Origin of the sequence: Sphingomonas sp. CBMAI 2297 (assembly GCF_029870595.1) — a bacterium.
GTDB lineage: Bacteria > Pseudomonadota > Alphaproteobacteria > Sphingomonadales > Sphingomonadaceae > Sphingomonas.
The window spans coordinates 57,672-98,387 of sequence record NZ_JAPDIR010000020.1; the positions used below are offsets into that span (position 1 = coordinate 57,672).

The 40,716-nt window shown below is 68.4% G+C and carries 36 protein-coding genes and 2 tRNA genes (1 of these 38 cut by a window edge); 14 read left to right on the forward strand and 24 right to left on the reverse strand.

What is annotated here, in order from left to right; genetic code table 11:
- Window positions 1-341, reverse strand: the 5' portion of a protein-coding gene (locus OMP43_RS20590; protein WP_280281425.1) for a DUF3597 domain-containing protein. It extends 43 nt beyond the left edge of the window; 341 of the gene's 384 nt are visible here — the first part of the coding sequence; it begins with the start codon at window positions 339-341; its stop codon lies beyond the left edge, outside the window.
- Window positions 342-502: 161 nt separating this feature from the next.
- On the opposite strand from OMP43_RS20590, the gene OMP43_RS20595 reads away from it, so the two are divergent.
- A complete protein-coding gene (locus OMP43_RS20595; RefSeq protein WP_280281426.1) occupies window positions 503-1,090 on the forward strand; it encodes a DUF4142 domain-containing protein in 588 nt (195 codons plus the stop codon).
- Window positions 1,091-1,362: 272 nt separating this feature from the next.
- Window positions 1,363-4,485 (forward strand): TonB-dependent receptor, encoded by a 3,123-nt coding sequence (locus OMP43_RS20600; RefSeq protein WP_280281427.1) that lies wholly within the window; start codon window positions 1,363-1,365, stop codon window positions 4,483-4,485.
- A 107-nt stretch (window positions 4,486-4,592) separates the two neighbouring features.
- On the opposite strand, the gene OMP43_RS20605 is transcribed toward OMP43_RS20600, so the two are convergent.
- From OMP43_RS20605 to OMP43_RS20630, 6 genes are all read right to left on the reverse strand, one after another.
- A complete protein-coding gene (locus OMP43_RS20605; RefSeq protein WP_280281428.1) occupies window positions 4,593-5,903 on the reverse strand; it encodes a M28 family metallopeptidase in 1,311 nt (436 codons plus the stop codon).
- Between the two features lie 14 nt (window positions 5,904-5,917).
- The gene (locus OMP43_RS20610; RefSeq protein WP_280281429.1) at window positions 5,918-6,931 is read right to left on the reverse strand and encodes a FecR domain-containing protein; all 1,014 of its coding nucleotides are present in this window, start codon (window positions 6,929-6,931) and stop codon (window positions 5,918-5,920) included.
- Entirely contained in the window at window positions 6,928-7,440 is a 513-nt protein-coding gene (locus OMP43_RS20615) for an RNA polymerase sigma factor (RefSeq protein ID WP_280281430.1), read from the reverse strand. The genes OMP43_RS20610 and OMP43_RS20615 overlap by 4 nt, the downstream gene beginning before the upstream one ends.
- Window positions 7,441-7,732: 292 nt before the next feature.
- The gene (locus OMP43_RS20620; RefSeq protein WP_280281431.1) at window positions 7,733-8,140 is read right to left on the reverse strand and encodes a DoxX family protein; all 408 of its coding nucleotides are present in this window, start codon (window positions 8,138-8,140) and stop codon (window positions 7,733-7,735) included.
- 145 nt (window positions 8,141-8,285) lie between these two features.
- The gene (locus OMP43_RS20625) at window positions 8,286-15,926 is read right to left on the reverse strand and encodes a hypothetical protein (RefSeq protein WP_280281433.1); all 7,641 of its coding nucleotides are present in this window, start codon (window positions 15,924-15,926) and stop codon (window positions 8,286-8,288) included.
- Window positions 15,927-16,064: 138 nt separating this feature from the next.
- Window positions 16,065-17,240, reverse strand: a complete 1,176-nt coding sequence (locus tag OMP43_RS20630; protein ID WP_280281435.1) for a hypothetical protein — start codon at window positions 17,238-17,240, stop codon at window positions 16,065-16,067.
- A gap of 186 nt (window positions 17,241-17,426) precedes the next feature.
- Here OMP43_RS20630 and OMP43_RS20635 point away from each other — a divergent pair, with 186 nt between their 5' ends.
- Window positions 17,427-18,080 carry a TetR/AcrR family transcriptional regulator gene (locus OMP43_RS20635; protein ID WP_280281436.1) on the forward strand — a complete coding sequence of 218 codons (654 nt, stop codon included), beginning with the start codon at window positions 17,427-17,429 and terminating at the stop codon, window positions 18,078-18,080.
- Window positions 18,081-18,208: 128 nt separating this feature from the next.
- Here the strand turns inward: OMP43_RS20635 and OMP43_RS20640 are convergent.
- Both OMP43_RS20640 and OMP43_RS20645 read right to left on the reverse strand, forming a co-directional pair.
- Window positions 18,209-18,284: transfer RNA gene (locus OMP43_RS20640), tRNA-Ala, on the reverse strand.
- A gap of 82 nt (window positions 18,285-18,366) precedes the next feature.
- Window positions 18,367-18,684, reverse strand: a complete 318-nt coding sequence (locus OMP43_RS20645) for a TIGR02300 family protein (protein WP_280281437.1) — start codon at window positions 18,682-18,684, stop codon at window positions 18,367-18,369.
- 101 nt (window positions 18,685-18,785) lie between these two features.
- Here OMP43_RS20645 and aroA point away from each other — a divergent pair, with 101 nt between their 5' ends.
- The 3 genes from aroA to cmk are packed head-to-tail and all read left to right on the forward strand — an operon-like array spanning window position 18,786 to window position 21,790.
- On the forward strand, window positions 18,786-20,111 hold the full coding sequence (gene aroA, locus OMP43_RS20650; RefSeq protein WP_280281438.1) for a 3-phosphoshikimate 1-carboxyvinyltransferase: 1,326 nt from the start codon (window positions 18,786-18,788) through the stop codon (window positions 20,109-20,111).
- On the forward strand, window positions 20,108-21,091 hold the full coding sequence (locus tag OMP43_RS20655) for a proline iminopeptidase-family hydrolase (protein ID WP_280281439.1): 984 nt from the start codon (window positions 20,108-20,110) through the stop codon (window positions 21,089-21,091). Before aroA ends, OMP43_RS20655 begins: the two co-directional genes overlap by 4 nt.
- 60 nt (window positions 21,092-21,151) lie before the next feature.
- Window positions 21,152-21,790 (forward strand): (d)CMP kinase, encoded by a 639-nt coding sequence (cmk, locus tag OMP43_RS20660; protein WP_280281440.1) that lies wholly within the window; start codon window positions 21,152-21,154, stop codon window positions 21,788-21,790.
- A 354-nt stretch (window positions 21,791-22,144) separates the two neighbouring features.
- On the opposite strand, the gene OMP43_RS20665 is transcribed toward cmk, so the two are convergent.
- Window positions 22,145-22,417, reverse strand: a complete 273-nt coding sequence (locus OMP43_RS20665) for a hypothetical protein (protein ID WP_280281441.1) — start codon at window positions 22,415-22,417, stop codon at window positions 22,145-22,147.
- Window positions 22,418-22,724: 307 nt separating this feature from the next.
- On the opposite strand from OMP43_RS20665, the gene rpsA reads away from it, so the two are divergent.
- The 3 genes from rpsA to OMP43_RS20680 all read left to right on the forward strand — a co-directional run bounded on the left by rpsA (window position 22,725) and on the right by OMP43_RS20680 (window position 25,028).
- Window positions 22,725-24,437: a 30S ribosomal protein S1 gene (gene rpsA, locus OMP43_RS20670; RefSeq protein WP_280281442.1), complete on the forward strand. Its 1,713-nt coding sequence runs from the start codon at window positions 22,725-22,727 to the stop codon at window positions 24,435-24,437.
- A 174-nt stretch (window positions 24,438-24,611) separates the two neighbouring features.
- The gene (locus OMP43_RS20675; RefSeq protein WP_137861523.1) at window positions 24,612-24,890 is read left to right on the forward strand and encodes an integration host factor subunit beta; all 279 of its coding nucleotides are present in this window, start codon (window positions 24,612-24,614) and stop codon (window positions 24,888-24,890) included.
- A 51-nt stretch (window positions 24,891-24,941) separates the two neighbouring features.
- Window positions 24,942-25,028 (forward strand) — tRNA-Leu (locus tag OMP43_RS20680).
- Between the two features lie 58 nt (window positions 25,029-25,086).
- Here the strand turns inward: OMP43_RS20680 and OMP43_RS20685 are convergent.
- Window positions 25,087-25,803: a hypothetical protein gene (locus tag OMP43_RS20685; protein WP_280281443.1), complete on the reverse strand. Its 717-nt coding sequence runs from the start codon at window positions 25,801-25,803 to the stop codon at window positions 25,087-25,089.
- A 136-nt stretch (window positions 25,804-25,939) separates the two neighbouring features.
- Here OMP43_RS20685 and OMP43_RS20690 point away from each other — a divergent pair, with 136 nt between their 5' ends.
- Complete coding sequence (locus OMP43_RS20690) at window positions 25,940-26,413, forward strand: hypothetical protein (RefSeq protein ID WP_280281444.1); 474 nt, start codon at window positions 25,940-25,942, stop codon at window positions 26,411-26,413.
- Complete coding sequence (locus OMP43_RS20695; RefSeq protein ID WP_280281445.1) at window positions 26,410-27,759, forward strand: GAF domain-containing protein; 1,350 nt, start codon at window positions 26,410-26,412, stop codon at window positions 27,757-27,759. The genes OMP43_RS20690 and OMP43_RS20695 overlap by 4 nt, the downstream gene beginning before the upstream one ends.
- 146 nt (window positions 27,760-27,905) lie before the next feature.
- Here the strand turns inward: OMP43_RS20695 and OMP43_RS20700 are convergent, their stop codons facing one another.
- Entirely contained in the window at window positions 27,906-28,154 is a 249-nt protein-coding gene (locus OMP43_RS20700; protein WP_280281446.1) for a hypothetical protein, read from the reverse strand.
- 148 nt (window positions 28,155-28,302) lie between these two features.
- On the opposite strand from OMP43_RS20700, the gene OMP43_RS20705 reads away from it, so the two are divergent.
- Both OMP43_RS20705 and OMP43_RS20710 read left to right on the forward strand, forming a co-directional pair.
- Window positions 28,303-29,766 carry an ABC transporter substrate-binding protein gene (locus tag OMP43_RS20705; protein ID WP_280281447.1) on the forward strand — a complete coding sequence of 488 codons (1,464 nt, stop codon included), beginning with the start codon at window positions 28,303-28,305 and terminating at the stop codon, window positions 29,764-29,766.
- Between the two features lie 20 nt (window positions 29,767-29,786).
- Window positions 29,787-30,200 carry a DUF4112 domain-containing protein gene (locus OMP43_RS20710; protein ID WP_280281459.1) on the forward strand — a complete coding sequence of 138 codons (414 nt, stop codon included), beginning with the start codon at window positions 29,787-29,789 and terminating at the stop codon, window positions 30,198-30,200.
- Here the strand turns inward: OMP43_RS20710 and OMP43_RS20715 are convergent.
- The 3 genes from OMP43_RS20715 to nadC are packed head-to-tail and all read right to left on the reverse strand — an operon-like array spanning window position 30,197 to window position 32,240.
- Entirely contained in the window at window positions 30,197-30,655 is a 459-nt protein-coding gene (locus OMP43_RS20715) for a hypothetical protein (RefSeq protein WP_280281448.1), read from the reverse strand. The two genes, OMP43_RS20710 and OMP43_RS20715, sit on opposite strands and share 4 nt — an antisense overlap.
- A gap of 2 nt (window positions 30,656-30,657) precedes the next feature.
- Entirely contained in the window at window positions 30,658-31,377 is a 720-nt protein-coding gene (locus tag OMP43_RS20720; RefSeq protein WP_280281449.1) for a ribonuclease T2, read from the reverse strand.
- Between the two features lie 11 nt (window positions 31,378-31,388).
- Window positions 31,389-32,240, reverse strand: coding sequence for a carboxylating nicotinate-nucleotide diphosphorylase (gene nadC, locus OMP43_RS20725; RefSeq protein ID WP_280281450.1), 852 nt, complete (start codon window positions 32,238-32,240; stop codon window positions 31,389-31,391).
- 107 nt (window positions 32,241-32,347) lie between these two features.
- Here nadC and OMP43_RS20730 point away from each other — a divergent pair, with 107 nt between their 5' ends.
- The gene (locus OMP43_RS20730; protein WP_280281451.1) at window positions 32,348-33,340 is read left to right on the forward strand and encodes a phytanoyl-CoA dioxygenase family protein; all 993 of its coding nucleotides are present in this window, start codon (window positions 32,348-32,350) and stop codon (window positions 33,338-33,340) included.
- 249 nt (window positions 33,341-33,589) lie between these two features.
- Here the strand turns inward: OMP43_RS20730 and nadA are convergent, their stop codons facing one another.
- The 9 genes from nadA to OMP43_RS20775 form a co-directional block, all read right to left on the reverse strand.
- A complete protein-coding gene (gene nadA, locus OMP43_RS20735; protein ID WP_280281452.1) occupies window positions 33,590-34,609 on the reverse strand; it encodes a quinolinate synthase NadA in 1,020 nt (339 codons plus the stop codon).
- 60 nt (window positions 34,610-34,669) lie between these two features.
- On the reverse strand, window positions 34,670-35,428 hold the full coding sequence (locus OMP43_RS20740) for a hypothetical protein (protein WP_280281453.1): 759 nt from the start codon (window positions 35,426-35,428) through the stop codon (window positions 34,670-34,672).
- 75 nt (window positions 35,429-35,503) lie between these two features.
- On the reverse strand, window positions 35,504-36,226 hold the full coding sequence (locus OMP43_RS20745; protein WP_280281454.1) for a DUF4230 domain-containing protein: 723 nt from the start codon (window positions 36,224-36,226) through the stop codon (window positions 35,504-35,506).
- Window positions 36,208-37,077 carry an MBL fold metallo-hydrolase gene (locus OMP43_RS20750; RefSeq protein ID WP_280281455.1) on the reverse strand — a complete coding sequence of 290 codons (870 nt, stop codon included), beginning with the start codon at window positions 37,075-37,077 and terminating at the stop codon, window positions 36,208-36,210. Before OMP43_RS20750 ends, OMP43_RS20745 begins: the two co-directional genes overlap by 19 nt.
- A 142-nt stretch (window positions 37,078-37,219) precedes the next feature.
- A complete protein-coding gene (locus tag OMP43_RS20755) occupies window positions 37,220-38,827 on the reverse strand; it encodes a M56 family metallopeptidase (protein ID WP_280281456.1) in 1,608 nt (535 codons plus the stop codon).
- Window positions 38,824-39,192: a BlaI/MecI/CopY family transcriptional regulator gene (locus OMP43_RS20760; RefSeq protein ID WP_280281457.1), complete on the reverse strand. Its 369-nt coding sequence runs from the start codon at window positions 39,190-39,192 to the stop codon at window positions 38,824-38,826. Before OMP43_RS20760 ends, OMP43_RS20755 begins: the two co-directional genes overlap by 4 nt.
- A 457-nt stretch (window positions 39,193-39,649) precedes the next feature.
- Window positions 39,650-39,985 carry a Grx4 family monothiol glutaredoxin gene (gene grxD, locus OMP43_RS20765; protein WP_280281458.1) on the reverse strand — a complete coding sequence of 112 codons (336 nt, stop codon included), beginning with the start codon at window positions 39,983-39,985 and terminating at the stop codon, window positions 39,650-39,652.
- Window positions 39,986-39,990: 5 nt separating this feature from the next.
- On the reverse strand, window positions 39,991-40,230 hold the full coding sequence (locus tag OMP43_RS20770; RefSeq protein WP_086128722.1) for a BolA family transcriptional regulator: 240 nt from the start codon (window positions 40,228-40,230) through the stop codon (window positions 39,991-39,993).
- Window positions 40,230-40,553, reverse strand: coding sequence for a DUF1476 domain-containing protein (locus OMP43_RS20775; protein ID WP_086128721.1), 324 nt, complete (start codon window positions 40,551-40,553; stop codon window positions 40,230-40,232). Before OMP43_RS20775 ends, OMP43_RS20770 begins: the two co-directional genes overlap by 1 nt.
- Between the last annotated feature and the right edge of the window lie 163 nt (window positions 40,554-40,716).

The window sequence follows — 40,716 nt, forward strand, 5'->3', positions numbered from 1 at the left end:
GCGAGCTTCGCCATGACCGCCTGGTGCAATGCGATGTTCTGCTCGGCGGTGCCGGGCTCGCCGGCATGCACGTCCAGCTCGTCGGCGAGCTGCTTGCGCGCGTCGAGGCTGGAATCGAGATCAAGCAGCTTGAGCAGATCGACGATCGAAGTCTGGTAGTTGCCGCCGCCGCCCTTCATGCTCGCCATCTCGGACAGGACCGCTCCGACATCGACCGGCGTCGCGTCCGCGGCGGGAGCCGGCGCCGCGGCCGGAGCGGCCTCCGCTTCCGCGGGCTCGGGTGCGGGGGCATCCGCCTTGTGGCCGAAGATCTTGCCCATGATGCTGCCGAAGATGCTCATTCAATCCTCCCGTCCCATGCGATGAAGCGCCCCGCGCCTCCGCTCCAAACGCACGCTCCGCCAAAAGGGTTCGGGCCGCCAAAAGAGTTCGGGCGGAACGGGCAATAGCGGCGGGCGTTCACGCCATGGTTCCGCACCGGGAGCTCGAACAGGAGGTAAGGATGCAGGTTCTTCGCTGGATGATGCTGGGGGCCGCCGGGCTCGCACTCGCAGGCTGTGGTTCGAAGACCGAAACCACCAAGACCGACACGACCACCGTCACCACCAACACCGATGGTTCGATGATGTCGAACGGGATGGACATGGCGCCAGCTGCCGCGTCCGCCGGCCAGGCCTTTGCGAACGCCGCCGCGGCGAGCGACGCATTCGAGATCGAGACGTCGAAGCTCGCCCAGGGCCAGTCGCAATCCGCGGCGATCAAGAGATTCGCCGATGCGATGATCAAGGCGCACACCGAATCGACCGCCAAGCTCAAGACGGCGGCGAGCGCGGCCATGCCCGCCATCACCCCCGATCCGGCGCTGACCGCGGCCCAGCAGCAGGTGCTGGATTCGCTCAAGCCGCTGAAGGGCGCCGAGTTCGACAAGGCCTATGCCGCCGCCCAGGTCGATGCGCATCAGAAGACACTCGATGCAGTGAAGGCGACCGTCGGCAACAAGGATGTGCCGCAGCCGCTGCGCGATTTCGCGACCAAGCTGATCCCGACCGTCACTGCGCATCTGAACATGGCCAAGGGACTCAAGGCCTAGGTTGAGAACTTAAGCAAGTATTTGATTTTCCACCGTCACCCCGGCCTTGCGCCGGGATGACGAAGGAGGAATATCAATCCTCAACCCAGGGCCAATGCCCTCACCCAGGCCCCGCCCACCCCGCACCGGCTCCATGTTACATTTTTTCGGCGGGATCGGCCCCTCCCTGCGTCTCACGGAGTGACACCGCGATCAGCGCGGCAGGGAGGGACGATATGCGAAACCGGGGGGTGTTCTCGATCCATGGCTCTTGCTCCGCGATGGCGGCGGCCTTGTGTGTATCCGTCGCTCCGGCCGCGGCGGCGCAGCAGGCCCGCAGCTTCAACATCGCCGCCGGGGACCTGGGCAGCGCGCTGAACGCCTTTGCCCGGCAGGCGAACCAGGAGATCATCTTCTCCAGCGCGATGGTGGCGGGCAAGCGGACCAGGGGCATTCATGGCAGCCTGGCGCCGCGCGACGCACTGCGCGCGCTGCTCGAGGGGACCGGCCTGAGCGTTGAGGGCGGAAGCGTCCTCACCCTGCGCAGGATCGCACGGCCCGAGGAAGCACGCCGCCAGACGGCGAGCTTCGAAGCCCCCCCCGCCCCGGCGCGCGGCCAGGACCGTGCCGCCGACCAGACGCCGCCGGCCCGGGAGGAAGCCGCTTCCGAAGGCGCCGAGCTGATCGTCACCGGCTCGCGCATCGTACGCAACGGCAATGACGCTCCGACGCCGACCACGGTGCTGAGCGCCGAGGACATCTCGGAACGCAACCCGACCAACATCGCCGACTATGTCAGCCAGCTGCCCGCGATGGGAACCGGCAACACGCCGCGCACGACCACCCTGTTCGCCAATGCCACCGGCGGCGCAAACCAGCTGAGCGCCCGCGACCTCGGCGTCACCCGCACGCTGACCCTGCTCGACGGCCGCCGCGTCGTCGGCTCCGGCATGTCTCCCGCGGTGGACATCAACATGCTGCCGCAAAACCTGGTGCAGCGCGTCGACGTGGTGACCGGCGGCGCTTCGGCCGCCTATGGCTCCGACGCGGTGGCAGGCGTGGTGAACTTCATCCTCGACACGAAGTTCACCGGGCTGAAGGGCGGCTTCAACTTCAGCCAGACCGATTATGCCGATGGTCGGGTCGTGACCGGCGACCTCGCCTGGGGCGCCAAGTTCGCGGGCGGGCGCGGCCATGTCCTGCTGAGCGGCAATTATTACAAGGGCGACCGGATCGACTTCTACCACCATGTCCGCGACTGGTATCAGCCGGGCCTGCGCCTGATGAACAATCCGGCATGGACGGCGACCAATGGCGAACCCGGCCAGATCGTGCGCACGGATGCCGGCTATAACAGCACGCCGGGCGGCGTGATCGCCACGGGCCCGCTGAAGGGCATGTCCTTCGGCCCGGGCGGCACGGTCGGCACCTTCGTGTTCGGGCCGATCCAGCAGGGTCAGGTCCAGGCCGGCGGCACGGTGGAATCCATGCCGATCCGCGGCGCATTGATGCCCGACGACAAGCATTGGAGCCTGTACGGCCGCCTCAGCTACGAACTCACCGACGACATCAACGCGATCGTCGAGGCAAGCTATGCCGGCAACGACACGATCAACTGGTCGGCCGTCTACAACCGCCAGGGCACCACGGCGATCACCGTCACGCGGGACAATCCCTTCATCCCCCTGGCGACGCGGCAGGCGATGGACTCGGCGCAGGTCACCTCGTTCCAGATGAACCGCCTGTTCTACGACATGATCAACACGCCGGGCTCGCATATCGGCGAGGCGGGCTATAATCGCCGCCAGGATCGCGTCCTGCTCGCGCTGGAGGGCAGCTTCCTGGGCAGCGGCAAGTGGCGCGCCTATTACCAGCGCGGCCACAGCAAGGTGTGGTACACCCGCGACAACAACATCATCCTGAGCCGGTTCAACCAGGCGATCGACGTGATCGCCAATCCGGCGGCGGGCGGCGTGACCGGGGTGGCGGCGGGCACGCCGATCTGCCGCTCGACGCTCGCCAATCCCGACAATGGCTGCGTGCCGATGAACCTGTTCGGCGAGGGATCGCTGGGCGCGGCCTCGATCGCCTGGGTGACCGGCTATGCCGACGGGCTGCGGACCCGCCAGGACCTGGATTTCTATCAGGACGTCTGGTCGATCGACGCGCAGTATAATCCGTTCTCGACCTGGGCGGGGCCGGTCTCGATCGCCGCCGGCTTCGAATATCGCAAGGAATCCTTCGTCTCGACGGCCGACAGCTATTCGCTCCAGTCGCTGTGGAACGTCGGCAACTTCAAGGGCGGCAGCAACGGCTATAATGTGAAGGAGTTCTTCGGCGAGGTCCTGGTGCCGCTGCTGAAGGATTCGGTCGTGGCGAAGAGCCTGGAGCTGAACGGCGCGATCCGGCGGACCGACTATTCGACGAGCGGCCCGGTAACGACCTGGAAGGCGGGACTGAGCTGGGAAGTCGTCGACGGGCTGCGGCTGCGCGGCACCCGCTCGCGCGACATCCGGGCGCCGAACCTCAACGACCTGTTCGCACCCGCCAGCCAGTTCGTGAACGCCTATCTGGACCGGACCCAGCCGGGCAGCCCGCAGGTGCCGAACACCACGCTGAGCGGCGGCAATCCCAACCTGACGCCGGAAATCGCCGACACCTGGACCGCCGGCGGTGTCTATACGCCGCACTGGCTGCGCGGCTTCAGCTTCTCGGTCGACTGGTACAAGATCGACATCAAGAACGCGATCACAGCGGTCGGCGCCCAGCAGATCATCGACATGTGCTACGGCTTCAACCGTCCGGTGAACCCGGCTGCCTGCGGCTCGATCGTGCTGGCGCCGGGCGCGACCAACCTGGTGAACGCCACCATCTATACCAGCGGCATCAACGCGCAGAACGTCGCGGTGGAGGGCATCGACTATGAGGCAAGCTATCGCGCCAGCCTGAGCGACATCTCCGCCAAGCTGCCGGGATCGATCAACCTGCGGCTGCTGGTCTCGCAGCGGCTGAAGGACGAGACCAACCTGCCCGGCGATGCCGCGCCGCCCATATTGGGCACGTTCAGCAGCCTGAAATGGCGTGGCCTGATGATCGCCACCTATGCCGTCGGCCCGAGCCGCACCACCCTGACGACGCGCTATCTGGGGTCCGGCAGGATCACCAACCAGCCGGAGGCGAGCCGGACGGGCATTCCCGACGCGCTGAACCATGTCGATCCGGTCTGGTATTTCGAGCTCGCCCAGAATGTCGACATCAAGCTCGGCAGCCGCAAGGTCACCCTGTTCGGCGTCGTGGAGAACCTGTTCGACCGCGCGCCCGAACCGATCCCCAGCAGCGGCACTTCGTTCGGCACCTCGGCGCCCTATGACATGATCGGCCGCAGCTATCGCATGGGCTTCCGGTTCAAGTTCTGAACTTGCCGCCGCCATCCCGGTACGAGCCGGGATGGCGGTTTCCCGGGCGCGAGAAAAAACCCGTGCGGACCAGTCCGCACGGGTTCCCGATTCCGGCGGGGCTTCCCTCAGCGCGGCGCGCGACGGGGCGCGCGGCCGCCAAAGGTGACGAGGCTCTCCGCGCCATCGGCCGAGAGGGCGGAGACGCCGATGAACACATCGTCCACGATCACGTCCTTCAGCACCGTCTCGCTGGCCGTGGCCGGCACGTCGCGCTGCTCGGTCCAGTCCTGCTTGTCGTTGCGCCGCCAGCGGACGCGATAGCCGGCCGCATCGGGCACCGGGGCCCAGGTCACGGTGGTGTTCATCCCGAGCGCGCCGTTCAGGCTCACCTGCGCCGGCGCCGCCGGCGCCGCGGCGAGCCGCGCGATCGTCGCGGCGTTGATCGCCGTCACCTTGGCGAGATAGGGGAAGTCCATCTTGTCGACGGTGTCGCCATATTCGATGCCGCCCTCGGTGCGCAGGTCCTGGTGCTGCTGGTTGTAATTCTCGATGCCCACCGAGAAGCGCACCGCCGGATAGCCGAGCTTGAGGAACGGCTCATGGTCGCCGCCGCGGCCGAACCGGTCGTTGCGGCGATCGACGAACACGTCGAGCCCGCCCGGTATCCCCTGCGCGACCTGGTCGATCGCCTTGGCCAGGGCACGGCTGGGGCCGTCGTCCTCGCCGCCATTGACGCGGCGCGCCATCTGCCCGGCCAGATCCTCCGACGCGCGAATCCCTTCGGAGAAGACCCGCACCCGGTCCGCCACCCGCGCGCCGTTCTGGCCCATGGTATTGCCGACAATGTCGTTGTTGAGCACCGCCGTGACGTTCCAGCCCCGCTCCTTCGCGGTCTCCGCGAGCAGCGTGCCGCCCAGCAGCCCCTGCTCCTCGCCCGAGAGCGCGGCATAGACGATCGTCGCCTTGAACTTCTTCCGCGAGAGCAGCCGCGCCGTCTCGAGCACCAGCGCCACGCCGGACGCATCGTCATTGGCGCCCGGGGCGTCGCGCGTGATGTCCATCACGTCGCTGACGCGGCTGTCGATATGGCCCTGCACGATCACCACGCGGCTGGGATCGCTGCCCGGCTGGATGGCGAGGACGTCGACGACGTTGACGCCGGCTGGCGCGCGCTCGTTGGTGAACACCCGCTCGATCGTGGAGACCTGGATGCAGCCGCCACAGGGGGCGGCGGTCTTCTTCATCTCCTCGCCGAACCAGCGGCGGGCGGCGCCGATCCCGCGCTTGGGATCGTCGGGCGAGGACAAGGTGTGCCGCGTGCCGAAGCTCACCAGCTTCTCGACATCGGCCTTGAGCCGGGCCGGATCGGGCTTGTCCTGCGCGGCCGCGGTGGCCGGCAGCAGGATGGCGGCGAAAGCGAGAGACGAGTAGCGCATGGTTTCCCCCTTGATCATTCGGCGATCGGTCCAGGCCGTTTCGAGACGTATATTCGCCCCTCGCCGTCGTTGCGCACCTCGACCGGAAGCGTCACTTGCAGCGCCTCCAGAAAGCCGGCCTGGTTGCTCGTCCGGAACATGCCGTTGATCCGCAGGTCGGCCACCGCGGGATCGACGACGATCTTCCGGCTCGAATATTCGTTCATTTCCTCGACCGCGCTGGCGAGCGGCTCGTTCTCGAAGAAGACCTGCCCCTCCGCCCAGCTCATCGCACGCTCCGTATCGACGGTACGCAGCTTGGGGAGCGCGTCCCCGGCAACCGCCACCAGCTGCTGCCTGGGCTTCAATATCTGCTGGGTGGAGCCGCGGCGGAACTGCACCGGCCGGACCGCGACGCTGCCCTCGGCCAGGGTCACCCGCAATTCGCCCTTCGAGAGATCGACGTCGAACACGGTGCCGAGCGCGGTGATCGTCCGCTCCCCCGCCTTGACGACGAAGGGCCGCCGCGGGTCCTTGGCGACCTGGAACAAAGCCCGCCCGGCGAGCAGCGTGACGTCGCGCCGCGACGCGCCGAGCAGCACCGAAAGCCGCGTGCCCGAATCCAGCGTCACCACCGAACCGTCCGCGAGCGTCACTTTCGTCCGCTCGTTGGGCGAGGTCACATAGACCGAGCCGCCCTGGAGCTGGGCGACGATCTCCGCGCCGCGCTCGGTCTGGGCGCCGATGGCCACCATCACCACCAGGACGATCGCGGCGGCGACCGCGAAGATCGATGCGAGACGCCGCCGCCGGATCGCATCGACGCCGTTGCGCGCCTCGTCGCGCAGCGCGCTGAGCTCGGGCAGCCGCGCATGGGCCCGCAGCTCGGCGAGCGCCACCTGCAACCGCTCATGCGTGATCCGGTGGAGCGGATCCTCCTGCAACCACGCCTGAAAGGCCTGGCGGTCGCTGGACGTCGCCGTGGCGCCGCGCAGGCGCGCGTCCCAGGTCGCCGCCGCTTCCTCCACCTTGTCGAGGGACGTGCTCATCGCGCTTTCCGGAGGCGGTGGAGCAGATGCCCGTTCGCCCTGGCCATGTGCTTCTCGACGGTGCTGAGCGACAGGCCCGTGCGGCGCGCGATCTCCACCTGCGCAACGCCGTCGAAATGATATTGGCTGAACACCATGCGCACGATTTCGGGCAGCTCGTACAAGGCGGCGATCATGATCTGCAGCGCCTCGCGACTCTGCAGGATGCGTTCGGGAGAGAAGCCGGCCTCGTCCTCGACGTCGAAGCCCTCGGGCGCCGGGCTCATGATGCTACGCACGCTGGCGCGGCGCGCCTTGTCGCGCAGGACATTGGCGGCGACCTGGAAGACATAGCCCTGGACATTGGCGATGGCCGCGAGATCCTGGGCCGCCAGCCGGCTGAAGACGTCCTGCACCAGGTCGTCGGCATCCTCGAAATGCTCGACCCTGCGCTGGAAGAAACGCAGCAGCGGCATCCGATATTGCGCGACGACTTCATCCAGCCCCGGGTGCCTGGCGGCATCTGGCATGCAAGATCCTCCCGACCCCTAAGACGCAAGCCCTTGCCCATCCCGTAAAGGAAAAGTCGAGCCGCCCGGCTTTGTCGCACCATTTCGGGGGCTTCGGCGCAAGGGCCGGGAAAGGATGGTCGAGAGATGCGATCGTCGGGAGGCGAATCCGGCGGGAGGCCGATCGCCTGCCGGGTTGAGGCCTCATCTTCTGCTTTCGTCGCCCCCGCCAGCTGTCTTACGGAGGGAAGAAGAAGCGGGATTCCGGCTCAAGGCCGGGATGACGGCGGAAAATCAAATACTTGCTCGGGATCTAAACCTGGGAGGCGGCGCCGGGTGCTTCCGTCACCGCCTCGCGCATCAGCCAGCCGACCCATAGCAGCACGCCCAGCAGGCCGCAGATCAGCACCGGCACGGAAAACGCTTCCCCGATGCGCGCATGGCTGGCGACCGCCCCGCCGAGAAAGGCCGTCAGCAAGGCGCAGCCCATCGCCCCGAACCTGCGGGTAAGGAACCCGCAAACGCCGAGGATCAGGATGCCCGCCAGATAGGGAAGCTGCCCAGGCGGGTAGCCGATATGCTCCTGGGGGGCCGCCAGCACGCCCGGTGCCAGCAGCATGACCAGCGCATCGGCCAGCAGCAGCGCGCTGACCAGGATCGAGCATATCCAGCCGATGCGCGGCCGGGCGGCGGCCAGAAACGGCCTGGAGAGGATAGGCACCGGGCAAATGTCCCTTCTGAAATCGGAAACGGGAGAGGGCTTCGATGTGCTCGAACGCCAGGTTGCAGGCCCGGACGGATATCCGGTTGCCATCGTCATCCCGGCCAGGGAGCGGGGATGACGATGGCAGGATGAGCCCGCGCGATCAGAACGCGATCGAGAGGCCGGCATTCACGCTGTGCCGGGTGACATCTCCGAACTTGTTGCCGACGCCCGAGCCATATTCGCCCGAATAGCTCAGGTTCAGCCGGACGCCCTTCGACACCGGCGCCGCCACGCCCAATGCGAGATGCGCCATGGTGTTGCCGCGCTCGGCCGCCAGCGCCGACATCAGGCCGCCCGCGTTCGCCGCGGCATAGGAGGCGCTGGCCCGGCCGTTGTCGCCGCTGAACTGGTGGCGGATGCCTGCCTCGGCCCAGGGGGTGATACCGCCGAGATCGAAGCTGACTCCCAGCGCGGCATCGCCGAACAGCGCGTTGCCGGTGTTCTTCACCACTTCCAGCGCGAAGCCCGAACCGCCCTCGGTCACATGGTTGCGACCGCCCTCGACATAGGTGAGGCCGACGCGCGGCGTGATGCGGGCCGAGCCCAGCGCCACCTGATAGCCCGCCGACAGGTCGGCGACGAAGCCGCCCAGATCGTAGCGCGACGTCGCGGTGCCGCCCGGCACGGCGCGACGGGTCTTGGCCTGGGAGAGGTCATAGGCGACCAGGCCGCGCAGCGCGAGGCCGCCGAGCTCGGCGCTGGCCGAGACGCCGACCTGCATGCCCTCCAGCCTGGTGGTGGCGCCCAGGCCCTCCACCGTCTGGCTGGTCGAAAGCGTGCCGGCAAAGGCATTCACCCGGGCCGTTTCCGAGAAGCCCCAGCCGAACCCGCCGAGCAGGCCGCGGCTGTCGCTGCGCAGGTCGTGCGCGCCGGTGCCGGCATTCCCCTGGAGCGCGCCCTCCTGATACAGGCCCTGGGCGAAGCCGTAGAAGCCGACATGGCCCTTCCCGCCATTCTCCAGCGCGCGCATCGCATCGGCCACGGCCAGGCCGTTCTCGATGCTCGCCTGGTCCGCCGCCGCATAGGCCTCGGCGCTGAGCTGGGCGAAGCCGGCGGCGCGCGAGGCGCCGTTGGTCTCGACCAGCGCCGGCAGGGCGGTGGTGAAGGTCTGCACCATCTGGCCGCCGCCCAGCACCGCATTGGCGTAGCGGATCGAGTCGCGCACATTGGCGCCGAAAGCGGCGTCATTCTGGAATTCGCCGACCAGCTGGATACGGTTCCCCCGCGTCGCCACGAAGCCGAACACCGTTTCCGACTTGTTGATCGTGGTGAAGCCGCCGGTGATGCCGCCCTGCGCCACGACGAGATCGAGCGCGCCGCCCGGCGTCGACTGGAGGATGCCCGTGATGTCCAGCGTGGCGCCCGGCTGGATGTTCATCGTGCCCGAGATGTTCAGGCGGTCGCTCCCGGTCGGCGCCATTTCGAGCAGCAGGTTCGAGCCGTTGGTGAACAGCACGTTGCCGTTGACCGTCATCGTTCCCGGCGAAGCGCCCGGCGACAGCGTGCCGCGCACTTCGATGTTGGCGTTCACCGTGCCCGCGGTGCCGAAGGTCGCGCCGTGGCTGACCACGATGGTCTTGGCCGAGGTGATGGTGGTGCCGGCCTGGCCGATCAGGCGGCCGCCGGTGACCGAGACGGTGTCGTAGCTGATGTTCCCCGTCAGCGACACCACGCCGCCGGCGACGTTGAACGCCTCGAATTCGGTGAAGCCCTGGCCGTTCCACGCGGTCGGCGCGGCATAGGTGCCCTGGGTGTTGAACTCGAGCGTGTCATAGCCGGTGCCGCCGCTGGCGGTGCCGGTGATCGCGTTGGCGCGGCCGAGCGTCAGGCGGTCGTCGCCCGCGCCCAGCGCGACATTGCCCGCCAGCGTGCCCTGCACGTTCAGGTTGTTGGCCCCGTCATTGCCTGTGAGCGCCGGCGTGGTGAGCGTCGAGCCCGCCGCGACCGTCAGCCTGGCGCCGAACAGATCGACCGTGTCGAACTGCGCGTCGCGATCGACGATCAGCTCGCCGGCATCGCCCGATTCGAGCTGCTCGAAGCCGGTGGCATTGACGCTGCTCAGCCGGCGGACCGTGTTCGCCGCCTGGTTGAGCACCAGGCGATCGATGCCGTCGCCGCCGTCGATCGCGCCGCTCAGCGTGGCGCCGCTCGCCAGGGTCAGCACATTGTTGGCCGCGCCGAAGCTGGTCTGCTCCGCCGTCACCGTGCTGCCCGCCGCGACGGTCAGGTTGCCTTCCTCCACCGAGATGGTCTGGTAGGTGCCGTTGCCGCTGATCGCGAGGTTGCCGGCACCCCGCGCCACGATATCCTCGAAATTGAGGATCCTGGCGGTGGCCAGCGTCGCGGTCTGGTCGGCGAGCGTGTTGAAGATCAGCGCGTCGTGCCCGGCCCCGCCATTCACCGTGCCGAGGATCGAGCCGCCGTCGACGATCAGCTGGTTGTCATGCTCGTCGAAGTTGAGCGTCTGGTCGGCGGCGATGGTGCCGCCCAGCGTCAGCGACGAACCGCCGGCGACGTTGATCGTCTCGAAGCTGGTGATCCCGCCGGCGATCCGCGAATCGCCCGTCAGGTTGAGGTTGAGCACGTCGTTCCCCGCCCCCCCGTCGAGCATGCCCGAGAGCGTGCCGTTCAGGATCATGGTGAGCGTATCGTCGCCACCGCCCAGCGACACGCCGCCGGTGAGCGCGGTGTTGAGGATCACCGACTGCGCGCTGTCGTCGCCGATGATGTTGCCGATGTGATGATCGCCCGTGCCCGGATTGACCGTCAGGTCGGCGCCGTTGCGCAGCGTCACCGTGTCGAAGTCCTGGTTCATGCCGATCGTCAGCCGGGCATTGCCCGAGACATCGAGCGATTCGAAGTTGATGACGTTGGGCAGGTCGCTGGTGTCCTGCGTGATCTCGAAGGCCACCGTGTCGATGCCCTCGCCCCCGTCGATCAGGCCGGTGACGGTGCCGCCGGCGAGCACGAGGCGATCATTGCCCGCGCCCAGGTCGATATTGCCCTCGACCACGCCGCCGGCGTTGAGCGTCACGGTGTCGTTGCCGCCACCCATGGCGAGGCTACCGCCGATCGCGCCCGAGACGGTGACCGATTCCGCCGCATCCGAACCGGCCAGCGCGGTCGCGCCCTGGGTCTGGAAGCGCGTGCCGGCCGCCACCGTCACGTTCGAACCCGCCATGTTCAGCGTGTCGAGATCGGCGGTGCCGCGGATCGTGATCGAGCCCGTGCCGCGCTGGCCCAGCGTCTCGAAGCCGCGGAACTGATCGAAATTGACCGTGCCGCCGCCGGTCACGTCGACGAGCAGCGTGTCGGTGCCCTCGCCGCCATAGGCGGTGCCGGTGAAGATGCCCGCGGCGGCATAGACGAAGGTGTCATTGCCGTCGCCGAGGCGCAGGTCGCCCTGGAGCGTGCCGTAATTCTCGAAGACGTCGTCGCCGGCGCCCAGGTCGACATTGCCGATGATCGTGCCGCCGGCGAGGTTGCGGATCTTGTCGGTGGTGTTGATCGTCTGGATGCCGCCCGCGATCACATAGGTCTGGGTCGTGTCGTCGCCCGGGGCATGGAGATCCATTCCGCCCGCGTCGAAGTTGCTGTCGCCCTGCAGGACCGTGTCCGCCCCGCCCCGGATCGTCCCGAGATTGTCGAGCTCGAACAGCCGCAGCGCCGCATCGACGCCGGTGCTGCCATAGCCCTCGTCCTCGAGGCCGGCGACCATCAGCGCCGTCGACACGCCGCCGGTGGCCTCGATCGTGCCGCCCGCCGCATTGGTCATGCCGACGATGCCATGGTTGCCGAGCAGCGCCGCGAAGACCCCGGTGGCGATGGCCGCCGACGAACCGCTGCTGCTGCCGCCGCCATTGGCCGCGATCCGGCCGCTATTGACCAGCTTGCCGACCAGCACCGGCTGCTGCTCGTCGAGGCAATCCTCGCCGAACGCGCCGCCGAGCGCAGTGAGCAGCAGGCCGGTGCCGCCCCGGCCGGTGGATTCGATCGTGCCGCCATTGGTCACGTCGAACGACTGGCCGACGATATGCGCCCCGGCACTTTGGCGGCTCGCCGCGCTGATCGTGCCGGTGTTGGCGAGCTTGACCAGCCCCCCTTCGCCAAGGAGCCGCATGCCATTGCCGTCATCGGCCGACGAAGTGATCTGGCCGCTGTTCGTCACATCGATGCTGCGGCCGTTCTCGTCGCTGGCATAGCTTTCGACATGGACGCCGCCCGCCCCAGTCGAGGTAATCCTGCCGCTGTTGTTCAGCGTGAAGGCGCCGATGCCATAGTCGCGATAGACCCTCAGGCCGTTCTGCCGCGCGGTGATCGTGCCGGTGTTGGTGAAGCTCGACAGCGTGCCGGTGGCATAGACTCCCCGAACCGCGCTGGTGATCGTGCCGTTGTTCACCAGGTCGAGCTGGGCGTCGTAGCGCGGATCGGTGACTTCGATCGCGGCGTTCAGCGTGTCGTCGGCGATATCGAAATTGGCGTTGTTGATCACCTTGCCGTCGCCCAGCGCGCGCAGCCCCCTGGTCTGCGTCGCCGCCGAGGTGATCGTCACTTCGGTCTGCGCGCCGCTCGCCTCGACGCCGTGCAGCTCGAAGTCCGTGGGGATCACGTTGGTGGCGAGATCGAAGGTCCCGCTGCTGGTGAAGGACCGGCCATAGGCGTCGATGCCCGCCCCGCCGGTCACCGTGCCGCTCACGTCGAGCGCCGCGCCGTTGCGGGTGAGCACCGTGTCGTCGCCACCGCCCATGTCGAGATTGCCGGTGACCTTGCCGCCGGTCGCGAGATAGAGATCGTTGCCGTTGCCGAGCAACACATGGCCGGTGATCGTGCCGGCATTCTCGACGATGTCGTCGGCATTGCCGCCGACGATCGCGGCGCCCGGGGTGCCCGCGGCATTATCCGTCTTGTGGCCTTGAATCAGGCCGGCCGCATAGTTGACGATGCGATTGACGCCGTAGCCCGTGGTCTCGATCGCATTGCCATGGGCGCTGGTGATGTCGCCGCTGTTATGGACTACCGAATTCTCCATGCGGATGCCGGTGCCCTGCATGGTGACCCGGCCGACGCCCAGATTGCCGCGGTCGTTGGTGAACATGCCGTTGCGGAGGTCCACGCCGAGCCCGAAATTGCCCGCCGAGGCGTCCTTCGAATCTTCCCAGATCGAGGCGCGGTTCATGATCGTGCTGCCATCGGCCTCGAGCAGCACGCCATAGGCGCTGCCCAGCTTGCGCAGGTTGGTGCTCGCCGAGATCAGCACCTCGGTGCCGGCCCCGGTCTTGAGCGCGGTGCCGCCGCTGATGCCGATATAGCCGCTCTGCGCGAACAGCTCGACGCGGCGCGCATAGGTGGCGTCGACCGCGATGCCCGCGGTGCCGCCGTTGACGGCACCGGCAATCACCAGGTCGAGCCCCTGCCCGCCCTCACCGAACACGCTGCTCGTCGAGTCCCTCTCGACGATGATCGAGGGACGATCATAGCCGCCATTGTTGAAGCCCATGTCGAGCACGACCCGACCGTCACCGGCCACCCGCAACAGGCCGCTATAGCTGTAATGGCCGCCGGTGCCGTCGGCCGGTCCTTTCAGCGTGAGCACCGTACCGGCCCCCGCCGCCTCGTAGATCGTGCCACCGGAGAAGCCGGTGGCTTTGCCCTGGAGCACCGAGAAGGTCTGCGTCTCGCCGGCACGGGCCTGCAGCACGTTGTTCCCCGCGCCCATGTTGACCGTTCCGGTCACGAGGCTCCCGGTATCGACGCTGCCGTTCTGGCCAAGGCGCTTGATGTCGACGACCAGCTTGTCGTCGCCGGCGCCGGCGGAGACATTGCCCTGCACCGAGCTGCCCTCGGCGAGCCACAGCATGTTGCTGCCGGTGCCGCCCAGCACGACGTCACCCACGATCGTGCCCTTGTTCGCGACCCGCGCGCCGGAGGGAGCCTGGGTATAGAATTCGACGGCGGCGCCTTCGCCCGCGCGGATCTCCCCTTCGTTGATCAGCCTGGGCGAGTTGTAATTTTGCGTGCCGTAGGCGGAAACCGCGGCGTGCCCGCCGGTCCCGACGATCGAGCCGCGGTTCGTCAGGCTCGAGTCATAATAGAGGACCACCGCCCGATCGCCGCGGATCACGCCGCCGGTGTCATTCAGGAAATTGCCGTACAGGCTGTCCAGGCTCACGGCGGTGCTGTTCTCGGACGTGTTCGAGATCGTGCCGCTGTTATAGCCCGAACCGGCCACGCTAACCGCGGTCGACACCTGCCCCTCGGCATGGATCGACCCGCGATTGGTGAAGCCATTTGCGTTCTCGGCGAGCCCGCCGCCTCTCGTGCGGATGCCGTAGAACGCCTCTCCGGAGAGATTGATCGTCGCGCCCGTGTCGTTGACGAAGCTGGTGCGGTAGTCATTGGCGTCGATCAGCGCGGTCGGGGCGTCGTTCTCGGGAGTCGATACGCCGGTGAAGTTCAGCGTGCCGCGATTGACGAAGGTCAGCGGCGCGCTGTTGCTGAAGTCGTTGTACGCCTTGATGGTGAGGCCGGCGTCCGATCCGGTGTAGGTGAGGTTGGCCAGGTTGGTGACGGTTCCGGGGCCGGACACGTCGAGGGCGCCGGTCAGGTTCTCGGCCGCGATGGTCACGTCGAGGTTGCAGCCGCACAGGTCGAGCCCGTAGCGCTCGAAGCCCGTCGGCAGCTGCCCGAAGGCGATCGTTCCCGAGCCGGTCATGCGGATGCCATAGGTGTCGATGCCCGCGCCGCCATCGAGCGTGCCGCCGGGCATGCCGGCAAGGCCGGTCCCATTGCCCTCGCGCCAGAACTGGTCGTCGCCATCGCCCAGCGCGATGTTCCCCGTCACGCTGCCGCCGATCCGCTGGTAGAAGCGATCGCCATATTGGCCGAGCGCGAGGCCGCCGACGATCTGGCCGGCATTCTCCACCTCCGCTCGCCCGGTGACTCGAATGGCTGTGTCGCCGGCGCTGCGGATCACGCCCCCGGCCTTGTTCTGGAGCTCGAGATACAGGGCCGAGATCGCCGGTGCGGTGCCGCGCGCCTCGATCAGGCCATGATTGCGGATATCGCCCTGGTCGACGGCGATGGTCGCTTCGGCGGCCGAGTTGTTCGCGATGGCGCCGCGATTCTCGATGTCGAGATATTGGGCACGGATCGCCGAAACATCGCCCCCCTCGATCGTGCCGGCATTCGCGCCACCGGCCTCACGGACGTCGATGCCGCCTTCGATGCGGCCGGTGCCACGGTTGCGCAGCTCCAGCGAGGCGGAACGGGCACGCACGGCCGGGCCGTCGGTACCACGCACCAGGCCGCTATTGTCGAGCGTGATGAAACCGCCGGCATCGTCGCCCTGGCGCAGGGCGTTGCCGCCCGAAAGCGTGCCCGACCTGCCGATCTTCACCTCGAGACCCGCCGCGTCGGCGAGCAGGACCGCGGGCCCCTGGGAGAACACGCCGCCGTCGACGATCAGCCTGCCGCCGACATCGAAGCGCAGCGCCGGGCCCTCGGTCGCCTGGCTGCCGACGGTCGCGCCGGGCCGCACGGTGACGGTGCCCTCGGCCACGGCCATGACGAAAGGCGCCGATGCCCCCGTGCAGACGATCTGCGCGCCTTCGCCCGCGCATTGCGCGCGCGCCGCCGTCGAGGAAAGGGCGATGGCCAGCGTCGCCGCGCCCACGAACAGCGCGGCGCGGCCCTTGGCGCGAGGAAGAATCGAAATACGGGTCGGGAACGCGGTACGCGCCATGATGCTGCTCCAATGCCGGAAGTGCCGGCCCGGATGTGCGCGCCAGCGTGAACAGCAAGGGCAGATGCCGATGTTCGAAAAGGAGTGCCAACCCTTTAATTGCACAGCGGAATGCAACTTCACGCCACTGTGCAGTTTTCAGCCGGGCATTCCCGCCAGGATGTTCTGGACCAGCAGCCGGGTCATCGCGCTCGCCGAATGATTGCCATGGCGGGCCGCCACTTGGGCGGCCTGCCGGCGCAGGTCATCGTCGCCGGCGGCGCGGCGCAGCGCCTCCCGCACGGCATCGGCGCCGGCGGACACGGCCTGGGACCGCGCGACGCCGGCGAGGCGCAGCCGATAGGTGAGCAGCAGCGATTCCAGCGTATCGGGCAGGAGCAGCTGCGGCACGCCCGTGGCGAGCATGCTCGCCGACGCGCCATAGCCGCCCCGGCCGACATAGAGCGCCGCTCCCCGCCCCGTCGCGGCGAGATCGATGGGCGCGGCGCTGTACCGGATGTTGGGCGGCAGCGCCTCGCCGGGCGGACTCGCCGAATGCCAGAGCACCGGCCAGCCCAATCCGCCGAGCGCCTGCGCCACCACCGTGCTGCCGGCCCGGTCGAACGGCAGGTAGACGAGCGTGCGCGGCCCCTCCCCCCGGGGCCATTCGGGACGGGCGTCCGCTGCGATGCCGATCAGGGGGCCGTAATAGAGGCTCGTCCCGTCGGGCCCATGATGGTCGAGCTCGGCCCAGGCGAGCGAATGGAGCGGCGCCCCCGCGAGCAGCTCGCCCAGCCCGGCGAGCGCGGGCGCGCCGAAATGGCGGCAGACCTCCCGCACCGCCTGGTCCGCGGGTTGCCGTGCCGCGGCAAGTTCGGCGGGGTGGTGCCTGCCCCAGGGCTGCAGGCTCGCGCCCGCGTCGCGCGCGCGGGGCGCCACGAAGGTCGGGCCGAGCCTGTGCGCGGGAAGCCCGGCGACATGCGCCGCCAGCAGGGACATGGGGGCATGCTCCACGAGCAGCGCGCCCGGCTCCAGGCGCTCGAAGACATCCAGCCATTGCCGGACCAGGGGAACGGCGCCGGCCGCATCGGTCAGCCCGCCCGCCGCGAGCACCTGGCCATAGGTCAGCGTCTCCCGCCGGGGCGCCGGGCCGGCGAAGCGCGGGCCCGGCACCACCAGATCGAAGGCGTCGCGCTCGAGCCTGAGCGCGGTCTGCGGGGTACGCGCCGCCAATGCCAGATGATGCCCGCCCGCGCGCAACGCGCGGCAGACGGGCGCGAGGGTGGCGACATGGCCATATCCCAGCCCGAGTTCCCAGGTGGCGAGCAACCGCATGCAATCTCCCGGACCGGACCGGCGCAATCCCGCACCCTAGCCGCGACCGGGCGCCGAGGCACAGCCGCCTTTACTTCCCACTGGCGTGCAATCCCGTCGCGAGGCGGACGGCTTCCGTCGCAGCCGATGCGGCATGGCCGGGCCCGATTGCGCATGGGCGCGGCCAGCGTTGAAAAGGGGGCAGCCATGTTCATTGTCGGGGACATCCATCCGGAGACTTCCGCGCCCCGCAGCCGGCGCGACAATCGCGCCGCGATCCTGCACGCCGGCCGCGCGCTGTTCGCGCGCCACGGCGTTGCCGGCGTCACCTTCGAGCAGATCGCGTGCGAAGCACGGCTGACGCGCCGGACGATCTACAACCACTTCGCCAATGTGGACGATCTGTTCCTGGGCGTGGTCCACCAGACGCTGCGGCAGCTGAAGGCGCAGATGCCCGCCGCGCCGCCGGCCGAGCAGCAGCTGCACGCCGGGCTGACCCGGTTCATGCGGGACTTGTTCGGGCTGTTCGCCAGCCCCTGCTTCTCCGATCTCCATCTGGCGCTGGTCCGCCACGGCAATGATCGCCCGGACCTGCGCAGCGCCTTTGCGCGCGAGCTCCTCGAGCCGCTGCACGCCGGCCTGGCCGGCTATCTCGGTGCGCGGCGTGCCCGCGACTTCCACCGGGATCCGCAACGCAGCGCCCGCGAAATCGTCGCGATCATGCTCGGCCTCGCCGAAACGTCGCGCCTGCTCGGCCGCACCGGCGAGGAGGCGATCCGCCACGCGCTTCCCCTGATCGGCGCCCTGGCCCAGGCGCTCGCCCAGACGCAGCAACAGAATCCGCTCTGCCGGGTGGCCTGAGCCGCCACCCGGCCCCGGCACGGCGCCGGCGCGGCGGCAAGGCCCGCGAATCGCTCCCGCACATCACCGGCAGGGTATCCCGGAACGAAAAAAGCCCGCATTTCTGCGGGCTCATTTCATCGGGGGAATGGTGGAGCCGAGGGGGATCGAACCCCTGACCTTCGCAATGCCATTGCGACGCTCTCCCAGCTGAGCTACGGCCCCAAACCCCGGGAAGACGGGCCCTCTAGAAGGGCTCCGCGGGTCTGGCAAGGACCTTTTTTCGGTCCCTGCCGATTTCCCCGAATTATTGCTCTTCGTCGTCGCCGCCGGTCTCGACGCCCAGGTCGTCGTCGCCGCCCAGATCGACGTCGTCGTCCGCCGAGGGCTCCTCGTCGTCGTCGCCGATGTCCAGATCCTCGTCACCCAGATCGGAATCCTCCGCCTCGGGCTTCTCGGTCTTCACCGCCTCGAAGGGCAGCGGCTGCTTGGACTTCAGGATCGGCTCCGGATCCCAGGAGAACCCGCAGCTGATGCAGGTCACCGGCTCGTCCTTGGTCAGATCGTAGAAGCGCGTTCCGCACTTCGGGCACGCGCGCTTCGTGCCCCATTCGGGCTTCACCATGTGTTGCCTCTTCGCCTTTCAAATCTTGGATTTCGGGAACAGGTCCCGGAAAGTGGGAGGCGCCTTGCCATGCCGCAAGGGCGCTGTCAAAGCCGCGCGTCATGTCCGCCTCTCCTCCCCGCCCGCTCGGCGTCTCCGCCCGTGGTCCCCTGAAGGGCCGTGTCACTGTCCCCGGCGACAAGTCGATCAGCCATCGCTCGCTGATGTTCTCGGCGCTCGCCGTCGGCGAAAGCCGGATCGAGGGGCTGCTCGAGGGCGAGGACGTGCTCGCCACCGCCGCCGCGATGCGCGCGATGGGCGCGACGATCACGCGCGGCGACGATGGCGCATGGACCGTGAGCGGCGTCGGCGTCGGCGGGCTGCTCCAGCCCGAGACTGCGCTCGACATGGGCAATTCGGGCACTTCGACCCGGCTGCTGATGGGCCTGGTCGCCAGCCATCGGATCACGGTGACCTTCACCGGCGACGCCTCGCTCTCCAGCCGCCCGATGGGCCGCGCGATCGAGCCGCTCGGCCAGATGGGCGCGGAGATCACCGCGAGCCCGGGCGGACGGCTCCCCTTGATGCTGCGGGGCATCAATCCCGCCGTGCCGATCACCTACACGCTGCCGGTGGCCTCGGCGCAGGTGAAGTCGGCGGTGCTGCTCGCCGGGCTCAACACGCCCGGCATCACCCGGGTGATCGAGCCGGTGCCGACTCGCGACCATAGCGAGCGCATGCTGCGCGGCTTCGGCGCCGAGCTGACCGTGGAGGACGGCCCCGAGGGCAAGATCATCTCGATCCGCGGCGAGGCGGAACTGAAGCCCCAGCACATCGTCGTGCCCGGCGACCCCTCCTCGGCCGGCTTCTGGATGGTCGCCGCGTCGATCGTGCCGGGATCGGACATCACCATCGCCAATGTCTGCATGAACCCGACCCGCACCGGCCTGATCCAGGCATTGCGGATGATGGGGGCATCGATCGAGGCGCTGGACCCGCGCGAGGTGGGCGGCGAGCCGGTCGCCGATCTGCGCGTGCGCCATGCCCCGCTAAAGGCGATCGAAGTGCCGCCCGAGCTCGCGCCCAGCATGATCGACGAATATCCGATCCTGTTCGTCGCCGCCGCGGTCGCCGAGGGGCGGACGGTCGCGCGCGGCGCGCACGAGCTGCGCGTCAAGGAATCGGACCGGATCGCGACGATGCGCGCGGCGCTCGAAGCCAATGGCGTCGTCCTCGAGGAGTTCGAGGACGGCCTTGCCATCACCGGCACTGGCGGCGCGCCGATCCCGGGCGGCGGCGGCGCGTTCACCAAACTCGACCACCGTATCGCGATGAGCATGGCGGTCGCCGGCCTCGCCGCCGCCGCGCCCATCGCGATCGACGATGTCGCGCCGGTGCAGACCAGCTATCCCGGTTTTTTCGACGTGCTCGACAGCCTCGTCGCATGAGGCTCGGCCGTCGCGCCTTTCTGGGCGGGATGGCCGCCGGCACCCTGGCCCTCCCCGCCTGGGCCGGGCCGCGCGACGAGATCCTGTTCAAGCCCGACCGGGAGCTGATGGTCCCGGTCGAGGGCGGCAGCGTCTATGTGCGGGTGAACGGCAACCTCAAGGGCCCGCGCCCGCCGCTGATCTATGCGCATGGCGGCCCCGGCGGCGATCATTCGGGGCTACTTCCCCTCACTGCCCTGGCGAGCGAGCGCGCGGTGATCCTGTGGGACCAGCTCGACAGCGGCCGCTCGGACGCGCCGCTCGATCCGAAGAACTGGCGGGTCGAGCGCTTCGTCGACGAGATCGACCGGATTCGCGACGCGCTCGGCATCGCGCGCTGGCATGTCGGCGGCGGCAGCTGGGGCGGCACGCTGGCGATCGAATATGGCGCGCGCCGCCGTCCGGGCACGGCGAGCCTGATCGTCCAGTCGCCGCTGGTGTCCACCAGGAGCTGGATCGCCGACGCCGATCTCCTGCGTTCCCGGATGCCCGCCGAGGCGCGCGCCACGCTGGAGAAATGCGACACCGCCGCGCCGCCGCCGGCCCAGGCCTGCGAGGCGGCGACCTGGGACTTCTATCGCCGCCACGTCATCCGCTCGCAGCGCGCCGACGGCATCGCCGCCTATCGCGCCCGGGCGCCGCGCGATGCCGGCGACACGCTCTACCAGCGCATGTGGGGCAAGGCCGAGTTCGTCTCGACCGGCACGCTGCGCAACTATGACGGCGAGCCCCTGCTCGCGAAGCTCGACGGCCCGCGCACCTTGTTCGTCTGCGGCGAATATGACGAGGCGCGGCCGGAGACGGTGGCGAAGTTCGCCGCGCGCGTGCCCGGCGCGACGTTCAGGGAAGTGATGGGATCGGCGCACTCGATCCTGTCCGACCGGCCTGAAGCCTATCTCGCCCTGCTGCGCGCGTGGATGGCACGCCACGACGCCGCCTGAACGCGGATTTGCATCCGAATCGCTTGACGGCGCGCCCATGTGCCGCGAACGCTCGGACATATGATCATCGCAGTCGACGGACCGGCAGCCTCGGGTAAGGGCACCATCGCGCGCGCCCTGGCGCAGCATTACGGGTTGCCGCATCTCGATACCGGCCTGCTCTATCGCGCCGTCGCCGCCACGGTCCTGCGCGAGGAGCTGGATCCGGCCAGGGAAGCCGATGCGGTCTCCGCCTGCAGTTTCGAGGATTATCTGCTCGACGATCCCTGGCTGCGCTCCGACGAGGTGGGCAAGGCCGCGTCTGTCGTGTCCGCCCATCCGCTGGTGCGCGCCGCCCTGTTGAATCGCCAGAAGAAGTTCGCGCGCCAGCCCGGCGGCGCGGTGCTCGACGGGCGCGATATCGGCACGGTCATCGCGCCCGATGCGGACGTGAAGCTCTTCGTCAAGGCGACGCCGATGATCCGCGCCCAGCGCCGCCACCTGGAGCTGCGCAAGCACGGCGTGCTCACCAGCCTCGACAAGGTGCTGGCGGACATCCGGGCCCGCGACGAGCGCGACTCCAAGCGAACCGAGGCGCCGATGACCCAGGCCAGCGACGCAGCGCTGCTCGACACGAGCTTCCTCTCGATCGACGCCGCCGTGCAGCGCGCGATCGCGATCGTCGAGAGCAAGACGAACCCGATCCACGCTTCCGGCTGACGCGGCGCCCTGGGGCCAGTCGATATTCAGCTCCGCCCCTTCCGTTCCCGGCGGCGAGGGACGGAAGCTGCATGTCGAAGCCTGTCCCCTCCGTCATGCTGAGCTTGTTTCAGCATCCAATTCTCCACCCGCGATATCGCCGGCGGCACGTTGGGCCCTGAAACAAGTTGGCGCCTATCCCGTAAAGACAAGTGCACCCTATTCCGTCATCCCCGCGCAGGCGGGGATGACGGCCATCGGGCACGCCCTGTCCCAGGGGGATAGACGCCAAACAAGTTCAGGGTGACGATGGAGGTTGGTTCGAAGCGCTCCGGCCCGCCACGCCACGCCCCTTAGCCTGAATGCCGATCCGTCCTAGACTTCGAGCTGGATCTCGCCCTCCGTCGGCTGGGTGAAGCCGCGGATGATCTGCAGCATGCCCTCGGTGCCGAACAGCTGGTAGAGCGTGAACAGCCCCTGGGCGAGATCGCCGCCGAACTTCATCGAGAAGCGCTCGATGCTGCAATCGGCCATCTCCACCGGCCCGCCCGAATAGACGAGAATCACTTCGTTGAAGCTGCAGTTGCGAAAGACGTTGCCGTCGAGCACGACCTCGGCATTCTCGAAGCGCTGCTTGTCATATTCCATCTTCATTCCTCGCGACCTAGTCTCAGGCCCCGCACGTCGCATCCCGCGCGCCTCTCTGCAATGCTTGCGGATATGGGCGGATTCGGCTAGAGCGCGCGCGTCCGGCGGACGGGTGTTCGCGGAGGAAGGCGCGGAGGGATGACTCTCACGCGCCCTTTTCGCTTTGATCGGCGTCTTGTCTTTCCTTCGCCTGCGCCCGCACGACGGATGCCGCGACCGGCGACCGGCCGCCGCGGCGAGTCTGGCCCAAAGACCGTCGGATCCAACCGACTGGCCGGAAACAACATGATTAGGAACTGAAATCCTTATGGCCACTACGGCAAATCCGAGCCGCGACGATTTCGCGGCGCTTCTCGAGCAGACCCTCGGTCAGGCTGACGGCTTCGAAGGCCGCGTCGTGATCGGCACCGTCACCGGCATCGAGAACGACCTCGCGGTCATCGACGTCGGCCTCAAGTCGGAAGGCCGCGTGCCGCTGCGCGAGTTCGCCGCGCCGGGCCAGAAGGCCGACCTGAAGGTTGGTGACGAAGTCGAAGTCTATGTCGACCGCGTCGAGAACGCCAATGGCGAAGCGATGCTCAGCCGCGACCGCGCCCGCCGCGAAGCCGCCTGGGACAAGCTGGAAGCCGAGTTCGCCAAGTCGGCCCGCGTCGAGGGCGTCATCTTCGGCCGCGTCAAGGGCGGCTTCACCGTCGACCTCTCGGGCGCGGTGGCCTTCCTCCCCGGCTCGCAGGTCGACATCCGCCCGGTGCGCGACGTCACCCCGCTGATGGACATTCCGCAGCCCTTCCAGATCCTCAAGATGGACCGCAAGCGCGGCAACATCGTCGTGTCGCGCCGCGCCGTGCTCGAAGAGACTCGCGCCGAGCAGCGTTCGGGCCTCATCCAGAGCCTGGCCGAGGGCCAGATCATCGACGGCGTCGTCAAGAACATCACCGACTATGGTGCGTTCGTCGACCTGGGCGGCATCGACGGCCTGCTGCACGTCACCGACCTGAGCTACAAGCGCGTCAACCACCCGTCCGAGATGCTCAACATCGGCGACACGGTCCGTGTCCAGATCATCCGCATCAACCGCGACACCCAGCGCATCTCGCTCGGCATGAAGCAGCTCGAGAGCGATCCGTGGGATGGCGCCGGCGTCAAGTATCCGGTCGGCGCGAAGCTGTCGGGCCGCGTGACCAACATCACCGAATATGGTGCGTTCGTCGAGCTCGAGCCGGGCATCGAGGGCCTGGTCCACGTCTCGGAAATGAGCTGGACCAAGAAGAACGTGCACCCGGGCAAGATCGTCTCGACCTCGCAGGAAGTCGAAGTCGTGGTGCTCGAGGTGGACGCCGAGAAGCGCCGCATCTCGCTTGGCCTCAAGCAGGCCCAGCAGAATCCGTGGGAGAAGTTCGCGGCCGAGCACCCGGTCGGCACCGAAGTCGAGGGCGAAGTCAAGAACGCCACCGAGTTCGGCCTGTTCATCGGCCTGGACAACGACGTCGACGGCATGGTCCACATGTCGGACATCGCCTGGGGCATCTCGGGCGAGGACGCGCTCAACCTGCACCGCAAGGGCGAGGTGGTTAAGGCCATCGTTCTCGCCGTCGAGCCGGACAAGGAGCGCATCTCGCTCGGCATGAAGCAGCTCGAGCGTGGCGGCGTCGCCGCCGCGGGCTCGACCGCCTCGGCCGATCGCCTGAACAAGAACCAGGTCGTCACCGTGACCATCCTCGAAGTCCGCGACGCGGGCCTCGAAGTGCAGGTCGGCGAGGACGGCGCGACCGGCTTCATCAAGCGCACCGATCTCGGCCGCGACCGCGACGAGCAGCGTCCGGAGCGTTTCCAGGTCGGCCAGAAGCTCGATGCGATGGTCACCGGCTTCGATCGTTCGAAGAAGCCCACCTTCTCGGTCAAGGCGATGCAGATCGCCGAGGAGAAGCAGGCGGTGGCGCAGTATGGCTCGTCCGATTCGGGCGCGTCGCTGGGCGACATCCTGGGCGAGGCCCTCAAGGCCCGCAACGAAAAGAACTAAGAAGTTCGACGGGGAGCGGCAAAACCGCTCCCCGTTTCGTTTATTCCCGGATATCATGGGTTAATAGCCATCTGCGGGTTGATGCAGGTTGGTGAACAGGGTTAGAGAGCCCGTCAGGGATTTGGCGTTCGCGCGGAGGACCGCAGATCCGTGTGCGCAAAGGGAGGGTTGCGGATGATCCGCTCGGAACTGGTTCAGTTGCTGGTGCAGGACAATCCGGGCCTTTCGGTCCGTGAGGTCGAGAAGATCGTGTCGGTCTTCTTCGACGAGATCGTCGGCCGGCTCCAGCAAGATGGCCGCGTGGAGTTGCGCGGCTTCGGCGCTTTCTCCACCCGTGCGCGCGACGCGCGCGTCGGCCGCAACCCGCGTACCGGCGAGACGGTCGAGGTGGATGCCAAGCGCGTCCCCTATTTCAAGCCCGGCAAGGAAATGCGCATCAAGCTCAACGTCTGAGCGATGCGCACCGCTTGACGCTGGCGATTCCATGCGCTTGCGTGGACGCGTGCGGACGTGGCGGAACCGGTAGACGCCGGAGACTTAAAATCTTCTGCCCTCAGGGGCGTGCGGGTTCGAGTCCCGCCGTCCGCACCAGCCAGCCGTCCGGAACGCGGACGATGGCCTTTATCCGCCTGGGCCGGCCGGCCGCTCCCTATGAAGCCGCCACCAGGCCGAGCCGGACCGCAAGCTCGGCGAATTCCGCCTGCGACAGATTCGGCCGCACGGCGAACTCGATCACCGCGTCGAATGCCTCGCGGGGCGCCTGCTGCCGCATGCCGGCCAGCATCGCGGCGCGCTCCGCCGGATTGGCGGCGGGGGCCATCAGGCGCATGAAAGCCATCGCCTTCTCCGGCGACAGCGAGCCGACGATGCGGCCCTCGATCGCGAGCAGCTCGGCATCGGAGAATTGCGACCAGAGCCGCGGCGCCGCCACGGTCTCTTCCTCGAGCATGTGCGCCAGATCGCGCGCCACATAGCCGGAGAAGGCGAGATAGAGGCGACGGCCCAGGGCCGGGCGCGCCGCCGCCTCCGCCGCCTCGACCTTCGCGATGCCCCGCTCGATTTCGGCGAACATGGCCTGGTGGTCGTCATGCTGACGGTCGAGGCGCGCGACGCAATCGGCAACGTGCGAACGCAGCGCATCATGGACGTGCCGGTTCTCATGCTCGATATGCGCGGCGGCGAGCACCAGCAACTCGCGCATGTCCGCCAGCAGCTCGGCCGTCACCCGGTCGTCGCCGAAATCGGCACGGCCCAGCCGGACGAGCAGGTCGCATTGAGCCTTGCGAAGGCCCTTGTGAATTGGACCGTAGAAATCATACCGGCCGCCAAGGTCGATGATATCGGCATGATCATTTGCCTGAGTCACTAAACGCTCCATGATTTGTTGCTACTGGAGCGGCCTGTAGGGACGGCGCGCGGGGGCCTCTCCCTAAAAGCTTCCTAAGCAACGCCCCCTCTTCCTAAAAATTTGCTATCTGGGCGAAGATGTCATGGAGAAGTCGATGATAGGCACCGACATCGCCGCGTTCCTCGAAGGCCCGGTCATGATACTGCTGTCGACCTGCGACGGCGCGGACCGCGCCGGCATCGCCCGCGGATCGAGCATCCGTTTCGACCGGCGCAATGGACATATCCATGTCCTGTTCTCCGGCAGCCAATGGCCCGATGTCGGCGGCAATGTCGCGACCGGCGCTCGCATCGCCGTCACCGTGGTTCGGCCGAGCGACTATCGCGCCTTCCAGATCAAGGGCATCATCGGGTCCGCCGCCCCGGCTTCCGGAGAGGAGCAGCAACGCGCCACCGCCTATGTCGCGCGCATGCTGGAAGTCATGGCGGAACTGGGCGTCACGACCCGGCAGCTCTCGCATACGCTGACCGACAGGGACCTGGTCAGGGTCAGCTTCCTGCCCACCGACCTGTATGCGCAGACGCCGGGCCCGGGTGCCGGGCAGCGCCTGGGGCAGGCACCGATATGAACACCCGCCTCAGCGATATCCGGGACAGTTTCGAGGGCGTGATTCCCTCGGTGATCGCGACCACCGGCGCGGACGGCATGCCGAACATCTCCTATCTCTCGCATGTCCATTATATCGACGAGCGGCATGTCGCCCTGTCGAACCAGTTCTTCTCCAAGACCGCGGCCAATGTCCGCGATCGGGGCGTGGCGACGCTGATGGTGGTCGACGGGCGGACGGGACGGCAGCATATCCTCGACCTGCGCTTCCTGCGCTCGACCACCGAGGGCGAGTTCTTCGAGGGGGCCGCGTCCCACCTGGCGGTGATGAGCCTTTCCCAGGGCATGGCCGATGTCATGAAGCTGCGCAGCCTCGAGATATATGAAGTGCACGAGTGCCGGCCGGTCGTGCCGGCCGCGCCCCTCGCCCCGGCGGCCGAGCCGGAAACGCGGCGGGATCACCTGCACGCGGCGGCCCGGCTCTGCGCGGCCATCGCCGAGCAGAGCGATGCCGAGGCGATGCTCGATTGCGCGCTCGAAGGCATGGAGGCGCGGTTCGGCTTCGCCAACGCGGTCGTCCTGGTGCCGGACGAAGAAGGCGGGAAGCTGAGCACGATCGCGAGCCGCGGCTATCCGGCGTTCGGCATCGGCTCCGAGATCCCGCTCGGCATGGGCACGATCGGAGTTGTCGCGGCGCTGCGCCGGCCCTTGCGGATCTGCGACATGCGCCGCGGCGAGCGCTACGCCCTGGCGGTGCAGGCCGAAGCCATGCGCAACGGGCTGGAGGAGATCCCGCTTCCCTCGCTGCCCCAGGCACGCAGCCAGCTCGCGGTCCCGCTGTCGAGCCGGGCAAGGCTGGTTGGCGTGTTGTTCGTCGAATCCGAACGGGCGTTCGCGTTCAGCCATGCCGATGAGGAGGCACTGTCGCTCGTCGCCAGCCAGCTCGCGACGAACCTGTTGCTGACGGAGCGGGATCGCCCGGAAGGCCGGGCGTCGCCGTCAGCGGCGCATCGGCCGGCGGCCACGACGGAACGGCGGATCGCGATCCGCTATTTTCCTTTCGACGGCAGCATCTTCGTGGATGGCGGCTATGTCATCCGCGGGCTGCCGGGGCGGCTGCTGCTGCATTTCCTGTCCTGCTATCTCAGGACCGGCCGCACCGATTTCACCAATCGGGAGGTTCGGCGCGACCCGTCGCTTCGATTGCCCGAGTTCAAGGACAATCTGGAGACTCGCCTCATCCTGCTGCGCCGGCGCCTGGAAGAGCGCGGCGGACCGATCCGGCTGTCACGACCGGATCGGGGCCAGATCCGCCTGGAGTGCGACGGCGTGCCCGAGATTGAAACGGCCACGGCCGATCACGGCTAGCCTTTTGGCGCTTGCCCCCTGAGACAAGGGGTGCCCCAATAGCCGTCACCCCCGCCTTCGCGGGGATGGCGGTTGGGGTACTTGTCCCAGCGGAACTGGTGCCTGGTCTTATCCGCCTCGGGCCCCACCGGCACCGACGCCGATGCCTACGGGCTGTCGGGCTTGTCGTCCTGGGTGGCGATGATCACGCCGCCCGCCACGATCGCGACGACACCGATGATCGCGATGATCGGCGCGCCGGCAAGGTCCGACTTGTGCTTGGATCCGGTCGCCGCGCGCAACGACAGCTTCGACGCGGAAGTTCCATAGGCGTCGGTTTGGGACGCCGCGAGCGCCGGCACGGCCGCCAGCGATACCAGGGCGGCGACAGCCGCGGCCCGTCCGAGAATACGCATGGTACACACTCCCCTTTCAAAGGAATGGGAATGAAATGCCCCGCATGCCCAGATGGTTCCCGCATTGCAGCAAATCGCGGAAGCACCGCGGGGGTTGGCAGCGGCGCGCGGCGATCATACACCCGGTCTGCCCAGCCGGATTTTCCTGATGTCCCCTCGCCTCTTCTGCCTGTTGTCCTTCGCCATGCTGGCGGCGTGCGACGGCGGCGCGGGGCAGCGGCGCGACGATACCGCGGTGGTGGTCAGCGCGATCGGTTCGGGCAGCGCCCTCGCCGATCCCGATGCCGGGGAGCTGGACCCCGCCCGCCGCGTGCTGCTCGGCGCGACGGCGCAGGGCCTGGTGCGGTTCGATGCCGCCGGCCAGATCGAGCCGGGCCTGGCCGAGCGCTGGATCGTGATCGACGACGGCCGCAGCTACATCTTCCGCCTGCGCGACGATGCGACCTGGCCGGATGGCGAGCCGGTCACCGCCGAGCAGGTGGTGCGCGCGCTGCGCCGCACGATCGCGCCGCGTTCGCGCAATACGCTCTCGCCTTTCCTCGCGGTGATCGACGAGATCGTCGAAATGACGCCGCAGGTGATCGAGGTGCGGCTGAAACGCCCCCGGCCCGACCTGCTCAAGCTGTTCGCCCAGCCCGAAATGGCGGTGTTCCGGCTCGAGGGGCTCGACGGCAGCGGGCCGTTCCGCGCCACGCCGCATCGTGCCGGCGTGCTGCTGCGCCCGGCCCCCGATCCGGACGCCGCCGAGGATGCCGCCGCCCCGCGTCCGCAGGAGACGCTGCGCTTCCATGGCGAGCGCGCCGCGGTGGCGCTCGCGCGGTTCCGCGACGGCCAGTCCGACCTGGTGCTGGGCGGCAGCTTCGCCGACTGGCCGCTGGTCACGGCATCGGGCATCGCCGCGCCCAATGTGCGGCTGGACAACGCGCTGGGATTGTTCGGCCTGGCGATCGTCTCGCGCACCGGGTTCCTCGCCGATCCCGCCAATCGCGCCGCGATCGCCATGGCGATCGACCGCGCCACGCTGACCCGCCAGGTCCATCCGGACTGGGCGCCGGTCGAGACCCTGCTGCCGGCGCAGCTCGATTCGGCCAATCCCCCCGCCCAGCCCGCCTGGGCGCCGCTCGACCTCGACCAGCGCCGGCAGAGCGCGCGGGCCTCGGTCGCCGGCTGGCGGCGCGCGCATCCGGGGCCGGTCACCCTGCGCATCGCCTTGCCGGCGGGCCCGGGCGCCACCCTGGTCTGGTCGCGAGTGGCCGAGGCGCTCTATGCGATCGGCATCGTTCCCGTCCGCACCCCCCTTGATGCGCCGGCGGACCTGCGCCTCGTCGATGCCGTCGCTCCCTATGACAGCGCCCGCTGGTTCGTCGCCACGGCCTGCCAGGCCTGCTCGGACGATGCGCAGACGCTGATCGAAGCCGGTCGCGACGCGCCGGACCTCTATGCGCGCGCGCATCGCATCGCGGAGGCCGATGCCGCGCTCACCGCGGACGGCGCTTTCATCCCTATCGCCCAGCCCTTCCGATGGTCTATCGTCGCCTTGCGGCTGCAGGCCTGGCAGGGGAACGCTCGGGCGTGGCACCCGTTGAACCACCTGCGCAACGAGACGAGGTGAACGTGGCGAGAACGACGCGGATGGCTTCGGGGGCAAAGGCGGCGGCGGCGGCGCTGCCGCTGGGAACCCATGCGGCGGACGTGCGCCGGCGGATCGAGATGATGGAGCATCTGCTCGAGCGCAGCGTTCCCATTCCCGGCACCAAGGCAAAGGTGGGCCTCGACGCGATCCTGGGCCTGGTGCCCGTGGGCGGTGACCTGATCGCCGCGCTGCTCGGCCTCTATATCGTCTGGGAGGCGCGCAACCTGAAGATGCCGGCGACGACGATGATGCGCATGGTCGGCAATGTCGGCTTCGACTGGCTGATCGGGCTGGTGCCGGTGGTGGGCGACGCGGCGGACTTTCTGTTCCGATCGAACACTCGCAACCTCAGGCTGATCAAGCGGCATCTCGACCGGCATCATCCGGGCACCGCGACGGTCCATCACCGCTAACGGAAAGTGCTTTCGAGCGCCTCCGAAGGATCCGGGGTCTCGCCCCGCAGCCACGCCTCGGCGTCCGGGCGGTAGAGCAGCCAGATCAAACCGAGTTGCGCCGCGAAGGATAGCGCCGGAAAGATCATGTTCGGGGCCATGGGAAGCGTCCGGCGCGCCCATATCCCCTGACCCGTTTTATACGTCCAGAAGGCAAAGCCCAACGCCAGCAGCGCCATGAAGATGGTGCGCGCGATCCGGCGCGGCCGCGCCACGACATAGTGCCGAAGGGCAAGGTTCAGGGCGAGATGCACCGCCACCAATATCCAGGTCGCGACGGGAACCAGCGGACCGTTGTCGGGAGAGTCATTCGGCCGGAGCAGGAACAGGTACACGAACCAGGCTTCCCCGCCGATCGCCAGGACGATCCAGAGCAGATAGAGGGTGCCAAACCAGCGGATCGGCTCCGGCTGCATGATCAGCGCCGGCCGCCCCGCCAGATCTTCAGCGCGCTGCCATCCGCCGCGCCGCCGGTACCGGGCCGGCACGCTTCGTAGCGCATTCCCTTGTCCAGGCAGAGCCAGAGCTCGTCGAGCCACCCCTCGCGCGTCACCGTCACGCGGATCGCGCTGGCGGGAATGCCGCGATTGGCTTCGGCGAACCGCGCCTTGAACCGGCCGACGGTGAGCTCCCCGCGCGACAATTGGTCCATGTCCGGATAGCGGACCGCGTCGTAGAGCCGCTTCGCCGTGCCGAAATAGGCGGCCGGCGACATCGATGTGCAGGTGCCGTGCTTGGCCCATTCGTGCTGGATCAGCTGGGCCGAAGGCGTGGCGCAGAGCATCGACTTGATCTGCGCGGGCGGCAGGATGCGCGTGTCGGCGCAATATTGCGGCCAGCTCCGCGTCTCCCCATCCGGCCACAGGCCGTGCAGGGTGAAGCCGAAGCGGGTGCCCTGGCGGCACTGGAAGCGATTCTCCGGTTCGTCGCCATGGGCACGGCAGAAGCCCGGGCTCCAGGTGAGCGCCAGCGTGTAGGAGCCGATCGGCATGATCCGCCGCGGCTCCTTCGCGCCGGGCAGGTCGGGGCGCGGCCGCTCGACCTTGCCGGGCACGCGGCACATCAGCGCCTGGGCCGAGGCGATGCCGGGCAGCAGCGCAAGGCCCGCGCCGGCGAGACCGAGTATCAGCTTGCGCATCTCCATGCTCCTCATCCCTGCGCGAAATCCAGGCCGATATCGGCGGCGGGCGCCGACTGGGTGAGCCTGCCGACACTGACATAGGTCACGCCGCTCGCGGCGATCGCCCGGATCGTGTCGAGCCGCACGCCGCCCGAGGCTTCGGTCGGCACCCGGCCCGCGACCAGCGAGACCGCCTCGCGCAGCGTCTCCGGCCCCATATTGTCGAGCAGCAGATGCGTCGCGCCCGCGGCGAGCGCCGGCTCGATCTGGTCGATCCGGTCGACCTCGACGATGATGCGCGCGATCCCCGCGGCGACGGCACGCCGCGCCGCCTCGGCCACCGATCCGGCAACGGCGACGTGATTGTCCTTGATCATCGCGGCGTCCCACAGGCCCATGCGATGGTTGGTGGCGCCCCCCATGCGGGTCGCATATTTCTCCAGCCTGCGCAGGCCGGGCAGCGTCTTGCGCGTGTCGAGCAGCGTGGCGCCCGTCCCGGCAATCGCATCGACATAGCTTCGCGTCATGGTCGCGATGCCGGACAGATGCTGCACGGTGTTGAGAGCCGAACGCTCGGCGGTGAGCAGCGCCCGCGCGCGCCCGCGCAGCCGCATCAGATCGGTGCCCGGCGCCACGGGATCGCCATCCTCGACCAGCCGCTCGATCTCGACCGCGGGATCGAGCGCGCGGAAAAACGCCTCGGCAATGGGCAGGCCGGCAACGGTGATCGCGTCGCGGCTGTCCATCACCCCGGCGAACACCGCCTCGGCCGGGATCACCGCGGCGGACGTGATGTCGCCCGTATCGCCCAGATCCTCCGCGAGCGTGGCGGCGACAAAGGCATCGAGATCGAATCCCGGCAGCGCGAAGACGTGTGGCATGGCGCGCTTGTGGCACAGTCGGCGCGGACGGCAAGGGGGTGCGGAACCGCGCGGGATCGGTTCGAACCCGAATTGACCGGGATGCGGCAGGCATACAGGCTGGCGCCATGGCCGATATCGAACCCGCCGCGATGCCCGAAGTCCGCCGGCTGCACGGCTATTGGGAACGCCGCGTCACGCATCGCCCCTCCCCGCCCGAGGAATGGATGGCGGACAAGCTGCTGCTCGATACCCTGGGACTGGGCCTGGAGCAGACATTGCAGTTCCTGGGCCGCGAGCGGCCCGATTTCGAAGCCTTTCGGCGCTGGATCGTGGCGACGGCCGGCCCGCCCGACCCGGTGACGCTCGCCCGCTATCATGCCGCGATCGCGGGCGCCCCGCCCCCGCCGCAAGTCGCCGCCCGGCTCGCGCGGATCGACGCGATGCCGGCGGTGCTCGACGCCACCGACCTCGCCCATTGGGATGCGCGAGGCTATGTGATCCTGCGCGGCGCGATCACGCCCCGGCAAGTCGATGCCGCCGCCGCGCTGCTCTGGGAAGCGGCCGGGGCCGATCCGGCGGATCCGGCGAGCTGGCACAATCCCCGCACCAACGGGCTGATGGTCCAGCGCTTCCAGCACCCCGCATTGGAGGCGGCACGGCGCGCCCCGCGCGTGCACAAGGCCTTCGCCCAGCTCTGGGGCACGAGCGACCTGTGGCCGCGCATCGACCGGATGAGCTTCAACGCGCCGCTGCGCGCGCCGCAAAGCTTCGCCGCGCCGCGGCTGCACTGGGACGTCAGCCTCGTCCCGCCGATCGCGTTCGCGACCCAGGGCATCCTCTATCTCTCCGACACCGCCGCCGACCAGGGCGCGTTCGAGCTGATCCCCGGATTCCACCACCGCCTGGCCGAATGGCTGGCGGCGCTGGGCGACGCCGATCCGCGCACGGTGGATCTGAGCGACCAGGCGGTGCGCATCCCCGCGCGCGCCGGCGACCTGATCATCTGGCGGCACGACCTGCCGCACGGCGCCAGCCCGAACACCGCGGCCCGGCCGCGGCTCGCGCAATATGTGAACTATTATTCGGCAGAGATGGGCATCCAGCCGGCATGGCGGTGAATGTCAGCTCCCAGCCGTCACCCCGCCTTGTGCTCGGGTCTACCAGGTTGAGAACCCCAACAAGCCGTTGAAACTACGTCTGTCATCCCCGCGCAGGCGGGGATCCAGGGTAGCACGGGATAGTCGAAGCAATCACGCCTGTGCTTGCCGGAAACGACAACGCGAGCCCCGCGCGCCTTGCCCTTGGCCCTGGATCCCCGCCTGCGCGGGGATGACGAAAGAAATCGGAGCCTGGATCGGGTTTTGACCCTAACCCCGCTTCGCCGCATCGCCGCCGATCGCGCCCAGGTCGCCCTGGCCCACCGTGCCCGCCGCCATTTCCAGCATCCGGTCGAGGCTCTTCTTGGCCTGGAGGCGCAGGCCCTCCTCGATCTCGATGCGCGGCGTGAGGTCGCGCAGCGCGAGGTAGAGCTTCTCCATCGTGTTGAGCGCCATATAGGGGCAGATATTGCAGTTGCAGTTGCCGTCCGCGCCGGGCGCGCCGATGAAGGTCTTGCCCGGCATCGCCTTCTGCATCTGGTGGATGATGTGCGGCTCGGTGGCGACGATCAGCGTATCGCCCGGCACGGTCTGCGAGAATTCCAGGATGCCGCGGGTCGAGCCGACATAATCGGCGTGATCGAGCACGTGCGGCGGGCATTCGGGATGCGCCGCCACCGGCGCGCCGGGATGCTGGGCCTTGAGCTTGAGCAGCTCGGTCTCGCTGAACGCCTCGTGCACGATGCAGACGCCCGGCCAGAGCAGCAGGTCGCGGCCCACCTTGCGCTTGAGATAGCCGCCCAGGTTGCGGTCCGGCCCGAAGATGATCTTCTGGCTCTCCGGGATCTGGGCGAGGATCTTCTCGGCCGAGCTCGAAGTGACGATGATGTCGCTGAGCGCCTTAACCTCGGTCGAGCAGTTGATATAGGTCAGCGCGATATGGTCCGGATGCGCCGCGCGGAAGGCCGCGAACTGATCGGGCGGGCAGCTGTCCTCCAGGCTGCACCCGGCGTTCATGTCGGGCAGCACCACGATCTTGTCCGGCGAGAGGATCTTGGCGGTCTCGGCCATGAAGCGCACGCCGCAAAAGGCGATCACTTCCGCATCGGTCTCGGCGGCCTTGCGGCTGAGGTCCAGGCTGTCGCCGACGAAATCCGCCAGATCCTGCAGCTCGGGCTTCTGATAATAATGGGCGAGGATGACGGCGTTGCGCTCCTTGCGCAGCCGGTCGATCTCCGCACGAAGATCGAGTCCCGACAGGCTTCCGCCGATACCATTGCGCGCGTCCATGCCTCACACTCCCTTGCCCGCGCCGCACATGGCCCGGCGCGCGCACGGGTTCAAGGCCGATCAGGGAAAGTGCGCGGCAAAGGCACGGTCGGCCCCCGGCGTGCCCGCCACCACGGCGCGCGCCACGGATTCGCCGATCGGCGAGAAGGCGATCGCCTCGCCCACCGCGAAGGTGCCGATCATCGCGCCCAGGCCCCAGAGCCAGGCCGCATGCACCCGGCCGGTGCGCCGCCAGTCCACGGCCATGCCGATCAGCGGGAAGATCGCCGGGGCGAGCAGGGCCGCGACCAGCCACGACCAGGGGATCATGAAGGGCACCGGCAGGATCCGCCCGAAGCCCGGCCCGGTGATCGTCGCCATCGAGCAGAGCATCAGCCGGCGATGCCAGTCCGAGCGACCGCGCATCGAGAACCCGGCAAGGGCCAGCCCGGCGAAGCAGAGCAGGCCGGCGGGGTTGCCGAACAGGAACTCGGGCAAGGCGAAGAAGGGCGGCCCCCCATGGTCGCGCACCGCGTAGAGCGTCATCGCCAGCCCCATCGCCACCATCGCCGGCACCCAGGCCAGGGCGATCCAGCCGAGCCTGCGATGGATCGCTGCGTTCCCGGTGGCGATCAGCAGGTTCTGCGCCAGATAGATCAGGATCCAGCCCATGAAGACAAAGGCATGGACATGATAGATCAGTGGCAGCCCGAAGCTCGACCGGCCCAGGGCCAGGTTGAGCGAGAAGCCGGCGAGGATCACCGCGATCATCGCCAGCGACAGGATCAGGAAGAAGCGATCGCGCTGGACGCGCGGCATTGGTTCGGCGAGCGTCGCCATGTTCAGTCCCCCAACTGAAATATGCAATGACGTGAAGGTAGCGTATTTGCGCCGGCCGCTCAACCGGGCGGCCGCTCACCATTTGTTGGCGATGACATCCTCGGGCCTGCGCGATTCGTCCCAGCGCTCGGCCGGGCGATTCGCCTCGTCGGGGAAGATCACCTGGACATCGGCGGCGATGCCCGTCGCCCGGAGCGGCATGGTGAAGCTGCGCTCCACCGCGCGCCGGGTCGCGTCGCGGGCCATGCGCATATAGGGGCCCGACTGGGCCTGGCGCAGCAGCTCCTGCTGGCCGGCCTTGCGATTGGCATCGTCGAGCTTGCCGCCGACATCGGTGACCGAGAGCAGGATGCCGCCATTGTCATATTGGCGAACCTGGTCGAGATCGACGTCCGGGCCCATCGCCTCGACGGCCGGCAGCCGGACGGTGAGCAGCTTGTTCTGCGCGTCCCAGGTCACATCCTCCTGGCGCAGCTTCGACAGATCGACTTCGTAGCGGACGCTGCCCGGCATGATCATCGTCTTCTGCGCGGTGAGGCCGAGCTGGCTCTGCTTCGACGTGACCACCGCGACGAATTTGGCCGCGAAGGCCGACAGGCGGTTCTGCTCGCGCAGCCCCTGCAGGCTGGCCTGGGCCACCGTCTCGGGCGTCGGGCCCTGGAACTGCCGCTTGATCGTATCGCCCAGGAACCAGAAGCCGGCGCCCATCGTCAGGACCACCGCCAGCACGATCACGAGAGTGACACCGAACAGCTTGAGGCAGCCCCCGCCGCCCTGCTTCACGCTGTCGTCTTCCAAACGCCGTCCTCCTCGATGACGAGCCCACGGCCGCGCAGGTCGATCAGATGCGCGAGCACCGATCGCCCGGCCGCCCCGCTCAGCCTGGGATCGAGCCCAGCATACATACGCTCGACCATGGCGGGAACCGCGCCGACATCGGCCCTGAGCAGCCGCAATATCTGCCCCTCGCGCTGCTTGCGATGCCCGATCAGCCCGCGCACGAAGCGGTGGGGCTTCTCGATCGGCTCGCCATGCGCGGGGAAATAGATGCGGTCGTCCTCGCGCGCCATCAGCTTGTCGAGGCTGGCCATATAGGCGGCCATGTCACCGTCCGGCGGCGCGACCACGGTGGTCGACCAGCCCATGACGTGGTCGCCGCAGAACAGCCCGCCGCTCTCCGGCAAGGCGAAGCAGAGATGATTCGAAGTGTGGCCCGGCGTGGCGACCGCGACGAGCGTCCAGTCCGGGCCCGAGACCGATTCGCCGTCCGCCAGCACGCGATCGGGCGCATAGCCGGTATCGAACGCGGCGTCGGCGCGCGGGCCGGCATCCTCGAGCGTGAGCGGGGCGCAGCCGATGATCGGCGCGCCCGTCGCCGCCCTGAGCGGCGCGGCGGCGGGGCTGTGGTCGCGGTGCGTGTGGGTGCAGAGGATCGCCGCCACCCTGCGCCCGCCGATCGCGGCGAGCAGCGCGGCGAGGTGGCGGGGATCGTCCGGCCCGGGATCGATCACGGCGAGCACGGAAGTGCCGACCAGATAGGTCTGGGTCCCGGTATAGGTGAACGGCGAGGGATTGGGCGCCAGCACCCGCGTGACCAGCGGATCGAGCGCCATGGCCAGGCCGGTCGGGGCATCCGCGATGATGTCCATGCCCCCGAAATGGCCTTTGCCGCGCCGCGGCGCAAGGCCGGCCCGCAAAACGGAAACGGGGCCGGCCGCGAAGGAGATCGGCCGGCCCCGTCGAAAGGCGTTCGTGAAAGGGGCTTTTTGACGAACGCCCTTCCCCTCCATGTCACTTGTCGTCGGCGGCGCTCTTCTCGACTTCGGCGATCGCGTCGTCGATGCCCTTCAGCGCCTTGGCACGCTGCTCGGCGCTGAGATCCTGCTGGCTCTCGATCGAGCGCCGGGCCATGCGCAGGCCCATCATCGCGCTGCGCATGCCCACCCGCTTGGCGTCGATCGCCGCCCGCTCGGCATTGATCGTGATCCTCTCGATCCGGTTGGAACAGACGATCATCACCTTCTTGCCATCCCGCTCGAACTTCTCGACGACCGGCTTGCCGTCCGCCGTGTCGGAACATTTGCCGTTCCGGACCTCGGGCACGCTGGCGCGGAGCGCATCGAGATCGGGCAGCTTCGTCTCGGACGAACTGCCGTCGGCGTGCACCATCACGATCTTGGTGAGGCGCTTGCCGTCCTTCTTGTCCTTGCCTTCGCCATCGTCGTTGTAGCTGTAGCTATAGCTGTAGCGCTTGGCCTTGACCGGCGCCTCCGGCGCCTCCGGCGCGGCGGCCGGCGCCGCGGGCTCGGCGACCGACGGCGGGGCCGGCGGCGGCGGCACGTCCTGGTCCAGCTTGACGCCGGTGACGGTCTCCACCTTCGCCTTGATCCGCTCGGCGGCCTGCGTCCCCGAGGCAGTGAGGCCGAGCGCGGCGAGGCCGAGCGCTCCGGTGCCGATCAGCCCGGCGGCGAGGCGGGTGGGGGTGTTCTTGTGGGTCTTCGAAAGCATGCGGAGCCTCCCTTTGACTTCGTTGATCGTGTGCAAGTGACATGCCGCCGAGACCGCACCCCCATGCGCGGACTTGACGATCGCACGGCCATAGGCATGGCGCAGTGCCTGGGCGCGGCCGGCGAGCACCAGGGCGTCGCAGGCCATTTCCTGGTCGGCGCGGAAGGCGCGGAAGGCCCTCCAGGCGACCGGATTGAACCAGTGGATGGCGAGGACGAGCAGCGCGACCCAGTTCGCGATCAGGTCCCCCCGGACATGGTGGCCGAGCTCATGGGCCAGCGCGAGGGCGCGCTCCTGCTCGTCATAGCGCTCGGTGAAGTCGCACGGAAAGGCGACATATTTGCGCAGCACGCCGAAGGCGAGCGGCCCGTGCACCGCGTCCGTCTCGATCACGCGCACCTTGCCCTGCGCCACGGTGCGATCGACGCGGGCGGCCCTGAGCAGCCGGGCGCAGTGGCGGCGATGCGCGATCAGGTGCCAGGCGAGAAAGGCCAGCGCGCCGATCGCCCACAGGCCGAGGCCCAGGATCAGCAGGCTGGGGCCGTTCGCGCCATGCGTGGGCGCGACCAGCGCCGCGGTGGCGGGGTGGCTGCCGGTGCCGATCTCGATCATCGTCACCGCGCCCTTGTCGATCCCGGCGGGCAGCGCCTCCGGCTTGATCACGCCGGTGACGATCCCGGGCACGTCCGCCTCGCGGACGAAGGGCGCGATCAGGCTGGTGAGCTGCCAATCGCCCGGCAGCGGGGGCAGCAGCATGCGGATCACCGGGAGCGCCCAGAGCGCATAGGCCATTTGCGGCCCGAACGCGCGGCGGACGGGCGCCCGGATCGCGAGCACCAGCAGCATCAGCAGCGTGCTGGCGACAAAGGTCTCGATCAGCCAGCCGGTCATTGCTTGAGCTCCTTCAGCAGTGCCTCGATCTCGGCGATGTCCTGTTCGGTGAGTTCGTCGCGCTCGGCGAGATGCGCGACCAGCGGCGTCAGCCTGCCGCCGAAGAGGCGGTCCATCAGCTTACGCGATTCCCCGGCGACATAGTCGCCGCGCACGACCAGCGGACGATAGAGGTAGCGCCGCCCCTCTTCCTGGTGCGCGATGATGTTCTTGGCGAGCAGGCGCCCGAGCAGGGTCTTGACCGTGTTGGCGCTCCAGCCGCGCTCGGCCGGCACGCGCTCGGCCACTTCCTGGGCCGTGAGCGGCGACTCTTCCCACAGCACTTCCATCACGGCGTGCTCGGCGTCGCTGATCCGTTCGGTCATCGTTCCCTCTTTGAAATGACTACGTGTGTAATCGCTTCGATTACGTCTGTAGTCAATGGGGTGAACGCTGGCTGAACGAATTCTTGCAAGCCGGCTGGCAGCAGCACGTCGTGCGGCAACGCCCATGCTCGCGAGAAGGGCTTCACCTCGCCCTATCGAGACGAAAAACTGTCGGAATCGCTTACAGGCGCGATACCTGGTTAACGGCTGCTAACTGTCGAAGCCCGCAGAAATCTGCGCTTGGCGCAAACTGGCATGGCGAGTGCAGCGTACAAGGCACCCCAAGCGTTCAACGCTTCATTCCAGGGTGGGTCGACCGCTACTTTCCCCGGTCTCGCGTCGACCCACCCGACCCGGGGTTCCCCGAAAGCTGATGCCAGATAGGGCGCGACTCGCCCCATGCGCCCTCATCCCCGCCTTCGCAGGGGCGACGAGAGCAGTGACCGCGAGGCCGAGATTATGCGGAAGCCGCGCCGGCGCCCTTGTCGGCCAGCAGCGCGCCCAGCTCGCCGCTCTCGAACATCTCCATCATGATGTCCGAACCGCCCACGAACTCGCCCTTCACATAGAGCTGCGGGATGGTCGGCCAGTCGGAGAATTCCTTGATCCCCTGGCGGATGCCCTGGTCCTGGAGCACGTCGACGCTCTCGAACTCGGCACCGAGATGGTTGAGGATCGCCACCGCGCGGCTGGAAAAGCCGCACTGCGGGAAGAGCGGGCTGCCCTTCATGAACAGCAGCACCGCGTTGCTATCGACCAGCGCCTTGATGCGCGCCTGGGTATCGTCGGTCACTTCACTTACTCCTCGAGCGGCGCTTCGGTGGTGAGCTGGAGCGCGTGGAGCACGCCGCCCATGCGCCCGCCGAGCGCGGCATAGACCGCCTGGTGCTGGCGCACCCGCGGCATGCCCTTGAACATCGGCGCGACCACGCGCGCCGCATAATGATCGCCGTCCCCGGCAAGATCGGTGATCTCGACCCGGGCATCGGGGATGCCGGCCTTGATCAGGTCCTCGATCTCGGCGGCAGCCATCGGCATCAGACTTCGCCCATCAGTTGGCGGCGCGCCTCGACCGCCTGCTCCTCGAGCGCGCGGCGCACCGTGGCGTCGTCGGTCTCGATGCCGGCGGCGAGCAGGTCGCCGAGCAGCTTGCGGATCACGTCCTCGTCGCCGGCTTCCTCGAAATCGGCCTGGACGACCGCCTTGGCATAGGCGTCGGTCTCTTCCGGGGTCAGCTTCATCTGCGCGGCGGCCCATTGGCCGACCAGCCGGTTGCGGCGCGCGGTGACGCGGAAGGCCATGTCCTCGTCGCGCGCGAACTTCGCCTCGAATGCCTTTTCGCGATCGTCGAACGTGGTCATTGCAATCCCCTAACTGGCGTTTGGTGCGGAGATAGGGGGGCGATGGCCGGAGGGCAAGCCAGCCTTCTCCCCTCCCTGGAAGGTAGGGGTCGGGGGTGGGTGGATATACGCGATACGGCGGGAGCGGGCTTCGAACCCCGGCAGTATCGCTAGGCCTCCACCC

Excerpts from the sequence above, each read along its gene's own strand:
- OMP43_RS20595 (WP_280281426.1), top strand. The coding sequence starts at position 503 with ATGCAGGTTCTTCGCTGGATGATGCTGGGGGCCGCCGGGCTCGCACTC.
- OMP43_RS20605 (WP_280281428.1), bottom strand. The coding sequence starts at position 5,903 with ATGCGCTACTCGTCTCTCGCTTTCGCCGCCATCCTGCTGCCGGCCACC.
- OMP43_RS20610 (WP_280281429.1), bottom strand. The coding sequence starts at position 6,931 with ATGAGCACGTCCCTCGACAAGGTGGAGGAAGCGGCGGCGACCTGGGAC.
- OMP43_RS20615 (WP_280281430.1), bottom strand. The coding sequence starts at position 7,440 with ATGCCAGATGCCGCCAGGCACCCGGGGCTGGATGAAGTCGTCGCGCAA.
- OMP43_RS20625 (WP_280281433.1), bottom strand. The coding sequence starts at position 15,926 with ATGGCGCGTACCGCGTTCCCGACCCGTATTTCGATTCTTCCTCGCGCC.
- OMP43_RS20630 (WP_280281435.1), bottom strand. The coding sequence starts at position 17,240 with ATGCGGTTGCTCGCCACCTGGGAACTCGGGCTGGGATATGGCCATGTC.
- OMP43_RS20635 (WP_280281436.1), top strand. The coding sequence starts at position 17,427 with ATGTTCATTGTCGGGGACATCCATCCGGAGACTTCCGCGCCCCGCAGC.
- OMP43_RS20645 (WP_280281437.1), bottom strand. The coding sequence starts at position 18,684 with ATGGTGAAGCCCGAATGGGGCACGAAGCGCGCGTGCCCGAAGTGCGGA.
- aroA (WP_280281438.1), top strand. The coding sequence starts at position 18,786 with ATGTCCGCCTCTCCTCCCCGCCCGCTCGGCGTCTCCGCCCGTGGTCCC.
- OMP43_RS20655 (WP_280281439.1), top strand. The coding sequence starts at position 20,108 with ATGAGGCTCGGCCGTCGCGCCTTTCTGGGCGGGATGGCCGCCGGCACC.
- cmk (WP_280281440.1), top strand. The coding sequence starts at position 21,152 with ATGATCATCGCAGTCGACGGACCGGCAGCCTCGGGTAAGGGCACCATC.
- OMP43_RS20665 (WP_280281441.1), bottom strand. The coding sequence starts at position 22,417 with ATGGAATATGACAAGCAGCGCTTCGAGAATGCCGAGGTCGTGCTCGAC.
- rpsA (WP_280281442.1), top strand. The coding sequence starts at position 22,725 with ATGGCCACTACGGCAAATCCGAGCCGCGACGATTTCGCGGCGCTTCTC.
- OMP43_RS20675 (WP_137861523.1), top strand. The coding sequence starts at position 24,612 with ATGATCCGCTCGGAACTGGTTCAGTTGCTGGTGCAGGACAATCCGGGC.
- OMP43_RS20690 (WP_280281444.1), top strand. The coding sequence starts at position 25,940 with ATGATAGGCACCGACATCGCCGCGTTCCTCGAAGGCCCGGTCATGATA.
- OMP43_RS20695 (WP_280281445.1), top strand. The coding sequence starts at position 26,410 with ATGAACACCCGCCTCAGCGATATCCGGGACAGTTTCGAGGGCGTGATT.
- OMP43_RS20700 (WP_280281446.1), bottom strand. The coding sequence starts at position 28,154 with ATGCGTATTCTCGGACGGGCCGCGGCTGTCGCCGCCCTGGTATCGCTG.
- OMP43_RS20705 (WP_280281447.1), top strand. The coding sequence starts at position 28,303 with ATGTCCCCTCGCCTCTTCTGCCTGTTGTCCTTCGCCATGCTGGCGGCG.
- OMP43_RS20710 (WP_280281459.1), top strand. The coding sequence starts at position 29,787 with ATGGCTTCGGGGGCAAAGGCGGCGGCGGCGGCGCTGCCGCTGGGAACC.
- OMP43_RS20715 (WP_280281448.1), bottom strand. The coding sequence starts at position 30,655 with ATGCAGCCGGAGCCGATCCGCTGGTTTGGCACCCTCTATCTGCTCTGG.
- OMP43_RS20720 (WP_280281449.1), bottom strand. The coding sequence starts at position 31,377 with ATGCGCAAGCTGATACTCGGTCTCGCCGGCGCGGGCCTTGCGCTGCTG.
- nadC (WP_280281450.1), bottom strand. The coding sequence starts at position 32,240 with ATGCCACACGTCTTCGCGCTGCCGGGATTCGATCTCGATGCCTTTGTC.
- OMP43_RS20730 (WP_280281451.1), top strand. The coding sequence starts at position 32,348 with ATGGCCGATATCGAACCCGCCGCGATGCCCGAAGTCCGCCGGCTGCAC.
- nadA (WP_280281452.1), bottom strand. The coding sequence starts at position 34,609 with ATGGACGCGCGCAATGGTATCGGCGGAAGCCTGTCGGGACTCGATCTT.
- OMP43_RS20740 (WP_280281453.1), bottom strand. The coding sequence starts at position 35,428 with ATGGCGACGCTCGCCGAACCAATGCCGCGCGTCCAGCGCGATCGCTTC.
- OMP43_RS20750 (WP_280281455.1), bottom strand. The coding sequence starts at position 37,077 with ATGGACATCATCGCGGATGCCCCGACCGGCCTGGCCATGGCGCTCGAT.
- OMP43_RS20755 (WP_280281456.1), bottom strand. The coding sequence starts at position 38,827 with ATGACCGGCTGGCTGATCGAGACCTTTGTCGCCAGCACGCTGCTGATG.
- OMP43_RS20760 (WP_280281457.1), bottom strand. The coding sequence starts at position 39,192 with ATGACCGAACGGATCAGCGACGCCGAGCACGCCGTGATGGAAGTGCTG.
- OMP43_RS20770 (WP_086128722.1), bottom strand. The coding sequence starts at position 40,230 with ATGCCGATGGCTGCCGCCGAGATCGAGGACCTGATCAAGGCCGGCATC.
- OMP43_RS20775 (WP_086128721.1), bottom strand. The coding sequence starts at position 40,553 with ATGACCACGTTCGACGATCGCGAAAAGGCATTCGAGGCGAAGTTCGCG.